The organism is Yoonia sp. (genome assembly GCF_030731595.1).
Classification (GTDB): domain Bacteria; phylum Pseudomonadota; class Alphaproteobacteria; order Rhodobacterales; family Rhodobacteraceae; genus Yoonia.
The window spans coordinates 1,717-42,247 of the sequence record NZ_JANQTS010000106.1; the positions used below are offsets into that span (position 1 = coordinate 1,717).

At 56.5% G+C, this 40,531-nt stretch carries 39 protein-coding genes and 1 pseudogene; 16 read left to right on the top strand and 24 right to left on the bottom strand.

Annotation, left to right across the window (positions count from 1 at the left end; translation table 11 throughout):
- The 3 genes and pseudogenes from NWQ23_RS13020 to NWQ23_RS13030 form a co-directional block, all read right to left on the bottom strand.
- Positions 1–467: pseudogene (locus tag NWQ23_RS13020) on the bottom strand (hypothetical protein); the annotation flags it as partial.
- A 304-nt stretch (positions 468–771) separates the two neighbouring features.
- On the bottom strand, positions 772–1,491 hold the full coding sequence (locus NWQ23_RS13025; RefSeq protein ID WP_372340130.1) for a transcriptional regulator: 720 nt from the start codon (positions 1,489–1,491) through the stop codon (positions 772–774).
- On the bottom strand, positions 1,448–1,729 hold the full coding sequence (locus NWQ23_RS13030) for a hypothetical protein (protein WP_306166807.1): 282 nt from the start codon (positions 1,727–1,729) through the stop codon (positions 1,448–1,450). Before NWQ23_RS13030 ends, NWQ23_RS13025 begins: the two co-directional genes overlap by 44 nt.
- Positions 1,730–1,888: 159 nt before the next feature.
- Between NWQ23_RS13030 and NWQ23_RS13035 the strand changes: the two genes are divergently transcribed.
- The 4 genes from NWQ23_RS13035 to NWQ23_RS13050 all read left to right on the top strand — a co-directional run bounded on the left by NWQ23_RS13035 (position 1,889) and on the right by NWQ23_RS13050 (position 6,373).
- Entirely contained in the window at positions 1,889–2,389 is a 501-nt protein-coding gene (locus tag NWQ23_RS13035) for a hypothetical protein (RefSeq protein WP_306166808.1), read from the top strand.
- Between the two features lie 182 nt (positions 2,390–2,571).
- Entirely contained in the window at positions 2,572–3,204 is a 633-nt protein-coding gene (locus tag NWQ23_RS13040; RefSeq protein WP_306166809.1) for a ribonuclease HII, read from the top strand.
- Between the two features lie 89 nt (positions 3,205–3,293).
- On the top strand, positions 3,294–4,403 hold the full coding sequence (locus tag NWQ23_RS13045) for a site-specific DNA-methyltransferase (protein ID WP_306166810.1): 1,110 nt from the start codon (positions 3,294–3,296) through the stop codon (positions 4,401–4,403).
- A 233-nt stretch (positions 4,404–4,636) separates the two neighbouring features.
- Positions 4,637–6,373 (top strand): DCC1-like thiol-disulfide oxidoreductase family protein, encoded by a 1,737-nt coding sequence (locus NWQ23_RS13050; RefSeq protein ID WP_306166811.1) that lies wholly within the window; start codon positions 4,637–4,639, stop codon positions 6,371–6,373.
- 27 nt (positions 6,374–6,400) lie between these two features.
- Here NWQ23_RS13050 and NWQ23_RS13055 read toward each other — a convergent pair whose 3' ends face one another.
- Together NWQ23_RS13055 and mutY are read right to left on the bottom strand one after the other, a co-directional pair.
- Positions 6,401–7,543 carry an alkane 1-monooxygenase gene (locus NWQ23_RS13055; protein WP_306166812.1) on the bottom strand — a complete coding sequence of 381 codons (1,143 nt, stop codon included), beginning with the start codon at positions 7,541–7,543 and terminating at the stop codon, positions 6,401–6,403.
- Between the two features lie 56 nt (positions 7,544–7,599).
- The gene (gene mutY, locus NWQ23_RS13060; protein WP_306166813.1) at positions 7,600–8,652 is read right to left on the bottom strand and encodes an A/G-specific adenine glycosylase; all 1,053 of its coding nucleotides are present in this window, start codon (positions 8,650–8,652) and stop codon (positions 7,600–7,602) included.
- A 68-nt stretch (positions 8,653–8,720) separates the two neighbouring features.
- Between mutY and NWQ23_RS13065 the strand changes: the two genes are divergently transcribed.
- The 3 genes from NWQ23_RS13065 to NWQ23_RS13075 are packed head-to-tail and all read left to right on the top strand — an operon-like array spanning position 8,721 to position 11,061.
- Positions 8,721–9,230 carry a DUF721 domain-containing protein gene (locus tag NWQ23_RS13065; RefSeq protein ID WP_306166814.1) on the top strand — a complete coding sequence of 170 codons (510 nt, stop codon included), beginning with the start codon at positions 8,721–8,723 and terminating at the stop codon, positions 9,228–9,230.
- Positions 9,231–9,242: 12 nt separating this feature from the next.
- Entirely contained in the window at positions 9,243–9,908 is a 666-nt protein-coding gene (locus NWQ23_RS13070) for a DsbA family protein (RefSeq protein WP_306166815.1), read from the top strand.
- 31 nt (positions 9,909–9,939) lie between these two features.
- Positions 9,940–11,061 carry a CaiB/BaiF CoA-transferase family protein gene (locus NWQ23_RS13075; RefSeq protein WP_306166816.1) on the top strand — a complete coding sequence of 374 codons (1,122 nt, stop codon included), beginning with the start codon at positions 9,940–9,942 and terminating at the stop codon, positions 11,059–11,061.
- Here the strand turns inward: NWQ23_RS13075 and lpxK are convergent.
- From lpxK to NWQ23_RS13105, 6 genes are all read right to left on the bottom strand, one after another.
- The gene (gene lpxK / locus NWQ23_RS13080; protein ID WP_306166817.1) at positions 11,058–12,044 is read right to left on the bottom strand and encodes a tetraacyldisaccharide 4'-kinase; all 987 of its coding nucleotides are present in this window, start codon (positions 12,042–12,044) and stop codon (positions 11,058–11,060) included. The two genes, NWQ23_RS13075 and lpxK, sit on opposite strands and share 4 nt — an antisense overlap.
- A 1-nt stretch (position 12,045) precedes the next feature.
- Entirely contained in the window at positions 12,046–13,242 is a 1,197-nt protein-coding gene (locus tag NWQ23_RS13085) for a 3-deoxy-D-manno-octulosonic acid transferase (protein ID WP_306166818.1), read from the bottom strand.
- A gap of 22 nt (positions 13,243–13,264) precedes the next feature.
- Positions 13,265–13,510: a DUF4170 domain-containing protein gene (locus NWQ23_RS13090; RefSeq protein ID WP_306166819.1), complete on the bottom strand. Its 246-nt coding sequence runs from the start codon at positions 13,508–13,510 to the stop codon at positions 13,265–13,267.
- Positions 13,511–13,547: 37 nt separating this feature from the next.
- The gene (locus NWQ23_RS13095) at positions 13,548–14,339 is read right to left on the bottom strand and encodes a 3'(2'),5'-bisphosphate nucleotidase CysQ (RefSeq protein WP_306166820.1); all 792 of its coding nucleotides are present in this window, start codon (positions 14,337–14,339) and stop codon (positions 13,548–13,550) included.
- The gene (locus NWQ23_RS13100) at positions 14,326–15,672 is read right to left on the bottom strand and encodes a TldD/PmbA family protein (RefSeq protein ID WP_306166821.1); all 1,347 of its coding nucleotides are present in this window, start codon (positions 15,670–15,672) and stop codon (positions 14,326–14,328) included. Before NWQ23_RS13100 ends, NWQ23_RS13095 begins: the two co-directional genes overlap by 14 nt.
- Before the next feature lie 120 nt (positions 15,673–15,792).
- Positions 15,793–17,295 (bottom strand): DUF2125 domain-containing protein, encoded by a 1,503-nt coding sequence (locus tag NWQ23_RS13105; protein WP_306166822.1) that lies wholly within the window; start codon positions 17,293–17,295, stop codon positions 15,793–15,795.
- 129 nt (positions 17,296–17,424) lie between these two features.
- Here NWQ23_RS13105 and NWQ23_RS13110 point away from each other — a divergent pair, with 129 nt between their 5' ends.
- The 4 genes from NWQ23_RS13110 to NWQ23_RS13125 are packed head-to-tail and all read left to right on the top strand — an operon-like array spanning position 17,425 to position 21,320.
- A complete protein-coding gene (locus NWQ23_RS13110) occupies positions 17,425–18,174 on the top strand; it encodes an SDR family oxidoreductase (protein ID WP_306166881.1) in 750 nt (249 codons plus the stop codon).
- On the top strand, positions 18,171–18,779 hold the full coding sequence (locus NWQ23_RS13115; protein WP_306166823.1) for an enoyl-CoA hydratase/isomerase family protein: 609 nt from the start codon (positions 18,171–18,173) through the stop codon (positions 18,777–18,779). The genes NWQ23_RS13110 and NWQ23_RS13115 overlap by 4 nt, the downstream gene beginning before the upstream one ends.
- Before the next feature lie 58 nt (positions 18,780–18,837).
- Positions 18,838–20,145 (top strand): mechanosensitive ion channel family protein, encoded by a 1,308-nt coding sequence (locus tag NWQ23_RS13120; RefSeq protein ID WP_306166825.1) that lies wholly within the window; start codon positions 18,838–18,840, stop codon positions 20,143–20,145.
- On the top strand, positions 20,142–21,320 hold the full coding sequence (locus NWQ23_RS13125) for a TIGR03862 family flavoprotein (protein ID WP_306166826.1): 1,179 nt from the start codon (positions 20,142–20,144) through the stop codon (positions 21,318–21,320). The genes NWQ23_RS13120 and NWQ23_RS13125 overlap by 4 nt, the downstream gene beginning before the upstream one ends.
- On the opposite strand, the gene NWQ23_RS13130 is transcribed toward NWQ23_RS13125, so the two are convergent.
- Complete coding sequence (locus tag NWQ23_RS13130) at positions 21,290–21,952, bottom strand: hypothetical protein (protein ID WP_306166827.1); 663 nt, start codon at positions 21,950–21,952, stop codon at positions 21,290–21,292. The two genes, NWQ23_RS13125 and NWQ23_RS13130, sit on opposite strands and share 31 nt — an antisense overlap.
- A 413-nt stretch (positions 21,953–22,365) precedes the next feature.
- On the opposite strand from NWQ23_RS13130, the gene NWQ23_RS13135 reads away from it, so the two are divergent.
- The gene (locus NWQ23_RS13135) at positions 22,366–22,569 is read left to right on the top strand and encodes a hypothetical protein (RefSeq protein WP_306166829.1); all 204 of its coding nucleotides are present in this window, start codon (positions 22,366–22,368) and stop codon (positions 22,567–22,569) included.
- Between the two features lie 67 nt (positions 22,570–22,636).
- On the opposite strand, the gene holA is transcribed toward NWQ23_RS13135, so the two are convergent.
- The 5 genes from holA to NWQ23_RS13160 form a co-directional block, all read right to left on the bottom strand.
- Complete coding sequence (gene holA, locus NWQ23_RS13140) at positions 22,637–23,659, bottom strand: DNA polymerase III subunit delta (protein ID WP_306166830.1); 1,023 nt, start codon at positions 23,657–23,659, stop codon at positions 22,637–22,639.
- Entirely contained in the window at positions 23,656–24,141 is a 486-nt protein-coding gene (lptE, locus tag NWQ23_RS13145; protein WP_306166831.1) for an LPS assembly lipoprotein LptE, read from the bottom strand. The genes holA and lptE overlap by 4 nt, the downstream gene beginning before the upstream one ends.
- Positions 24,131–26,662 (bottom strand): leucine--tRNA ligase, encoded by a 2,532-nt coding sequence (gene leuS / locus NWQ23_RS13150; protein WP_306166832.1) that lies wholly within the window; start codon positions 26,660–26,662, stop codon positions 24,131–24,133. The genes lptE and leuS overlap by 11 nt, the downstream gene beginning before the upstream one ends.
- A 78-nt stretch (positions 26,663–26,740) precedes the next feature.
- The gene (locus NWQ23_RS13155) at positions 26,741–27,085 is read right to left on the bottom strand and encodes a DUF3576 domain-containing protein (RefSeq protein ID WP_372340133.1); all 345 of its coding nucleotides are present in this window, start codon (positions 27,083–27,085) and stop codon (positions 26,741–26,743) included.
- Positions 27,086–27,290: 205 nt separating this feature from the next.
- Positions 27,291–28,439 (bottom strand): porin, encoded by a 1,149-nt coding sequence (locus NWQ23_RS13160; RefSeq protein WP_306166833.1) that lies wholly within the window; start codon positions 28,437–28,439, stop codon positions 27,291–27,293.
- A 226-nt stretch (positions 28,440–28,665) separates the two neighbouring features.
- Here NWQ23_RS13160 and NWQ23_RS13165 point away from each other — a divergent pair, with 226 nt between their 5' ends.
- On the top strand, positions 28,666–29,319 hold the full coding sequence (locus NWQ23_RS13165) for a YggS family pyridoxal phosphate-dependent enzyme (RefSeq protein ID WP_306166834.1): 654 nt from the start codon (positions 28,666–28,668) through the stop codon (positions 29,317–29,319).
- Positions 29,316–29,960: an RluA family pseudouridine synthase gene (locus NWQ23_RS13170; protein ID WP_306166835.1), complete on the top strand. Its 645-nt coding sequence runs from the start codon at positions 29,316–29,318 to the stop codon at positions 29,958–29,960. The genes NWQ23_RS13165 and NWQ23_RS13170 overlap by 4 nt, the downstream gene beginning before the upstream one ends.
- On the opposite strand, the gene NWQ23_RS13175 is transcribed toward NWQ23_RS13170, so the two are convergent.
- The 3 genes from NWQ23_RS13175 to NWQ23_RS13185 form a co-directional block, all read right to left on the bottom strand.
- Positions 29,957–30,553, bottom strand: a complete 597-nt coding sequence (locus NWQ23_RS13175) for an alpha/beta hydrolase (RefSeq protein ID WP_306166836.1) — start codon at positions 30,551–30,553, stop codon at positions 29,957–29,959. The two genes, NWQ23_RS13170 and NWQ23_RS13175, sit on opposite strands and share 4 nt — an antisense overlap.
- A gap of 1 nt (position 30,554) precedes the next feature.
- Positions 30,555–31,484, bottom strand: a complete 930-nt coding sequence (locus tag NWQ23_RS13180; protein WP_306166837.1) for a VOC family protein — start codon at positions 31,482–31,484, stop codon at positions 30,555–30,557.
- Positions 31,485–31,579: 95 nt separating this feature from the next.
- Positions 31,580–33,019 carry an aldehyde dehydrogenase family protein gene (locus NWQ23_RS13185; protein ID WP_306166838.1) on the bottom strand — a complete coding sequence of 480 codons (1,440 nt, stop codon included), beginning with the start codon at positions 33,017–33,019 and terminating at the stop codon, positions 31,580–31,582.
- Positions 33,020–33,144: 125 nt separating this feature from the next.
- On the opposite strand from NWQ23_RS13185, the gene NWQ23_RS13190 reads away from it, so the two are divergent.
- Positions 33,145–33,798 carry a peroxiredoxin gene (locus NWQ23_RS13190; RefSeq protein ID WP_306166839.1) on the top strand — a complete coding sequence of 218 codons (654 nt, stop codon included), beginning with the start codon at positions 33,145–33,147 and terminating at the stop codon, positions 33,796–33,798.
- Between the two features lie 63 nt (positions 33,799–33,861).
- Here the strand turns inward: NWQ23_RS13190 and NWQ23_RS13195 are convergent, their stop codons facing one another.
- Positions 33,862–34,455 (bottom strand): hypothetical protein, encoded by a 594-nt coding sequence (locus NWQ23_RS13195; RefSeq protein WP_306166840.1) that lies wholly within the window; start codon positions 34,453–34,455, stop codon positions 33,862–33,864.
- A gap of 202 nt (positions 34,456–34,657) precedes the next feature.
- Positions 34,658–36,790, bottom strand: a complete 2,133-nt coding sequence (pnp, locus tag NWQ23_RS13200; RefSeq protein WP_306166841.1) for a polyribonucleotide nucleotidyltransferase — start codon at positions 36,788–36,790, stop codon at positions 34,658–34,660.
- A gap of 294 nt (positions 36,791–37,084) precedes the next feature.
- On the opposite strand from pnp, the gene NWQ23_RS13205 reads away from it, so the two are divergent.
- Positions 37,085–39,361, top strand: a complete 2,277-nt coding sequence (locus NWQ23_RS13205; protein ID WP_306166842.1) for a methyl-accepting chemotaxis protein — start codon at positions 37,085–37,087, stop codon at positions 39,359–39,361.
- A 254-nt stretch (positions 39,362–39,615) separates the two neighbouring features.
- Here NWQ23_RS13205 and rpsO read toward each other — a convergent pair whose 3' ends face one another.
- Both rpsO and NWQ23_RS13215 read right to left on the bottom strand, forming a co-directional pair.
- Complete coding sequence (gene rpsO, locus NWQ23_RS13210) at positions 39,616–39,885, bottom strand: 30S ribosomal protein S15 (protein ID WP_055295077.1); 270 nt, start codon at positions 39,883–39,885, stop codon at positions 39,616–39,618.
- A 152-nt stretch (positions 39,886–40,037) separates the two neighbouring features.
- A partial coding sequence (locus NWQ23_RS13215; RefSeq protein WP_306166844.1) for a calcium-binding protein occupies positions 40,038–40,531 on the bottom strand: 494 nt, incomplete at its 5' end.

Sequence of the window (40,531 nt, forward strand, 5' to 3'; positions counted from 1 at the left end):
TCAACCAGACGCGCTTTGTCGGTCAAGCCGCGCGCATCCAGTTGCGCAGACCCTATGCGGAAGCGGAACGTGGTCGAAAGCCGATCATAGCCCACCATCTGGGCCACCATCTGACACATGAAACTGGCCTCATAAGCGTCGACATTCGCGTTGAGCAAGGCACGAGAGGCGTCCAAGGACTGTGCGCGGCGATCGACGGCGAAGCCGATAAAGCCAGCCTTGCCAATCACGGTATCGCCATCTTCGGATATTGCAAAGTCAAGGAAATCGCGCGCGGCCTGACCTTCTGTATCTTCGCGTGAGTAAAGCAACAGACGGCGTTGCAGCTCGTATTCTTCTGTCCGTGCCGAGAACGCATCCGGAATGGTTGCGATGCCACATTCGTTGATCAGTGTTGCCGGCACCTGCATCGCGCAGTGCGCGTGCTTCTTCTGGACGGATGCGGCGCGAGGCCATGCCGATTTCAATCTCGCCTTTCAGACGCTTGGCAAAACCGTCGCTTGATGTGGTCGAAGACACAAAGATAGAGCGTAATTCATCGCCAAAACCGCCACCGCCGATCATTTCAGCCAGAATGTCATCGCCGTTTTTGGAGATCGTCGGGACGGCGTCCATTGCGCCCGCGTAGCCCTCAAACAGCAAGGGCATCAGGCCCAAGGCGACTGTGAATAATGAAATGATTTTGGAGGGTGGCCAATCGTGGCCAGATCGCAACCTCAGGTTCCCGCGCGCCACCTTGCAGACTGTTCTGGCACATAGTTTGTGATCGCTCTAGATCATCTTGATGACGTCTTTATCGATCGCGAGAATATAGCCTTTGCGCGCGATATTCTTGACCAAAAGCTCGCTCATCATCTGGTTGCCCAGCGTATCGCGCAGGCGCTTGATCCGCGTTGCACCGGCCGCTTCGTCGCAGTCGACAGCGTTGCGGCCTGAAATGACCGCTTCGATCTCGGCCCCGGTCAGCACCTCGTCATCCATCCGCGCTTCTGCCAGAACCGAGAGCGTTTCAATCGCGGCATCCGTCAGTTTGAATTCAAAGTCGTTGAGATAGACCGCCTTTTCATCGCGGCTGATCGTAAGCGAGTTCACTTCGATGCCCTGCCGTTCGATCCGCCCCATGCGGCGGTTCAATGCGATAAGCATCACAAGAAAAGCAACTGCGGCCACCAGCAAGGCGGTCGCAAAAATCAGCAGAACAAAGATGACGAAGCGGTAAGAGGCCAGCGTATCTGAAAACGCAGTACCCGAGCCTGCGAGAATCTCGAGCAGCTTGATCTCTGCATTACTGGTCAGATTGTCGTTTTCCACAAACAGCCGTTCCACCCTCATATTGAAGGCGTTGGCGTCAGGCAGATTGATAAACAGCAACACGGCGGCAATCGCGAGGATCAGAACGATCGCGGCAATCCCGGCGACAACAATCCTGTTCCCGATTTCACGTGATTCAGTAGCGGAGGAAGTACTCACCTGCACTGTCCTTTCTTTCATCCAGCCCTGCGTCATCAAAGACACCAAGCACATTCAATAGCTGCCAGCCATCGCCAGCAAGGCTTTGGCGCAGTTGGCGTTCTGCCGAAGAGACAGAGCAATCGCCGCGCACCTCTGCCACCCCATAGTGGAGCCGCAAGGGATCGTCCTGCTTGGCCTTGTAATCGGCATAACAGGCCGCTTGTGCGAGAGTCGTGCTCAGCATGAGCGCCATGAATGAGAAAGAAATGTGTTTCATGCGCCCACCTGATCCAAAGGCTTCCTGATATTCAATAACGCCGAATGTTATCGCGATGGCAATCGCATAACCATCCCCCGTTATTGTTTTGCAAGCGCGGTCCACTCCATTTTTGGTTCATCGCCATCACGACGGCACATGCACCGAAAGGACAAACCGATGTTCAAGCCAATCATTGCAGGACTTACTGCACTTTCTTTGACGCTCGCAACCGCAACACCCATCTCGGCCCAGGGGTTGGACCGTGAGGATGTTGGAAAGCTGTTGATCGGGCTGGCTGCGGTCGCCGTGATCGGGGCTGCAATCGAGGGAAATCGCGACCGCCGCTCTGGCAACGAAGCTGCCGACACGGGAATACAGGTCCATGACAATGGCCACCGAAACGGTATCAATCGCAGCAACAACTGGGCAGACCTGAACCGCCAAAGTCAAAGCAACAACGCCCGACGCACTGTGCCATTTGAATGCCTGCAGACTGTCGAAACCCGATTTGGTGCGCAACGTCTGTTTGGCCGCCGCTGTCTTGAGCGCAACTATCGTCATGTAAACCAATTGCCAGATCGCTGTGCCGTGCGTCTGTATACGACCAACGGGCCGGTACGTGGGTACGACCCGCTTTGTCTGCGCGAGCAAGGCTTTCAATCAGATCGGCGTCACTAAGGCGCTGTGACCAAGCGCGGTCACTTGCCCCGGTTACCGCGCCAACTTGGGTGTCTGATCATGTAAGCAAGTCGCAGAGTAACGCGTAGCACATCAGACCACCAATACGGGGCAGAGAGTTTGGACATGGCTCTCTGCCCCTTTTTCCTTGAAGTGGCCTGCGCGTTCTGGTCACTGACCTTATGACAAAACCTGATTTTTCATTTGAAATGGCCGCCCGTGCGCGTGGCTTTCTTTGCATTGCCGGCGTCGATGAAGTCGGGCGCGGCCCGCTTGCAGGCCCTGTTTGCGCCGCCGCAGTAATCCTTGATCCGCAAAACATCCCCGCCGGATTAAACGACAGCAAGAAACTGACCGCCAAACGGCGCGATGCGCTCTTTGATGAGATCATGGCAGTAGCAGATGTCTCGCTGGCCGAAGCCACGGTGGAAGAGATCGACACCCACAACATCCTGCGCGCGTCTCACATTGCAATGGTGCGGGCGATCGCCGGGCTGACCCAAAGAGCTGACCATGCGCTGATCGACGGGAACATGACCCCCCGCGATCTGACGATTTCATCGCAAACAATCATCAAGGGTGATGCCCGTAGCCTGTCGATTTCGGCGGCCTCCATCGTCGCCAAAGTGTGGCGTGACAGACACATGGTGGCTCTGGCGCAACAGTTCCCCCACTACGGCTGGGACAAGAACGCCGGATATCCCACAGCCCAACATAAATTGGGGCTGCAGCGCTTTGGCGTGAGCATCCATCATAGACGTTCCTTCAAGCCGATACACAACATCTTGTATCAAGATAAAAACGTAAGTGACTGAATCAATAAAGATTTTGACTTGGATTCGCCTCTGACTCACATTGGGCACAACCAAAGAGCGGGATACCCGCCGGGGCTTAGAGGCAAGTTATGACGATCAAAACCAAAAGTAAGGGTGCGCAAGCGCTCCCGTTGAATACGATTATTGCCGGCGACTGCATCGACGTGATGAACAGCCTGCCTGCAGGTACGATAGACCTTATTTTTGCTGATCCGCCTTATAATCTTCAGTTGAAGGGTGACCTGCATCGTCCCGACAACTCCAAGGTTGATGCGGTTGATGACGCTTGGGACCAGTTCGACAGTTTCAAGGTCTATGACCAGTTCACCAAAGCTTGGCTTGCCGCCGCCCGCCGCCTACTCAAACCAAATGGTGCGATCTGGGTGATCGGCAGCTACCACAATGTCTTTCGGATGGGCGCCGAGTTGCAGAACCAGGGTTTCTGGATTCTCAACGATGTCATCTGGCGCAAGTCCAACCCCATGCCGAATTTCCGTGGCAAGCGTTTGACCAACGCTCACGAGACACTGATTTGGGCTTCGAAAGAAGAAGCCAGCAAGTACACCTTCAATTACGAAGCGCTCAAAGCCCTCAACGAGGGCGTCCAGATGCGGTCTGACTGGGTTCTGCCCATTTGCACCGGACATGAGCGGCTGAAGAATGACGAAGGCGAAAAGGCGCATCCCACGCAAAAACCGCAGTCCCTCTTGCACCGCGTCCTTGTTGCCACCACTCATCCCGGAGACGTGGTCCTTGACCCCTTCTTCGGGACTGGCACCACTGGCGCGGTTGCAAAAATGCTGGGCCGCGATTTCATCGGGATCGAGCGTGAAGAGGCTTACCGGAAGGTGGCAGAGAAGCGCATCAAGAACACACGCAAATTCGACAAAGAGGCTCTTGAAGTGTCAATCTCCAAGCGCTCCGAGCCGCGCGTGGCGTTTGGTGTGCTGGTCGAACGTGGCATGCTGCGCCCCGGTGAAGAGCTATGGAGCATGAATGGTCGTCACAAGGCCAAGGTCCGTGCTGATGGCACGTTGATCGGTGACGATATCAAAGGATCAATCCATCAGGTCGGCGCCTATCTGGAAGGCGCGCCAAGCTGTAACGGCTGGACCTATTGGCAATTTAAACGCGACGGGCAAAAGGTGCCCATTGATCTGCTGCGCCAGCAGATCCGCTCTGAGATGGCGAAGCACTGACACTTCACCAAAGTTGATACCGCCGGTGCCTGCGGCGAACCTCATCATGGTGGTGGGGACCGTAAGCACTAACTTTATCCCCGCCATCACACTGATGGCGGGGTTTTTTTGGTGAAACGGGTTATGCTAAAGAAGCTCATTCGACGAAAAATAGACACAATGCAGTCTCAAAATTCGGTTCTTTCAAAGGTATCCTACGGCCAACCGACCCAGCGACGAGAGTAACCAGAAAGATGGCAGCAACGATCTTCTATGATGGAGAGTGTCCGTTTTGCACGAAGTATGTGAGCCTCTTGAAGCTTCGGGAAACGGTTGGGCCAGTGGCTTTGGTCAATCTGCGCGAAGATGCAGAGATTCGGGCAGAATTGGCCAGTGAGGGCTTCGATCTGGACCAAGGTATGGTGGTAGACCTCGATGGTCGTCGTGTGGGCGGCGCTGCTGCAACCAACTTGCTGGCCGGGATGTCTACGCCATCCGGGGCCTTCAACCGGCTCAACAGACTTGTCTTCGACAAGCCTCTGGTCTCTGCGATAGCCTATCCAGTGCTGCGGTCCGGTCGGTGGTTGACGCTGTTCTTGATGGGGCGCCGCACGATCAATGATGAGGAAGACGGGCGTATTTCGCGGCAAGGCCTTTTCGGGCTTATCTTCGCGATGTTCTCCCTGTTCCATGTTTTCAACTATATCTTTGAATATACACGTGTGCCGGCGCAGTGGGATTTTCTAGCTATTTTTGTGGCTGCACTTGTTTTGCTGTCTCGGCCTGCATCACCGCGTGCATTGTTCTTTTTGATGCTGGTCAGCACAATCAGCACCATCGCGCAGGCTCCGGCAACGTCAAATCATACCATGCTGCGGTCCATGGTTTTGATTGGTTACTGGCTGTCGTTTTTCTACGCTTGTGTGAGGGGGCTGCCGGTCGCAAGTATATTTGCCAACTTTATCCTGGCGGGGCGCGGATCGCTTCTTGTGATGTATGTCTACGGCATCTTTCACAAGATCAATACCGACTTTCTTGATCCGGAAGTCAGCTGCGCAATCTGGTTATGGGATCAGATGCTGCCGCCGTTCAGCTGGATCCAGCATCCCTTGATGGACTACACGGCGATCTATGCCACCTTTATTGTCGAAGGTATTGTGATGCTGGCACTGATCGTGCCGCGTGCCCGCTATTGGGGCATGGCATTGGGCATCAGCTTTCACATGTTCCTCGCACTTAGCAATTATTCTGCCTACATCAGCTTTACGACGCTGACGATTTCCCTGCATGTCCTGTTCCTGAGCGCGGCCCAGATTGACCGGATCAACGCATCTTCGCTGATGGGCTGGCTTAAAGAGCGCGCGCAGAAACCGACCAACAAGCTCGCCTTTCTGATCCTGCTTTTTGTCGGCGGTTTTGCGATGTCTGAAGGGCACTACAACCTCGCCAGCCTCAGCCTTTTGCCGACGGTCATTGTCGTTTGCTTCATGATCATGCGCGAAGGCCGCGACCCGCAAAGCGAGCGAAACCAAACCCATTCCACCGCAGCATACGTGATCGGGACGTTTGTGACCGCTCTTTACTTCGTGAATGGTGCCTTGCCCTATGCTGGGCTCAAGACAGCGCAAACGGTCAATATGTTTTCAAACCTTCGGCTTGAGGGCGGCGTCAGCAATCATCTGCTGTTTACCCAGACCCCAAGTGCTTTTGGTTACCTGGAAGATGTCGCCATCTTTACAGGCCAGAACGATGATCCTGTTTTTGGCCGCTATCAGCAGACGGGATTCGGGATGGTCTATTACGAACTGTTGGGTCGTCTGGCCGATCATCCCGAGGCAAGGGTCAGCTTTACCATGAATGGGCAAACATACGTTGATGTCGGCGGCGCCGATTTACAGGATGACATCGAAAAAACCTTGCATCCAGCCTTTGTCAGAAAATGGTTTCACTTCCGACCGGTTCAATTGGATCGGACAGCCGCATGCCAATAGTGTCCATGCAATAAACCTTTTGAGCCATCACCGCGGCATCGGATTCGTCGCCCGCTTGTAGGGCTCCCAATTCTTGATCTCTGGATAGTATTGCTTGCGCCAGGCTTTCACCCGTGGGTTCATCACTTTGCGCCATGCCCGTGGCACCAATGCGATCATTGTCATCATTGCATAGCCATAGGGCAATTGCGGGGCTTCGTCCTCGCTATAGGTCTGCAAGAGGGGGAAACGCCTGCCCGGTTTGTAGTGGTGGTCGGAATGGCGCTGCAGGTTGATCAGCAGCCAGTTCGATGCGCGCTCTGTCGCGTTCCAAGAATGCCGGGGCAGGACGTGTTCGTATTTGCCGTTCCCAAGGTGTTTACGTGTCAGCCCGTAATGTTCGACATAATCCACCAGTTCCAGTTGGAAAACCGCCCAGAACGCCTGCACCGAAAACAGGAAAACACCCCACCACCCGCCGATGACCCATGACAGCACGACGAATCCTGCTTGTAGACCCCAATAAATCCAGAAGGGGTTGGACCGGTGATACCAAGGCAGGTCTTTTCGGGCGAGCATCCCCTTTTCGGCTTTGAAGGCAGAGACAAGCGACTGATACAGGACGCGCGGGAAGAAGTGGTAAAAGCTCTCACCATAGCGCGCACTGACCGGATCGCGCGGCGTTCCGACATAGCGGTGATGCACCAGAAGATGCTCGGACCGGAAATGCGAGTAGAGCACCGACGCCAGCAGAATGTCGGCCAGCCAGCGTTCGGTCCTGGGCTTTTGGTGCATCAACTCGTGGCTGTAGTTGATCCCGATGGTGCCCGACAGGATACCAAGCGCTGCGAAAAGCGCCCATTGCTCCCAGCGGTTCAGATGGTCGGTTTGCATGACATAGGCCATGATCCCGAAGATCGTCACCAGTTGCAAAGGGGTCCAGAGCAAGGTGATCAGCCGGTGCCAATACAATTGCTTTTCGGGCGTTTCGGGATCGGGGTTTGCAGTATTCTGCCCCAGGACGAAATCGAGGCTGGTAAAGAGATACCAGGTCGATAGTGGCAAAAGTGCTATGAACCACCCGCCTTGAACGGCGGCCAGAACAGCGATCGGGATTAGTCCCAAGGACAGCCAGAATGGCAGCGCTGCGCCAAGACCTGCGATTTTTGGTGTGTCAGGTGCGACAGTCACGCATCGGCTCCGCTTGAGTGGTGTTGCGTGGATGATAGCTTCCCTTGCTCCCGATCTCAATCATCGCGCAGCGTCACAATGACAAGGTCAAAGACCTTGCGCATGGCCGTTGGCAGGGCTGCGGGGCTGAAGTCCGCCGCCGGAATGAACCGCCCGCGTTGCGGCATCGCATCATGTGGCACGCGCGCTGTCATGATTTGCAAGCGCAGGTGGAAATGGGTGAAGGTATGGCGCGCCTCTTCACCCAAGCCCTCCCAATCCGCATCTAGCGGTGGTGCGGGTTCGGGGGCGTCGGACCAATCCGATCCGGGCCAGCCCAGCATCCCCCCCAAAAGCCCGCTTTCGGGCCGCGTTTCCAAGAGCCATGCCCCGTCAGCGCGGCGCGCCACGTAGACGATTCCGCGCCTTATGGGTGTGGCTTTCTTTGGGGTCTTCTTGGGCAATTGGGGCGCGGACCCTGCTATCCGTGCGGCGCAGGGATCGCGCCATGGGCATATCCCGCAGGCGGGGCTACGCGGCGTGCAGATCGTGGCACCCAGATCCATCACCGCTTGCGCATAATCGCCGGGGCGCTGTGTCGGGGTAAGATTGCGTGCAAGTGCTGTCAATTCACCCTTTGATCCGGGCAAGGGCGCGTGAATGTCGTACAAACGCGCCATCACTCTTTCGACATTGCCATCCACGACGGTTTCGGGCCTGTCAAAAGCGATCGCTGATATCGCAGCGGCAGTATAAGGCCCGATCCCCGGCAATGTCAGCAAGGCCTCATAAGTGTCCGGAAACACCCCGTCATGCTTTGCCACGATCGCGCGCGCGCATTTGAGCAGGTTTCGGGCGCGTGCATAGTACCCCAGCCCCGCCCAAGCGGCCATGACATCGGCATCCTCTGCCGCCGCCAAATCGCGAACCGTGGGCCAGAGCCCAAGGAATTTGCGATGATAATCGCGCACAGCGGCCACCGTTGTTTGCTGCAACATGACCTCGGACATCCAGACGGCATAAGGGTCCGGCAGAACGCCCGCTTTGCGATCCGCAGGAGGGACGCGCCACGGCATGTCCCGCGCGTTGCGGTCATACCATGCCAAAAGCTCTGAACTGAGGTCACGCAATGTTTATTATCCGTCGCATTGTGGTGCGCAGACTTGGCGCATCATTCGTCATAGAGTAGGGCTTAGATATGAAAGCGCCACGCCACACCAGCACCACGCGCGGATTTTCCCGTGCGGCGACGTTGATGCAGACCAGCATTCGCAAAGCCAGCGAAGAGCGGGGCTTTGCCGTGACCCGCCTTTTGACCCATTGGGCCGAGGTGGTGGGCGAAGGGACAGCACGGATCGCGACGCCTGTGAACGTGAGCTATTCCAAAGGCGGCATGGGTGCGACGCTGACCCTGCTGACCACCGGGGCGCAGGCTCCCATGCTTGAAATGCAAAAAGAACAGATCCGCGAAAAGGTGAACGCCTGCTATGGCTACCGCGCGATTTCGCGGGTGCGGATCACGCAGACAGCACCCACTGGCTTTGCCGAGGGGCGCGTGGCCTTTGCCCCTGCACCATCAGTGCAGAAAACGCCCGATCCAGCCGTGCAATCGGCGGCATTTGCCCTATCTGATGGAATAGAAAACGATGGCCTACGTGCTGCACTGGCGGCGCTGGGCGCAAATGTGTTAACGAAGCAGAAAAGCTGATCAGAGGTAGATATGGAACGCAGAACTCTTTTGGCCGCAGGCGGCGGCGCACTTGTTGCTTTGGGCGCAGGCTGGACACTCACACGGCCAGACGCGCAGACAGGTTTGCTGCCCGGTGCGGCTTTTGCACAAAGCACAGATGGCGCATCGGCTGAAGTGATTGAAATGGTGCAGGGGGATCCCGATGCGGCAGTCGAGGTGATCGAATATGCCTCATACACCTGCCCGCATTGTGCGTCGTTTCATGCGAACCAATACCCATTGTTGAAAGCCAACTACATCGAAACGGGCCGCATCCGTTTCGTTTACCGTGAGGTCTATTTCGACCGTCCCGGACTTTGGGCGTCGATGATCGCGCGCACCAACAACAACCCAGAGTTTTTCTTCAACTTCTCAAGCCTGCTTTACGAACAGCAGCGCAATTGGCTGGCAAGCGGCGATCCGGTCACGATCGTGCAGGATCTGCGCACCTTGGCTAAGACGGCTGGGCTGACGGACGCCGATCTGGATGCGACACTGACGAATGCTGCGAAGGCCGAAGCTTTGTTCACTTGGTACCAAGAGAACGCCGAGCGCGACAGCATTACCGGCACGCCGAGTTTCATGATAGATGGCACCAAGTATTCAAACATGGCCTATGATGAATTCGCTGGTATCCTTGACGGGAAGCTGGGCTAAGTCAGCCTTCGCATGAACTGAAAGACGTCATATGCAGCCTCTTGCGGGCCTGAAAGTTATCGAACTGGCCCGCATTCTTGCGGGCCCGATGGCGGGGCAGACCTTGGCCGACCTCGGGGCCGAGGTTATCAAAGTCGAAAGCCCGCAAGGTGATGACACCCGCCAATGGGGGCCGCCATTCATAGATCATGCCGGCGAGACGAGTGCCGCCTATTTCCATTGCTGCAATCGCGGCAAGAAATCCGTCGTGATTGATTTTCGTACGCCCGAAGGGCAGGCGCAGGTCAAACGGCTGGTCGCTGATGCCGATATCCTGATCGAGAATTTCAAGGTGGGTGGGCTGGCCAAATACGGGTTGGACTACGCAAGCCTTGCCTCGTTGAACCCCCGCCTGATCTATTGTTCGATCACTGGCTTTGGGCAGGATGGCCCATATGCCCAACGCGCGGGCTATGACTATATCATCCAAGGTATGTCGGGGCTGATGTCGGTGACAGGTGAACCAGAGGGGCAGCCACAAAAGGTCGGTGTCGCTGTGACGGATATCTTTACCGGCATCTACGCCTGCACCGGCATCTTGGCGGCGATCCACCAGCGCCAAACGACCGGCAAGGGCCAGCATATCGACATGGCCTTGATGGATGTGGCCACCGCCGTGATGACCAATCAGGCCATGAATTATCTGGTGACGGACAAAGCGCCCAAGCGTTTGGGCAATGCGCACCCCAATATCGTGCCGTATCAGGTGTTTGACTGTGCGGACGGACATATCATCGTGGCGAGCGGCAATGACGGGCAATACCGCCAGTTTTGCGCATTGCTTGGATTGGCCGCGTTGGGAAATGATCCCGACTATGCGACCAATGCCTTGCGCCTCGAAAACCGCGTCATACTTTCAGAACGCCTGACCGAAAAGACTCTAACATGGGCAAAAGCCGACCTTTTGGCCGCTTGCGAGACACATGGCGTGCCTGCGGGGCCGATCAACGACATGGCGGAAACGTTTGCCGATCCGCAGGTCGTTTCCCGCGGGATGCGGGTTGATCTGGATGGCGTGCCGACCGTGCGCCTGCCGATCCGCTTTTCGGATGCGGATGTGGCGCCAAAGAAGGCCTCGCCCAAGCTGGGCGAAGATCAGGATTTGCTAGGCTAAAGCCCCAAGCGGTCAAAAGCTTGGTCGATCGGCCCCCAATCCACCAATTGCAACCGCACGGGCAAGGTAAGCACCTTCATCCGAAAGCTGTCAGGCAGGCGGACCGCGTCTTTTTCAGTTGTGACAAGCTGCGCTTTGCGTGCTGATGCCTCGATCTCTAGCCGCTTCATCAGGGCATCGGTCAGTGGCTGGTGGTCGCCCAAAGCCTCGGCGCGCACGAGGTTTGCACCCATGTCGCGCAGAGTAACAAAGAACTTCTCCGGGTGTCCAATACCTGCAAAAGCCAACAACTTCAGATCGCGCCAGGGCATCCCTGTCGGCAAGGGGGCGAGGTGTCCCACAAGGTGAGGGATATCCAATGGCCACTGGCTGGCAAACCTGTCTTGCGCATCAGGTGGGCCGATTGAAAGCACGAGATCGGCCCTTTTGAGTCCCGATTTCACCGTTTCGCGCAATGGCCCTGCGGGCATGACCCGCCCGTTGCCGAAACCGCGCATCGCATCGACCACAATGATGGAAAGATCCTTGGCGACATCGGGGTTTTGAAAACCGTCATCCAAGAGGATCACATCGGCACCCGCCTCTTGGGCGCATTTGACCCCTGCGGCGCGATCCTTGGCAACCCAGGTGGGGGCAAAGGCAGCCAACAGGAGTGGTTCATCGCCGGTCTGGTCTGCCTTGTGCTGGCGTTCATCGACCCGCACAGGGCCGTTCAGACTGCCGCCATAGCCCCGAGAGACAACATGCGGGCTATGTCCGCGTGCCTTTAGCCGCTCGATCAGCGCAATCGTTGTGGGTGTCTTGCCGGTTCCGCCTGCATTGATATTGCCGATGCAGATGACAGGAACCAGAGCTTTGATCTTGGCCGGCTGGCGGATACGGCGCGCGGTGCCTGCGGCATAGAGAGCGGCCAAGGGGGCAAGGCTGCGTGCCAGAAGCGTCGGCTGATCGGGCGGGGTGAACCAGAAGAATGGCGCGCGCATGTTACTGCACCAACTCTTCCAGACGCAGCAGAATAAAGGCCGCTATCCGATTTGTCACACTGGCACCGCGCGATGTGACGTCCCATGCAGCATGGGCAATTTCAGCGGTTTTATCTGCGGACAAAAGTGTTTCTACAGTCGGCCCAAGGTCGGCCGCGGAGCGGATCAAACGTGAAGCACCGGCTGCGTTCAATCGGGCTGCATGGCGCTGGAACGGGGCAACTTGTGGGCCATAAAGCACAGCAGAACCGAGAGCAGTTGCTTCGAATGGGTCGCGGCAGCCGCCCCCATGCAGCGTGCCACCCATGTAGGTGATCGGAGCGATGCGGTACCATAGCCCAAGCTCTTCTTCGGTATCCACAACATAGATTTGCGTTATGTCGGATGGCTTTGGCTCTTGAGAGCGCAGCGCCACATTGAGCCCGCGAAGCTGCATTTCTTCCGCAATGGCAATCGCCATGACCTGATGTTTCGGCACAACGATCAAAAGAAGGCGGTGCGCCCGTCTGCTGGCAAACTGGTGGGCTTTGCACAGGTCATCGGATTCCTCCAATTGCGTCGCGGCCGCAAGCCAGACAGGGCGCGTCCCGATGGCTCTGGCGACATCATTGCGCTCGGCCTCATTGCAGGGAAGTGTTGGTGCGCAGTCTTCCATAGGTCCCGTAATCAAGACCGCATCTTCGGGCGTGCCCGCACGGATCAGGCGTTCAGCGGCATGGCTATCAAGTGCGAGGACAGCTTCAAATTCTGACAAAAGTGACCGCATTGCTCCGGGCACCCAGGTCCCTGCGACGTGATCAAGCCCATCTGATGTGGCATCGACAAGAATGGCAGGAATATCAACCGAGCGCATTTCGGCGAGCAGGATCGGATCAAGATCACCTTTGATCCACACTGCCATAGCGGGACGCCAGTGCGCGATGAACGCGCGAATGTTTTCCTTGCCTTGTGGTTCGGGCAAGGCGCTTCCGGCGAGCTCTTGGTCCCAGTCCCGCATCGTCGCGATCACATGGATGGGGTCACCATCTTCCGATAGCTTGCGTCGCAATGTATCGACAGCGGTCAGCTGATCAGCTTGACTACAGCGCGCCCAAATGATCGTCCCTGTAGGACGCGGCGGTTGTTTCGCGGGATTGAGCGGGCGTTCGGGCGCTCCCAAACCTGCCAGATAGGCCGCAATTGCGAGGGATCTTGCCATTCAGTTGTCCTAAAGACAGCCCTTAAGGATCGAGCTCTTCGGTCTTTGATGTTTCGACTTCTTCATCACGCAACCTGTGAATATGTGCAATGAAATAACGCATATGCGCATTGTCGACGGTGCGCTGGGCGGCAGCTTTCCAGGCATTGTAGGCGGTCTCATAGTTGGGAAACATCCCCACGATATCGATCGCGTCGACATCCTTGAATGCGTTCTTGGTCGGGTCGATGAGCTCACCGCCAAAGACGAGGTGAAGACGCTGTATCATGTAAAAAACCTTTGTGTGTAGACGACTTGCCGCCACTCTAGGGGCTAGACCGCAGCGGCTCAAGTCGTGCAGAGAGTGCGGCATGTAATTCGGGGCCTGCGGTTAAGACGCCAGGCACCTGTGGGTGCGCATTGTTGAAGCGAAGTGGCGCGCCATGCTGGTCGGTAATGGTTGCGCCGGCCTCTTGTGCGATCAGCGCGCCTGCGGCGATGTCCCATTCCCAACTGGGCCGAAACGTAATCATCCCGTCAAACTGTCCTTGTGCCACCAGACACAGCCTGTAAGCGAGAGAGGACCGAAACGCGCGTTTGATCGGCGGCAGTTGCCCATCTTTCCAAAAACGCCCGTCAAAGTTTGGCTTTGCGCCAAGGATGATCGCGCCATCCAGTGCAGCACGGCTCACCTTTGCCGGTTTGTTATTCAACGTCGCACCCTGGCCGATTGCCGCTGCAAACATCATTTCTCGCATCGGCAAAAAGACAGCCGCTGCGATGGGCGCGCCATTTTCAACGATCGCAAGTGAGTGGGCCCAGTCTTTGTTACCATCGATGAAGGCGCGCGTGCCATCAATCGGATCGACAATGAACTGGCGGGCAGTCTGGAGGCGGGCAGCATTGTCTTCGGTTTCTTCGGATAGCCACCCGTAGTCAGGCCGTCCGGCCTGGAGGAAGCCTTCCAGCATAGCATTCACGGCAAGATCTGCGGCGGTCACAGGACCAGCGCCGTCTGGTTTGTCTTTCACATCGGGGTTTTGCTGAAAGTACTGTTTTGCGATGTCGCCAGCACGTCGCGCGGCTGTAACGAGCAAATCAAGATCAGTCTCCGGCAAGGGTCAGACCTTCGACGAGTAAAGATGGCACCACCCGCGACAAATGCATACGCCCGTCATTGGCGGGGACAATTGTTTTAAGCATATCACGCAGATTTCCAGCGACGGTACATTCGTTGACAGGGTATGTGATCTCTCCGTTCTCGACCCAGAAACCGGCGGCCCCGCGGGAATAGTCCCCCGTATTGGGATTGATGGTGGACCCGATCATCGATGTGACCAACAGGCCTGTTCCCATCTCTTTGACCAGATCGGCGCGGCTCTTGTCGCCTTGGCTCAGGGCGATATTGGTCAGGCTGGGTGACGGGGGCGATCCGGTTCCGCGGGAGGCATTGGCCGTGCTTGGCAAGCCCAGCTTACGCCCTGTCGCAAGGTCCAGCGTCCACCCCATCAGGATACCGTCATCAACAATCGCGCGTTGCGCGGTTGCGAGGCCCTCGGCGTCAAAAAGACGCGAGCCCGTCACCCGCGCGCGATGCGGGTTTTCGATGATCGACATCCCCTTGGGCAGTACCTGTTCGCCCATCGCATCGCGAAGCCAGCTGGACCCGCGTGCGATCATCATCCCGTTGGTCGCCTGCAAGAGGCTCCCGATCAGGGCGCTGGCGACACGTTCGTCGAAAAGGACGGGATAGGCACCTGTCCGCGGCTTTTTCGCACCGATGCGTTCTACGGCGCGTTCGGCAGCGATGCGCCCGATTTCTTCGGCATCGCGCAAATCAGCCTGAAACACCCGGCTGTCATAGTCATAGTCGCGTTCCATCCCCGACCCTGTGCCGCTGATGGCCACACAGGAAAGGCCACGGTCGCTGCGGGCATAGCCGGCGGAAAAACCGTTGCTGGCCGCCAGATGGATCCGGCGGCGGCCATAGCCTGCCGAGGCGGACTGCACCTGGCTGACACCGGGATTGCGCAATGCGGCGGCCTCTGCGCGGGCAGCATCGTCTTGCAGGGCGGCTGGGTCCGGTTCATCGCTGGGATCAAAGAGTTCCAGCGCTTCGGTGGCGATATTGGTGGTCAGCTGCGATGGATCGGCGAGCCCCGCATGGGGATCTTCGGGGGCTTCCTTGGCCATTGCGACAGCACGTTCTGCCATCTGCACAAGTGTCTGAGGCTTGGTGTCGGAGGACGACACGCAAGCCTGTCGTTTGCCGACAAAAACCCGCAACCCAATGTCAATTCCTTCGGACCGTTCCGCCTGTTCCAGCGCGCCTTCGCGTACGGTGATGGAAATTGATGTCCCATCGACGGCAATCGCATCAGCGGCATCGGCACCCGCGTTCTTGGCGGCTTGCAAAATCTGGTCGGAAAGAGCGGAGAGTGATTGGGTCATCATTTGTCCTTTGTTTGATCCTTGACCTAGTGCGCAGGCGTCTGCCCTGCAAGGCTGCTGGCAAGGACAAAAGAAAAGGGCGCAGATGTTGCCATCTGCGCCCCCGGTTCTTGAACGGGTTCAACGTACCCGATTGCCGTTCACACGGACCTGACCGCCGGCATCGATCTCGACTGAGGTTTCCATCTGGTCATCACCGGTCGCACGGGCAAACATGCCCACCATCATCCGTGCGCCCATCACGTCTTGCTCTGGTACCAGCCCCATCGCCACTAGATTGTCGAGCAGGCCGTTAAAGCCTGTGATCTCGACTCTTGCTTCGCCTTCTGGGCGCGGCAAGGGCGCAAAGCTCTGCATGTCTGTGTTGTCGAATGTAAATGCCCCGCTGCCAGAGACCTGCGCACCCGCCGCATCAATGTTGAGTGTTTCGAGGGTCACCTCTGAAAGCTCGAAAGGCATTTCGGCGTTCTCGAAGGCGTCTTGCTGTGCCGGATCGAACATATCGTAGAGCGATTTGGCTTTACCAGCGAGTGCGATCTGGATCGTTGCTGGATCGCGCGGCAAGACATTGCCGGCATCGAACAGATCCCAGATAGCGTCGCTGATTGACAGATCGACCATGTCAAGGTTGAACGCAAAGTCAGAGGGTTCGTCTGAAGCCCCTGTAGGCATTTGGAAACCTGCACCGTACTCGGCAAGATTGATCTCGATCGGGAGAGGAAAACCACTGGAAAGGAAACTGAGCGCAACATCAACTGTGTTGCTGCTGTAGCCGAGCGCCGTGCTGTTCATTTCACCGGTAAAGGTCGAAGTCCCCGTGCTCATCGAACCAGAGGTCTGATCCCCATCGGCGTTGATGTCGAACACAAAGTCGCCGCTGTCGATCGTATAACCGCCCGCAAAGGCAAAGCCCGCATTGATCATGGTGTCAGGGTCTTCGAAATTGGCATCCAGCGGCAATGTCATTGCGGCTTGGGTTTGCATGTCGACCATTCGGCCGCCAGCAGTGACATATTCGCCGTCGCCACCCGGAATCTGAAAATCAACCAAAAGATCAATCGATGCAACCGTGCCGCTGTAGGTGATATCGCGCATCTCGCCAACTGCGGTCTGGTATGACAGCTTAAGATCGTTGGCTGCGACCTCTACATCGCCGGTAAAGGTCACATCGGCGTCGACGACGTCGCGCAGCGCAACCTTGTACTGACTTGCCGTAATGTCGTAATCCAAAGCATCCGCATCACCGCTGACGATCATTTCCATATTCTGCTGGCTGATGTCGATCGTGATGACGACGCCATCTTCGCCTGTGACCGTGACGGGATAGCTTTCGTCCATCGTGACACGGACCGTACCGTCCGACTGCTCGTTAAAGGTAATCGCGCTCATCAGTGTTTCAGCGACGATGTCATCATCCGAGAATCTGATGCCAAGATTGCGCACGGTAAGGGTACCGCTTGACGTTTCCTCTGCGCCGATGGTCACGCTGCCTTCGCCGTATTGGGCAAGCTGAGACTGCCAGTCTGCCCAAACCTGCGCCGCCGTCACTTCGGCATGCGCCGCGCCGCCAGCGATCAACGCAGCGAGGCAAACAGCGCTGCGCATTCCTGTTGAGTTGGTCATTCAAATTCCCTTTCGTTATGCATCTTTCGGATCGGACCGTGGTTTCCTACTGTGAGGTTCAAGGTCGATAGTTTCGATTCACTTAGTATCTATCCCAAACATAGTCTGAAAGGGACCAGAGTGGAAAATATCAATATGAACGGTAAGACGGTTCTTATCACGGGTGCAAGCCGTGGCATTGGTGCGGCAGCGGCCTATGCTTTTGCCAAAGCTGGGGCCAACGTTGCTTTGGTTGCGCGCAGCACCGATGACATCGCCGAAATTGCTGGCGAAATTGGTGAAAAAGCGCTCGCGATTCCGTGTGATGTGGCGCGCTATTCTGACGTGGCCTCTGCGGTTGCCGCGACAGCGCAGACATTCGGCGGTTTGGATGTGTTGATCAATAATGCCGGTGTCGTTGATCCGATCGGGCACTTGCAGGACACGGACCCGCAAGTGTGGTCACGCACGATCGACATCAACGTCAAAGGGGTGATGCACGGGATGCATGCCACGATGCCGGGCATGATTGCACAAGGCCACGGGACAATCATCAATATCTCGTCAGGTGCGGCCCATGGGCCGGTAGAGGGCTGGTCGGCCTACTGTAGCTCCAAAGCGGCGGTCTATATGCTGACCCGCGCTGCCGACAAAGAATCGCGCGACAAGGGACTGCGCATCATGGGGCTTTCGCCCGGGACGGTGGCGACCCAGATGCAGCGCGATATCAAGGCGTCGGGAATGAACCCTATTAGCCAATTGGACTGGTCTGTGCATATCCCACCAGAGTGGCCTGCGCAGGCCTTGGTCTGGATGTGCACGCCAGAGGCAGACGCTTTCTTGGGTGATGACATCAGTTTGCGCGAAGACGACATTCGCAGGAAGGTCGGCCTGATATGATCCGTTGCGCCCAAGAGGGCGATACCTGGGTCGTCACCATTGATCGCCCAGAAAAAGCCGGGGCGCTGACACGTGAAATGCTGGTTGAACTGGCCGAGATTGCGACAAACGCGCAAACGGCCAAACTCTTTGTGCTGACAGGCACTGGCCGTGTTTTCAGTGCTGGCGCCGATCTGGATGCCGCCCGGGCTGGGTTGGCAACCGATCCGGTCTGGGAGCGGCTCTCTGGGGCGATTGCAGCACTGCCTGGCTTGAGCATTGCGGCGCTGAACGGGACTGTAGCCGGAGGTGCCTTCGGGATGGTACTGGCCTGCGACATGCGGATCGCGGTCCCTGAAGCCAAATTCTTTTATCCTGTCATGAAGCTCGGCTTTCTGCCGCAACCTTCCGATCCGGGGCGTCTGGTGGCTTTGATCGGTCCGGCGCGGGCCAAATATATCTTGATGGCCGGTCAAAAAATAGCGGCGGTTCAGGCAGAGACATGGGGTCTTGTGGATCAGATTGTTGATGCCGACGATCTGATTGCCACTGCCAAGATGCTTGGCAGTGACACGCTCGCGGCTGATCTGTCACATATTGCAGCGATCAAGGGCATGACGGCTTAGGCTTGTTTCTTGCAGAGGTGCACGGCAAAAGAAATCAAACTGTAAGGGTAAGACGTGCATGGAGCCGAACACACTGATGGATCAGGCGCAAAGGGCTTTTGATCAGGCCTTGGAGCTGGCGCAGGATTGGCTCTTGTCTCCTGCTGCTTGGTCTCAATTTGCATTGCTGATCGGGGCCTATCTGCTGGCACGTCTGGCAAACCGGATCCTTGCTCCGCGCCTCACAAGGTTACTGACGCCAGATACCGCAAATCAGACTTTGCTTGCAAAATCGCGCCGGTTTGCGCTGATCTTCTTGCCTTTGCTGCTGCCTTTGCTGGCCTACGGTTTCACAGCGATCGGCGAGGCAGTGACACGGTCGCTGTTTGGGTCGGGTGCTGTCATTGCCTTTGGCAAACGGGTGTTCTTGTTCCTTGCGGCGCGGGCGTTGGCCAAACATATCGTCACCGACCCCTTCTTGCGGGTTCTGGCGAGGTTTGTCTTGGTTCCGGTCGCCGCGCTTTACGCGGTTGGGTTTCTCGATGAGGTGACCACTGCACTGGATCAGGCGGTGGTGAGCCTTGGGAATATCAGTTTCTCCGCGCTAAGCATTGTCCGTGGCGTTATCGCGGGGAGTATCCTGTTCTGGTTCGGGCAATGGTCCAATTCGCAATCCTCGGCCTATATCGAACAACAGCCCATGCGCCCTGCAATCCGGCAGTTGGCGATCAAGTCATCCGAGTTCGCGATCTTTGCTGTCGCCTTCCTTTTGTTGATGAACATCATGGGGATCAGCCTGAGTTCACTGGCGATCATCGGGGGTGCCATCGGTGTGGGTCTTGGTTTTGGCCTGCAAAAGATCGCATCGAACTTTATCTCTGGCGTGATTTTGATGGTCGAGGGTCAAGCGACCGTGGGCGATTATGTCGAGCTTGATGGTGGCGAGGCCGGAACGATCATCAAGATGACGGCGCGCGCTACGATCCTCGAGACATTCGATGGACGCTGGATCGTTGTGCCGAACGAAGATTTCATTACTACGCGCGTCACCAATTACTCTGATTCCGGGTCCGCCAACCGGCTCGAGGTGGCTTTTTCCGTTAGCTACGACACTGACATCAATAAAGTTCCCGCGATTATCGAGGCGGCGGTTGCCAAGCATCCAGAGGTTCTAACAGAACCTGAAGGGCCCGATTGCGAATTGCGCGGTTTTGGCGATAGCGGAATCGATTTCTGTGTCGAGTTTTGGGTCAATGGGATCGATGACGGGAAGAACAAATACTCGTCTGACGTTCTTTTCCTTGTCTGGAATGCGTTGAAAGACAATGGCATCGAAATCCCGTATCCGCACCGTGTGATCGAGATGAAAGGTCCAATGCCAACGTGACCGATGCCGTCGTCATCGGTGCGGGACCCGCCGGGCTGATGGCGGCCGAGCAATTGGGCAAAGCAGGGCTCGAGGTCTTGATTGTTGATGCCATGCCGTCATTTGGCCGCAAGTTTCTGATGGCCGGGAAATCCGGCTTGAATATCACCAAAGCAGAGCCCGCATCGGCGTTTCTTGCCGCTTATGGCCAGCCGATGCCGCGGGCTCTTGCCGCAGCCTTGAATGCCTTTGGTCCTGATGATGTGGTGGCTTGGACCCAGGCGCTCGGGCAGTCCGTCTTTACCGGGTCGTCCGGGCGCGTTTTTCCCAAAGCGATGAAGGCATCGCCGCTTTTGCGTGCTTGGCTGATGCGATTGGACGCTTCGGGCGTGCAGCGAAGGACCCGGTGGAACTGGCGAGGCTGGCATGGTGATGCGCTGGTCTTTGCAACTCCGGATGGCATGCAAACCGTTGCGCCCAAAGTCACGGTGCTGGCCCTTGGCGGGGCAAGTTGGGCACGACTGGGTGCAAACGGGCATTGGGCGGCATATCTGGACAACGCTGTCGCGCCATTTGCCCCGGCGAATATGGGTTTTGATGTGGCATGGTCGCCCCATATGACTCCCTTTCTGGGGTCGCCGGTCAAGTCTGTTGGACTGAGCGCGGGCGGGCAGACGACACGGGGTGAATTTGTTGTTTCAGTGCGTGGGATAGAGGGTGGCGGCATTTACGCCATGTCGCGGGCGATGCGCGAAGGTGCGACGTTGACGCTTGATCTCTTGCCTGACTGGCCGCTCGAAAAGGTGCGGCAAGCCTTGGCAAAGCCGCGGGGTAAAGCCAGCGTTACAACCCATCTACGCAAAGTCCTGCGGTTTGATCCGCTGCGCGCGGCGCTCTTGTCTGAATTTGGCAGGCCCTTTCCCGATGATCTGGCCCCCTTGATCAAGGCGCTGCCCGTGCGCCACCAAGGGCCAAGGCCGATCGACGAAGCAATCTCGACGGCAGGTGGGGTCCGGTTCGAGACGCTCACCGATGATCTGATGTTCAAAACCCGCCCCGGCGTTTTCTGCGCCGGTGAGATGCTGGATTGGGAGGCGCCGACAGGCGGCTACCTGATCACGGCCTGCCTTGCGACAGGGCTGGTCGCGGGGCAGGCAGCGGGTCGCTATGCGATCAACCTCAACTCTGGCTGCTGAAGCCGATAGAGGCTTAAGTCGGACCAATAACGCTCTTTGATGAGTGCGGCGCTGGTTGCGTCATAGCGTGACATTTCGGGGAACTGAAACATCTCATGATCGCTGGCGCGGCATCTTAAATTCAAAGGAATACCTTGGCTGCGCAAGATTTGCTGCAGTTGGTCCGGACTTTCCAACGGGACCAGATGCGTGACCTTTTGGCCAGCCCAGGCCTGCGCAGACCAGGCCCCAAAGCGCCGCCACCTTGCCCCGCGGGAATACCCTGCTCCGGGTCCGCTCGCCCGCGTGTTTTGCAGCCAATGCGCAAATGTCGGATCACTGCCCCCAAGCGCGCGCCGCATCTGCCAAAGTGGATCAGTCAACGCAATACGGTCATAGAGCTTGACCATGCGTCTGAATGGATTTTGGATTATCGCAATGCTTGTATAGAGGCTGTATGGCTGGCCTATCATATCAAAGGCCAGCTCTGCCTCTGCCGGTGACATGCCATAGAAAAAGTGGGTTTCCGTACTACTTTTCCTGTTTCGTGCCGTCGGTTGATCCAGCCAAGGTTCCAAGCGGTGACCCAGCCAATTGCACGCACCCATGGGGTCGGGGAAGATCACAAATCGATGTTTATGCGAGACGAACATGAGGATGATTTGATCGAATAACCTTAATGTTTGGTTTATCGGCGCGGTATGGGACGGTTTTCACACCATCTTTGCGCCAGGGGTCATTTTTGTGTTGGCAATGGCGAACACAATTTGAACAAGTTTGTTGCATTTCGGCATCGCTCGTCAGATTCCAGAACGGCAAACGAGGGTCCAAAGGGCGGCTTTTTTCTTCTTAATTTTCCTTATTTTCCCAATGATTATTGGGTAAATCGGCCAGTCGCACGTTTGCTCTTTTGGGTATCTTGAAGGCCTTCACCAAAAGTCCCTGCCAAGATCATGTTCCCTGATCAAAAAAGTACTAGGATTCTTCGCGCGAGCCTGATTCAATGGAAATATGCGGACCGGTCACGTTTTGACCTCACCGCCCCGTGCATGAATGGAGTACCGATATGCGCTTTACAACAACTCTTGCAGCTGCAGCTGCTATCGCAGTTTCCGGCGCTGCTGCCACCGCTGGTGGCCTGAGCGAGGAAGTAATGGAAGCCCCTGTAGTGATGGTTGAACCAGCACCTGCAGCGTCTTCAATCAGCCCAACATACGTCGTATTGGGTGTTCTTGCTGCGCTGTTGATCGCTGCAGCAGCTGCTGAATAAGCTAATCTAGATCTTTGATCTTGTTGGAAGGTGGGCTTTGGCCCGCCTTCTTTCGTTTTGAAGCCCCTTAGCGCCGTGCCATGATCGCCAGCCTGATGAGGGTACGCTCCATCAGCGCGTCGGGCGGTGCTGTATTGGCCGAGCGAAGCTGTAGATCCACATCCGTCAGCGCGGTGAGAGCTTTCTCCAGCCGGTCTCGACCCCATTGGCTGGCCTGACGGGCAACCTTATCCCGTCTTGGCCCGAAGACGGGCGGCACGAGCCGTCCAAGCCCAGCAGCAACCCCTCCCGGATCAGATGCAACGACATGCAGGCGGCGGAAATGCCGCGTGGCGCCAATGCAGAGCGTCACAGAGGTCACACCCTGTGCATGAAGGTTGCGCAACATAGGCCCCAGTCTTTCGGTTTGGCCCATCGCCACAACCTCCAATACGTCGTCAATGTCCACCTCTGCGGACTGCGGGGCGTTGGCGGTGATATCCTCAATGCTCAGCGGCGTTTCATCGCCGTACTTGTAGAGGCTGACTTTTTCGAGCGTCTGGCGAAAATCGCCCGGCTCAAGTGTGCTGGCGAGGACCATCAGCATCTCCATCACGTCACGGTTTGGCTGAGCCACCCCGGCGTCACGCAAAGCTTGCTCGATGTCGGCCATCGTTGGTGGATCATCGTACAACCCGATCGCTACAGAGTTGCCGTGGCCTTCGACTGTTTTGCGTAATGTTGATTTTGCTGTCAGCTGTCCTGCGGTAATCACAAGCTGGGCATCCCCAGCCTGCCAGTCACTAAGCGCGTCGGCGATCACCTTGGCCGTACTATCGGCAGCATCTTCTACAAAGGCCACGCGATGACCGGGAAAAAACCCCTGTGCCTTTATGGCGTCATTCAAAAGGGCAGGGTCCTTGCGCAAGTCAGTTGCGTTTATTCGCGTCAGCCGCATCTCTTCTTCGCCCTGAGGGCCCACAAGTGCTGCAATCACTTGCTGGCGCTTGTCCGCGACGCGCATCGGGTCCGCGCCAAAAATCAAAAGCGCTGTATGCCTGGGGTCGGGCTTGCGGAAATAGCCATTGGCGCTTGCGCCTGTCAGCTTCATGACGCCGGCTCTGGAGTCAGGACAAGAATGCGGCTGACAATCATGTCTGCCAGAATGACGGCAAGCCGTGCTTCGGCGTCATCCTTGGTTGATTGCGTGGCAACGGTAGAGCTTGTTGCCGAGTAACTTGTGAAAGCCTCGACCTCGCCTGCTCCAATCCGAGACCCGGTCGCATTCTCGGTGAGGGCCCATGTCGCCCGGCCAATTATGTTGAACCGTGTATTGGCCCCGTCCGAGGTGATCGCCGCTGTTCGCTGGCTTTGGCTGACGCGGGCAGAAAGTTGATAGCGCGGCGCGGTGCTTTGGCCCAGCCGTGTTTCAAGCCTTTCGCGCAAACGAAAGCCGGCGACCGTATCATTTGCAGTGAAAGAGATCTGCCCGCGCAGTGCGGCCCCATCGCTATAGACAGGCACAAAGCCGCAGCCCGAGAGGGCCAGCAGCCCCGCAAGCAGGATACGGCGGGGGATGCGATCAGATGACAATGTTCACAATCCGCCCCGGCACAACGATCAGTTTCTTGGGCGCGGCCCCCGCGAGTGCATTTTGAACGACATCAAGCTCCATGACGATCTCCTCCACCGCTTCCTTGGATGCATCTGCAGCAACGTTGATTTCAGCACGTCGCTTGCCATTGATCTGGATTGGCATTGTCACGGTATCTTCGACCAACATCGCGGCGTCCGCAACAGGCCAAGGTGCATTGGCGATCAGGCCGTCACCGCCTAACATGGCCCAGATCTCCTCGGATAGATGCGGGGTCATCGGGGCCATCAGTTGCGCCAGAACCATGGCCGCCTGCCGTTTGGCCAGACCGCCCGCCTTGGATTTCGCCAGCAGATTGGTGAAAGCATAGAGCTTGGCAATGGCGGCGTTAAAACCGAAGGTTTCGACCCCCATAGTCACGTCATGAATGGCCTTGTGCATCGCGCGGATCAGATCCTCATCACCTGAACCGGCCTCATCCGTTAGTCCGGCAATCTCTGTCGCAATCCGGTGGACACGGTTCAGGTGCTTGTAAGTTGCCTCGGCCCCCGAAGCGGTCCATTCCACGTCACGCTCTGGCGGGCTGTCGGACAGCACAAACCAGCGGGCGGTATCGGCCCCGTATCGGGCCAGAATATCGTCAGGGTCGACGACGTTCTTTTTGGACTTTGACATTTTCGCAGAGGGGATGATCTCAACCGTTGTGCCATCTGCCAGCTTGCCGTCCGTCACATCCTCGGGCAGGTGATAGACAGGGCGGCCTTTGTTGTCGCGGGTCTGGTAAATCTCGTGCGTGACCATCCCTTGGGTGAACAGCGCATCAAAGGGCTCGATCGCACTGTCGGGCAGGTGGCCCGTGATCTGCATCGCGCGGGCAAAGAAGCGGCTGTAGAGCAGGTGCAGGATCGCGTGTTCGATGCCACCGATGTACTGGTCGACGTTCATCCAATAGGCGGCATCCTCGGCCACGGTCGGCGTTTCCGCATGCGGCGCAGTAAAGCGGGCGTAGTACCAGCTGGAATCCACGAAGGTATCCATCGTGTCCGTCTCGCGCTGGGCCGGTTTGCCGCAGGACGGGCAGGCGCAATCGCGCCACGTGGGGTGGCGGTCAAGCGGGTTGCCGGGGACATCGAATGTGACGTCATAGGGCAGCTCGACCGGCAGATTTTCCTTCTTTTCGGGCACGACACCGCAGTCGCCACAATGGACAACCGGGATCGGGCAGCCCCAATAGCGCTGGCGGGACAGGCCCCAGTCGCGCAGGCGGAACTTGGTGACGCCCTGGCCCCAGCCGGCGGCTTCGGCAAAGTCGATGGTGGCGTCAATCGCCTCTTGGCCTGTGGCCACATCCAGACCTGCGAAATGGTCGACCCATTTCACCTTTTCGGTCTTGGCGGGTACGAAAGCCTCTGTTCCCACGGGCTTTGCATCATCCAGCGCAAAGAAGGTGTCAATAACGGGCAGGCCATATTTGCGTGCGAAATCAAGGTCGCGCTGGTCATGCGCAGGGCAGCCAAAGATCGCACCCGTGCCATAGTCCATGAGAATAAAGTTCGCGATATAGATGGGCAGATCAGGCTGGCCCGCAAGCGGATGCTTGACGGTCAGGCCAGTGTCATAGCCAAGCTTCTCGGCCTTCTCGATCGCTTCGGCGGTGGTGCCACCTTTACGACATTCCGCGCAGAAGGCGGCGACCTTTTCGTCTTTTGCTTCAAGCTCCTTCGCCAGCGGATGATCGGGGGAAATGCCGACGAATGACGCGCCCAGCAGGGTGTCAGGCCGCGTCGTATAGACTTCAATCTCGCCACCATCGGTGCGGGTAAAGGCAAACTGCAAGCCCCGTGACTTGCCGATCCAGTTGGCCTGCATCAGCTTCACTTTGGCAGGCCAGTTATCCAGCGTATCCAGCGCGTCCAGCAATTCCTCGGAATAGTCGGAAATCTTGAAGAACCATTGTACAAGCTCGCGACGTTCGACTTCGGCACCAGAGCGCCAGCCTTTGCCGTCGATGACCTGTTCGTTTGCCAGAACGGTCATATCGACAGGGTCCCAGTTGACCACGGCTTTCTTGCGGTAGATCAGACCCTTGGACAGGAAATCGATGAACAGCGATTGCTGCTGCCCATAGTATTCCGGATCGCAGGTCGCGAACTCACGCGACCAGTCGATGGACAGGCCCAGCGGTTTCATCTGCGCGCGCATATCGGCGATATTCTGGTAGGTCCAGTCCTTGGGGTGACCGCCCGAGGCCATTGCCGCATTTTCCGCAGGCATCCCGAAGGCATCCCAGCCCATCGGATGCAGGATGTTGTGCCCTGTTGCCAGCTTGTAGCGCGCGATCACATCGCCCATCGTGTAGTTGCGCACATGGCCCATGTGGATGCGGCCCGAGGGATAGGGGAACATCTCTAGCACATAGTACTTCGGCTTGTCGGCGCTGCGTTCCGCCTTGAAGGTTTCAGCTTTGGCCCAGGCGGCCTGCCATTTCGCCTCGGTTTCGGCGGGGGTGTAGGTGGTCATAAGTCAGGGTCTTTCCAAAAAGCGAAACGCCGGGCGCAGGGGCCCGGCGGTATTCATAATCGGGCAAGGGGCCGATGGCTATAGGGCGCCGTCAGCAATCCGGAGTTGGCGGGCGCGGTCAAGGATCGCATTCTCAACAGCGCGTTGGGTTTCAAGCGCGACGGGGCCGCTGGTGGTCAAAAGGCTCAGGTTGAGCGAGCGGGCGTCCATCGCCGGGTCACTGACCTGAACAGTCGCGCGATAGGCGCGGCTGCCGCCGGGGGGCGTGCCAAAACCTGTGGTGATTACACCTGTGAAAGGATCAGCCGATTCCACCGGCAGGAAGCTAAGGACATCCAAAGACGCAGCCCAGAGATAGCGGTTCACGGCCACGTTTTCGGCGCCGCGCGGCGTGGGGGCAGTTCCGCTGCCACAGGCGACCAATGCGCCCAGTACCAGAACCGAAAGCGCCTTGCGCCATATCGTCGAAATCAAAGTCAAACCACTTCCCCTTAGCCGGGTGAACCACGTTGGCGAAATATGTAGCGAAGGGGCGGGCGTGTCACAAGGGACTATGCGCAAAGGGCATTGCACAAAAGCAAAGAGCGACCCCAAGGGGCCGCTCTCGCATTCAGTTCTTCAACTTCGATTAGAAGGAGAAGGAAACCTGTACAGTTGTACCAACTTGGTAGTCTGGACCACCAACTTCGTCGTCACCGATTGCGCCAGCAGTTTCTGCTTCAGCATAGGAGATCAGCAGCTCTGCGCCGCCGCCCAGGTCATAAGTACCTGCAACGTAGAAGTCTGTGCCGTTGTTTGCAGCAGTTGCGTCATCAGACTGGTCGTACAGACCAGCAAGAACTGTCAGGCCATTGCCAACGTCATAAGAACCGTCGAGGCCAACTTTGTTCACGCCTTGGTCGTAATCGTAGTCCAGAGTAACTGCGATTGGGCCGTCGGAGTAAGCAACAGTTGCACCGTAGTTGTCTTCGTCGGAACCATCGTCTTCAGACACGTAGTAGACAGTGGCTGTGACTGGGCCGAAAGGATATGCAACCTGGATACCTGTCGAGTTCTCGTCAATGGTCTCGTTAGAAGCATATGCCAGAGTGATGTCTGCACCTGCAACGCTTACGCTAGCAGAGATACCGAAGATTTCGGAGTCGTTGAAGTCACCGTTTGCAGCCGAGAAGTAAGGAGCAAAGGTTGACTCTTCCTGATATGCAACTGCGAAGCCGAACATACCCAGATCGCCAGAAGCACCGAAGGACAGTTGGTCGTAGTCTTCGTCTGTGTCGACAGAAACACGGGCGCCGGCAGCATTGGTCAATGCAAGCGAGATCGATGCTTCAATGCCAGCAACTGTTACGTCGCCACGCAGAACGTTTTCGCCGTCTGCTTCAGAGAAGCCGTCTGCTTCCATGTCGCCAGCGGATTTCCACTGTGTTTCAGCAGCGAAAGATGTGTCGCCCAGATAGAGACCAGCGGAATCTGTAGTCAACGACAACAGAACGTTGTCAGAGACAGTTGCCTGACCGTTGGTTTCGTCAGCAATGTCGAATTCCCACGTTGCGGATGCTGTCACGCCGTTGTCGAGCGCTGCAGTACCAGTGACGTTCAGGTCACCTTCCCAGTAGAAACCGTCGTTGTCGCCGATTACGACTGCATCGTCGTTATCATTGTCGTCGTTAAAGCCCAGTGTGAAGTCGCCGCTAAAGCTTACGCCAGCGTGTCCATCAGCAAAAGCTGCGCCAGCAAATGCGACGATAGCTGTTGTTGTAAGAAGGATGCTTTTCATGGATATTTTCCCTCGTGTTATGCATTCCCAAGAATGCCAGTTTTCCTAGCATTGCGGAGTAACTGCTCCCAACTGCGCGCACACTCAAGAGAATTGGGGCGACAAAAGGGCTGTTTGGTGAAAATGATGCATCAAGGACACACAATTTTTTGGGCCATGACATCCCTTTCAAATCGGCTTATTTCAGGCCGAAACCTAGCGTGATCCTTATTTTCAGGAGCCTTCCATGCCACTTGCTGAAATTCAGGCCCGTGTGAACGCTGCCTGTGATGCCGCAAACCGTCCAATCTCTGATGTGAGCCTTATTGCGGTGTCCAAAGTACAGCCAAATGAGCGAGTCGCGGCGATCTTGGAACAAGGCCACCGGATCTTTGGCGAGAACAAGGTGCAGGAAGCTGCCGGCAAGTGGCCTGCTTTCCGCGAGACCTATGAGGGCATCGTGCTTCATTTGATCGGTCCGTTGCAGACCAATAAGGCCAGACAGGCGATGGAACTGGCGCAGGCGATCCATACCCTTGACCGTCCAAAACTTGCCACGACCATCGCACGGCTGGCACAAGATATGGGGATGTGTCCCGATCTCTTTATTCAGGTCAATACCGGAGAAGAGCCGCAGAAAGCGGGCGTTCTGCCAAGCGAAGCGGATGACTTTGTCGCCGAAGTGCGCGCGCTGGACTTGCCTTTGAAAGGTCTGATGTGCATCCCACCTGTTGACGAGGAACCTTCGCTGCACTTTGCACTGCTGGCCAAGATCGCGGCCCGCAACGGGTTGTCGGGCCTGTCGATGGGGATGAGCAGTGATTTCGAAAGCGCGATTGCCTTGGGCGCGACCCATGTCCGCGTCGGCTCTGCCATTTTCGGTGAGCGTGTTTACGGGTGAGTGATTACGCCCCACCGCAAGTCCCGCTTCAGATTCTGCATGACGATCATCAGGTCCTGCTGGTCGATAAGCCCGCCGGTCTGTTGTCTGTGCCCGGCAAGGGCCCGGAGCTTGCCGATTGTCTGCTGTCTCGGGTGCAGGCCGCCTTTCCGATGGCCCTGCTGGTCCACCGTCTGGACCGCGATACATCCGGCGTAATGATCTTTGCCTTGACCCCGCACGCCCAGCGCCATCTGGGTCTGCAATTCGAAAACCGCCAGACCAAGAAAACCTATATCGCCCGTGTCTGGGGCGAAATGGCCGAGAAGACCGGCACGGTCGATTTGCCTTTGATCGTGGATTGGCCAAATCGCCCCAAGCAGATGGTTGATCATGAAAACGGCAAACCTGCGCAGACAGACTGGCGCGTGGTGCGCGCCAAGCTCGGTGAAACGCGGGTCAAGCTGATGCCACGCACGGGCCGGTCGCATCAGTTACGTGTGCATATGCTGGCCTTGGGTCATCCGATCTTGGGCGATCCGTTCTATGCGGAAGGTCCGGCGCGGGATTACCCGCGCCTTATGCTGCATTCCGAAACATTGCAGTTCCGCCACCCTGACGGGGGTCAGGGGATGCGGGTGACCGCAAAGTGTCCGTTCTAGCCTCCTAGAAATCCTGCAATCGCGTCGATCTCTGATTGTTCGATCCCGTGGCCGCCAGAGTGCCAATGCACGCTGACCTCAGCGCCTTGCGCTCGCAAGTATTCCACAAAGCTTTGTGTCAGAGATGCGGGGCAAATGGGATCACGCTGACCAGCCGTAATCAGGATCCGCCGCCCTGCAAGGCCAGCTTGCGGCGCAGGGGACCAAGGGATCAGCGGATGCATCAGGATCAGGTCATCCACCAGATCTGGGTGCTCCAACGCAACAGCCGCCAGAATATTGGCCCCGTTCGAATAACCCAGTCCGATGGTCCTGGTGGCACCGGTCTGTGCGATTTCGTCCTTGATAAAGGCCGCCATCGCAGTGGTGCGCGCGGCAAGATCTTCCATGTCATAGACGCCCTCGCCGGTGCGCCGGAAATACCGCAGCGCCCCGTGTTCGGACACATCGCCGCGCGGCGAAGTCACATGCGCCTGCGGTGCCAATTGTTCGGCAAAGCCATGAAACTGCGCCTCGTTACCGCCGGTGCCGTGGAACGTCAGGAACAGCGGAGCGCCCGCTGTTCCCTTCGTGCGTTTCGCAACATAGGTCATTTTAACCCTCAAGCGGTTGCAGATAGCCTTCAAGACGGGCGCGCAAATGCTCGTGCTGACTTGGCAGCTTCAGTGCCTCGCCCAGATGCGCTGTGTCCTCGTCGCGGTCAAAGCCGGGCTCGTTCGTTGCGACTTCGAACAACACGCCGCCGGGGGTACGGAAATAGATCGCATAGAAGTAGTCACGGTCGATGACAGGCGTCACCTGATAGCCGGTGTCTAGCAGCGCCTCGCGCACTTCCAACTGGCGCGCACGGTTTTCCACCGCAAAAGCCAGGTGGTGGACAGAACCCGCACCTTGAGCCGCAAAGCCCGCTGACGGCAGTTCTTCCAGATCAATCGTGTTGGCGTCATTGCCGCCCGGCACGATAAAGCGAGTCACATTGTTTTCCGTCTCTTGCTTTTCGTAACCCATGAACTGCAACAATTCAGCGCTGGCGCCCGCATTCTTCAAACGCATGTCTGCAGATTGGAATCCGCGGATACCGATCTCTGCGCTCACGCCATTGCCGGTCCATGGTGTGCGGTCGTCATCACTTTCGACCAATGCGAACTGGTCACCGTCAGGTCCATCGAACAGAACGCGCTTTTGACCAAAGCGGATATCTTGCGACACGCCTGCCACGCCGAATGTGGCAAAACGGTCAAGCCATGCTTGGGACGTTCCTGTCGGAATGCTGAAAGCCGTGCGGCCAACCTCGCCGATGCCTTTCGACCCGCGCCGCGCGTTCGGAAAGGGGAAATAGGTCATCACGGTGCCGGGTGTTCCTGCCTCGTCGCCATAATACAGATGATAAACGTCGGGCGCGTCAAAGTTCACAGTTTTCTTCACGCGGCGCAAACCGAGTACGTTTGTGAAAAAGGCGTTATTCTCGCGCGCATCGCTGGCCAGCGATGTAACGTGGTGCAGGCCCTTGATCTGTTTAATCATGTCACTCTCCTTTTCGTTGGAAAGCTACATAGCCTTAAATCAAATGCACGAAAGCCCCATGGGCGCACTATTTTCGTGCGCCCATGCACATGACACTATTCTGCGGCCCAGCCGGAGATCGCCTTGGCCTCGAGGAATTCTTCGATCCCCCAGACACCGCCTTCGCGGGCGCGGCCAGACATCTTGACCCCGCCAAAGGGTGAACCGGCCGCACGCGACTTGCCGTTCATCTCGACCATGCCAGAGCGCAGCGCCAAAGCCATACGGTTGCGCCGTGCGCCATCTTGGGACTGGACATAGTTGGTCAGTCCGTAGGGCGTGTCATTGGCGATTGCGATCGCTTCTTCTTCGGTATCGAAAGGAATGATCGACAGGACAGGCCCGAAGATTTCTTCACGCGCAATACGCATCTGGTTGTTCACATCAGCAAAGACCGTGGGGCGCACATAGTATCCGCGGTTCATCCCTTCGGGCAAGCCAGGGCCACCCGCCACAAGGCGCGCACCTTCATTGATGCCAACCTCGATCATTTCCTGAATCTTGGTCCATTGGGTCTTGTTCACCACAGGGCCGATATGGTCACCGGGTTCAGAGGCTGGGCCAACGGTGATCTTGGAGGCGACTTCAGCAGCCGTTTCAACGGCCTGATCATAAATCGACCGTTCGACCAGCATCCGCGTCGGGGCGTTGCAGGACTGGCCAGTGTTGTTCATGCAGTGGATCACACCGCGCTTTACCGCCTTTTCGTCTGCATCCGCGAAAATCACGTTCGCGCCCTTGCCGCCCAATTCCAGCGTGACGCGTTTGAGCGTTTCAGCCGCCGCAATCGAAATGGCTTTGCCCGCGCGGGTCGATCCGGTGAAGCTGATCATCGCCACGTCCTCATGGCGCGACAACTGGTTGCCGACACCCAGGCCATCGCCGTTCACTAGGTTGAAAACACCCGCGGGCACGCCGGCATCATGGACGAATTCCGCGAAGAGAAGCGAAGACAGCGGCGCTTCCTCGGATGGCTTCAGCACCATCGTGCAACCGGCCAGCAGCGCGGGGATTACTTTCAGTGTGACCTGGTTCATCGGCCAGTTCCACGGTGTGATCAGTCCCACAACACCAATCGGTTCCATCGAGATGCGGTCGTTCGGTGCGTGAGGGCCAAGAGGGCGCAGCCAGGCGATTTCCTTCATGGCTTCAAGCGAATTCTCCAGATGCCAAGGCAAGCAGGGCGCCTGATCGTCGCGCGACATGTCAATCGGTGCACCCATCTCGAGGCTGATGGCTTGGGCCATTTCCTCTTTGCGGGCCTCATACTGAGCAAGGATCGCTTTGACATAGCCTGCACGGGTTTCAGGATCAGTCGCGGCCCAAGCGGGGAAGGCGGCATTGGCCGCGGCAACTGCCGCGTCTGTATCCGCCTGATCGCCCAGTGAAATAATGGCACAGACTTCCTCGTTGGAAGGGTTAATGACATTGTGATCATGTGCTTTCGCCGGGGCGACCCAAGCGCCATTGATATAGAAATTGCGGTTCTCGATCATCGCGTTTCTCCCAAAGGTTTTCGGGATTCTTGTCGCATTGCCACGGCGCAGACGCAAGCCACGGTGGCAAGTGCAGGGCGAAGTGCCTATATGGAATTTATCCAATGCAACAAAGGAATATACCCATGGGCTTGCGCATTAACGACACGATTCCAGATCTCACCGTTGAAACGGATCAGGGCACATTGTCCCTGCATGAATGGATAGGCGATAGCTGGGCCATCCTGTTTTCCCACCCCAAGGATTTCACGCCGGTCTGCACCACAGAATTTGGTGCCGTTGCCCAATTGGCTGACGAATGGGCCGCACGCGGCACCAAAGTCATGGGCATCAGTGTTGACGGCGTGGAAGAGCACAAAAAGTGGAAGGGCGATATCGAAACATTCGCCCATGCCAAGGCTGGTTTCCCGATTATCGCTGACGAAGATCTGACCGTCGCCAAGGCTTTCGATATGCTGCCTGCCGACGCCTATCTGCCCGACGGGCGCACGCCAGCAGACAGCGCAACTGTGCGTGTTGTCTTTATCATTGGCCCCGACAAGAAATTGAAGCTGTCGATGACCTATCCAATGAACGTGGGCCGGAACTTTGCCGAGGTCCTGCGCGCGCTGGACGGTCTGCAAACGGCGGCGCGTGAAGGGGTGGCAACACCTGCGAACTGGAATGTGGGCGATGATGTGATCATTCCGGCGACTGTCAGCAATGAAGATGCAAAGGCAAAGTACGGAGACTTTACAACCGTGTTCCCTTACCTGCGGACCACGCAGCTTAAGGGTTGATGGTCAAGAAAAAGATAAGGCCCCGGACCAACGCCGGGGCCTTATCTGTTTGAAGCTGCGCGCTTAGTATGTGTAGCTGACGGCGAAGCCGATGAACGGGAAAACAGGAATGTCGGACAGATCGGCATTGATGTCGTCAATGTCAGCCTGAACAGCCGGAGTGGCATCGTCTGACGAAGCTTCCAGTGATGAAACGATGACGCCGATGTCGCCTGATATCGACCAGCCCTGCGCAATTTCTGCACTAAAGCCAGTTGTTATCAATGGCGCAACTTCGTTCTCGAAAGCGATCTCGCCTTCATATGTGCCTGAACCTGAATCGAATGTTCCGGTGACATCGCTGTTTGAAAAGAACAAGCCACCAGACACACGCCATGGGTTGGCAAATGGGTAATAGTCGGCGAGCAGAGCTAAACCGCCAAGATTGGCTTCGCCATCGACGGTTTCATCTTCAACTTCGATTTCATCGTTGATGCTGAAGCCACCCATGATCATGCCGCGCACTGACAGGGTTGGACTGATGCTGTATTCGCCTTCGAGTGAGTAACCAAAGTTCGTGACACCGACGCCGACAGATAGTTCACCCATGTCCTGTGCGCTGGCCATTGCGCCAAACGTACAAAGAGCAGTTGCAGTGAGAAGTGTTTTCAAATTCATTTGTGTCCCTCTTCCAAATTATTGATCCATAATCTTAGGATCACATGAAACTATAAGATGAAGTTTACGTCATGGAAGTCACACAACTGAATATTTTTCAATTTCCCATGTTGGGAACGCGCCGGTTCCAAGTGCTGGATACAAAACACCCGGCCACATGGACCGGGTGTTTCTGTCGTATTCAAAATGGAAGTAGCGTGACTTATTCTGCCACTTCTTCTTTCGCCAGTTCTTGACCTGTTGCCTGATCGACCATCTTCATGGCCAAACGGACCTTGCCGCGATCATCAAAGCCCAAAAGCTTGACCCATACTTCCTGACCTTCCTTGAGGACGTCGGAAGGATGGTTCAGCCGCTTGTTCTCGATCTGGGACACATGGACCAGACCGTCGCGCTTGCCAAAGAAGTTCACGAAAGCGCCAAAGTCGACCAGTTTCACAACTGTGCCTTTGTAAATTGCGCCTTCTTCTGGTTCGGCCACGATGGAATAGATCATGTCGTAGGCTTTCTTGATCGCCTCGGCATCGTTGGATGCCAGTTTGATCACGCCGTCGTCATTGATATCGACTTTGGCACCAGAGACTTCGACGATCTCGCGGATGACCTTACCGCCGGACCCGATGACTTCACGGATCTTGTCGACAGGGATCTGCATGGTTTCGATCTTGGGTGCGTGGACGCTGAATTCCTGCGCGCCGGTGAGCGCTTTGCTCATCTCGCCAAGGATATGCAAACGGCCAGCTTTGGCCTGCTCAAGCGCCTTTTTCATGATCTCTGGCGTGATGCCTGCGATCTTGATGTCCATCTGCAAGGACGTGATCCCGTTTTCGGTACCCGCAACCTTGAAGTCCATATCACCAAGGTGGTCTTCGTCACCCAGAATGTCGGACAGAACAGCATATGATCCGTCTTCTTCCATCACCAGACCCATGGCCACACCGGCAACAGGGGCTTTCAACGGCACACCTGCGTCCATCATGGACAAAGAACCACCGCAAACAGACGCCATCGAAGACGAACCGTTTGATTCAGTGATCTCCGACACAACGCGGATGGTGTAAGGGAAGTCTGTCGGCGCAGGCAGCACAGCCTGAAGCGCACGCCATGCCAGTTTGCCATGACCGATCTCGCGACGGCCCGGGCCAGATACACGACCAACTTCACCGACCGAATAGGGAGGGAAGTTATAGTGCAGCATGAAGTTGGATTTATACATGCCGGTCAGCGCGTCGATCATCTGTTCGTCGTCGCCGGTGCCCAAAGTGGTCACAACCAGACCTTGGGTTTCGCCGCGTGTGAACAGGGCCGACCCGTGAGTCCGTGGCAGGATGCCAGTTTCAGAAACGATCGGACGGATGGTATCGAGCGCGCGCCCGTCGATCCGCTTACCATTCTTGACCACATCGCCGCGCAGAACGCTGGATTCCAGCTTTTTCAGTGCGGAACCAAGGTTGCCGTCTTCTTTCTGCTCGTCGGTCAGTGCCTCGACAATCGCAGCTTTCGCCTCTGCAACAGCTGTGGTGCGCTCTTGCTTGTCGGTGATCGCATAAGCGGCACGCATCTTGTCTTCGCCAGCCGCTTTGACAGCGGCGGACAGGTCCGAGTAATCGTCTGGCTGGAACTCGAACGGCTCTTTGGCACAGGCTTCGGCCAGATCAATGATCAGGTCGATGACGGGCTGGATCGCGTTGTGCGCAAAAGTCACCGCGCCCAGCATTTCATCCTCGGACAGCTCGTAAGCTTCGGATTCCACCATCATCACGGCGTCTTTGGTGCCAGCGACAACAAGGTCCAAACGCTGCTCTGGGTTCATGCGCAGATTGTGCATGTCGTCGATTTCAGGGTTCAGGATGTATTCGCCATCCACGAAACCAACGCGGCATGCGCCGATCGGGCCCATGAACGGTGCGCCTGAAATGGTCAGCGCCGCAGAGGCTGCGATCATCGCAACCATGTCGGGGTCATTGACCATGTCGTGGGACAGCACGGTGCACATCACCAGAACTTCGTTCTTGAAGCCGGGCACGAACAGCGGACGAATTGGGCGGTCGATCAGGCGGGATGTCAGCGTCTCTTTTTCTGTGGGACGCGCTTCGCGCTTGAAAAAGCCGCCAGGCACTTTACCCGCGGCATAGTATTTCTCTTGGTAGTGGACGGTCAGCGGGAAAAAGTCCTGCCCCGGCTTTTGGGTCTTGGCGAACGTGACGTTTGCCATGACGCTGGTTTCGCCCAGCGTTGCGATGACAGAGCCATCGGCTTGGCGGGCGATCTTGCCCGTTTCCAGTGTCAGCGTTTCCTCGCCCCACTGGATTGATTTCTTCACTTCATTAAACATGCATGTTTTCCTAGTTGGCCCTTTTGGCGGCCTTTTGCGTAGGGGGCGTATTCCCCCTCATCCCGATATCTTATTTGTCAGGCGCTGGGATGCGGGCGCCGGTCTCTCAAGATTTGCGGGCCATACCGCAGATTTGGGTCTTTGGGAAGGGGTGCCGCAAAAGCACGTTGCACCTTGACCCCAAAACCTTCGGATCCGGCTGAATAGCGGTCTTAAGTGAATTTAAACTGACTGCCTATACCAGTTGGCCAAACGATCCTCACCTATCGCGTCATTATCCAAAGGACTTTTGCTATGACTACAACTTGGGACGGCAAAAACCGCCGCAACATGTGGCGGCGCATGAAAATCAGATACAAGTTTCCTATCTTGGTCGCTGTGCCGACCTTGGCCGTGCTGATCGCAGTATCGACCTTGTCTTTCCTCAAGGCGCGCAGTGCGCTGAGCGAACAGCGATCATTTTCATTCGAACAGCTGTTTGAAAAGCAGTCAGAAGCATTGTCTATCTGGCTTGCAACCGCCCATCGAGATGTTCAAGGCTTGGCAGTCGGGAAAGCCACGCAAGATGCGATCATGGCCTTTGGTGACGGTTGGACAGCCTTGGAGGGCGACCCAACACAAACTCTGCAGCGCCTTTACATCACTGAAAACATCCATCCTGCGGGGGAAAAGGATCAGTTGATGGCTGCGAATGATGGTTCAGTTTGGTCTGCTGCGCATGGGGAATACCACCCGGGTTTTCGAAGCTTGCAAGTCCTGGGCGGTTACTATGATCTGTTTCTTTTCGATCTGGATGGAAATCTGATTTATTCGGTCTTCAAAGAATCCGACTTTGCAACTAATTTCCGGAACGGCAGGTATGCAGAAAGCGGGTTGGGCATGGCATTCAAGACCGCCGTAGCACTGCCCGCAGGGCAAACGTATATGACCGATTTTGCGCCCTATGCGCCGAGTTTTGGGGCGCCAGCCAAATTTGTTGCCACACCTGTCTTTGATCCCTTGGGAAATCGGATCGGTGTCGTGGCCTTACAGCTAGCAGTGGATCAGATTGGGCAGATTCTTTCAGATTCTCCGGTCTTGGGCGAAACTGGCCAGATCTACGCTGTTGCAGAAGATGGAACTGCGCGGTCCATGTCGCTCAAGACAGGCGGCCACGAGATTTTTGACCAACTGCCGAACTTGCCGCAGATTATGTCCGCCCGCAATGAGGAAGAAACCAAGCTTTACGGCGTGACAGGATTGTCAGGTGAACAGGTCGTTGCTTACACGAAAGTCATAGAAATCTTTGATGAAAAATGGCGACTGGTGCTTGAGCAAGACTTGAAGGAAGCCAACGCGCAAATAAATGACCTTTTGTTCCTCGCCGCTATTCAAACCGGTATCGTGTTTGTCATCATCATTGGCCTCGGCTACGGGATTGCCAATACGTTGACGCGTCGGATTGTGCGTCTGGCGAATAGTGTAAATGGTCTGTCCGACGGTGATTTGGAAAGCATCGTTTCAGAGACAAAGACCGGTGATGAGCTTGGAGATATTGCCCGTGCTCTCGAAAACTTCAAAAACGACCTCGCCGCAGGCAAGAGAGCTATCGATGCGCAACGGCAGAGTGCTGAAACGCAGAGCCAAGTCATGGAGAAAATAGGCAAAGCATTGGCAGCTTTGTCGGAAGGGGCGCTCGACTGCGCGATCAAGGATAGATTTCCGGAAGAATTTGAAGTGTTGCGCAACAACTTCAATGAAACTCTTTCTGCGCTGAGTGGCATCGTTAGAAATCTGCAGATCAATGCCCAGCAGATAAATGTTGATGCGCAAAAACTCAGTGATGGTACAGCGAGTTTGTCACAAAGGACCGAAAACCAGGCTGCGACACTGGAAGAGACGGTGGCCGCCATGCACGAAATTGGCAATAGCGTAACAAAGACTGCTGCGGGCGCACGCGAAATTGTCAATGCAATCGACAGCACCCGTCTCGAAGCCGAGCGTGGAGAAGAAGTCGGGACACAAGCCGTGACGGCCATGAAAACGATCGAGGAGTCGTCAAAGCAAATTGGTAATATCGTGCAGTTGATGGATGACATCGCGTTTCAGACAAACCTCTTGGCGCTGAATGCGGGCGTTGAGGCCGCGCGCGCCGGTGATGCTGGACGGGGATTTGCAGTCGTCGCATCGGAAGTCAGGGCGCTGGCACAACGATCATCTGATGGCGCTTCGGAAATCCGTCGCCTGATCGTAGGGTCAAATGAAGAAATTGAACATGGCGTGAAACTTGTGTCCGACATGGGATCGGCAATCGAAGAAGTGCTTACGGGCGTCAATAAAGTTGCAAACCACATCAAAGAGATTGCCAATAGCGCGGAAGAGCAAGCAACGGGGCTATCGGAGATTAATGTCGGCATCGACATGCTGGACAAAGTTACACAGCAGAATGCAGCAATGGTTGATGAAAGTGCCGCATCTTCGCGTAAGCTGCAGGCCAAAGCGGGAGAGATGCAGAGGCTTGCTGCGCATTTCCATGGCAGCGGTTTGCAGACCGCCAGTGAAATGTCCGAACAGTTTGCTCTTGCAGGATAGCCGCGCACCAATCTCTGTCTCGGGCCCGGATGGCTTGAATTGATTTTGCGCCGGTCGATGTCTGAAAATTGCATCAGTTTAGGCGCCTGAAGCATGGTCGTAAGAGGGACGGAGGATCAAGCTTTACCAAAGCAGATGAAAGGTCTTGCGAAGAGATCCGTCTACAGCACGATCCTTTGTCTGAGATCTGGGTGGTGAATACGAAAAACGCCCGTCAATGACGGGCGTCTTTGCTTATTCGGTGACTTGCAGGCTTAACGGCGCAGACCGAGGCGTTCGATCAGGCTTTGGTAGCGTGCTTCGTCTTTGGACTTTGTGTAATCCAACAGTTTGCGGCGCAAAGCCACCATTTTCAACAGACCACGGCGACCGTGATTGTCTTTCTTGTGGGTCTTGAAGTGCTCTGTCAGCGTCGCGATGCGGCTGGACAGGATTGCGACTTGCACCTCGGGGGAACCGGTGTCGCCCTCTTTGGTTGCAAATTCCTTCATGATCCGTGCTTTTTCTTCGGCAGTAATCGACATCGGGGTCTCCTTATCTAGAGGGTTGATGGCGCGATCCGGGATGTCGTCCAGAAGGGCCCGTGGAGTGTCCGCCCAAGGGATTCCTTGCTCGGATGGGTGCGTTTAGGGGGAATTCACCCAAAAGAAAAGAGCTTTGTTGAAGTGTTTTGGACCTATCCCGAGATGCTTGAGGCGGATTGCAAAACAATCGACCCAGTATCCAGTTCAAACAGTTGTGGGAACGTCGCGATGATTTCGCCGTCCGCCAATAGGATGAGCCCGGCATCGGTTTGTTTGGTTGTCATGTTTGGAGGATCGCCTTGATAGACAATCTCGATCCTGTCTTCTTGCGCATCATAATCTTCGACGACCGCATTATTTTGGACAATGAGACTGAAAATATCAGCGCCGGTGCCGCCATTCAGAATGTCACCGTGATCCCCCATAAGGATGTCATTTCCTGCCCCGCCGTTGAGAAAGTCGACCCGATCGTCCCCGCGATCAAAGAGCAGGTCGTTACCGGGGCCGCCGTGGAGCGTATCGGCGCCAGCGCCACCGAAAAGCACATCGTCACCCATCGAGCCAAGCATGGTGTCGTTGCCGCTGTCGCCCATCAAGAGATCATCCCCGTCTCCCCCATTGAGCGCATCATCGCCGTCGCCACCGC

Bases quoted from the DNA above. Each gene is read 5' to 3' on its own strand.
- pnp (WP_306166841.1), bottom strand. From the start codon at position 36,790: ATGTTTAATGAAGTGAAGAAATCAATCCAGTGGGGCGAGGAAACGCTG.
- NWQ23_RS13205 (WP_306166842.1), top strand. From the start codon at position 37,085: ATGACTACAACTTGGGACGGCAAAAACCGCCGCAACATGTGGCGGCGC.
- NWQ23_RS13040 (WP_306166809.1), top strand. From the start codon at position 2,572: ATGACAAAACCTGATTTTTCATTTGAAATGGCCGCCCGTGCGCGTGGC.
- NWQ23_RS13035 (WP_306166808.1), top strand. From the start codon at position 1,889: ATGTTCAAGCCAATCATTGCAGGACTTACTGCACTTTCTTTGACGCTC.
- rpsO (WP_055295077.1), bottom strand. From the start codon at position 39,885: ATGTCGATTACTGCCGAAGAAAAAGCACGGATCATGAAGGAATTTGCA.
- NWQ23_RS13090 (WP_306166819.1), bottom strand. From the start codon at position 13,510: ATGATACAGCGTCTTCACCTCGTCTTTGGCGGTGAGCTCATCGACCCG.
- NWQ23_RS13065 (WP_306166814.1), top strand. From the start codon at position 8,721: ATGAAAGCGCCACGCCACACCAGCACCACGCGCGGATTTTCCCGTGCG.
- NWQ23_RS13165 (WP_306166834.1), top strand. From the start codon at position 28,666: ATGCCACTTGCTGAAATTCAGGCCCGTGTGAACGCTGCCTGTGATGCC.
- NWQ23_RS13100 (WP_306166821.1), bottom strand. From the start codon at position 15,672: ATGACCCAATCACTCTCCGCTCTTTCCGACCAGATTTTGCAAGCCGCC.
- NWQ23_RS13085 (WP_306166818.1), bottom strand. From the start codon at position 13,242: ATGGCAAGATCCCTCGCAATTGCGGCCTATCTGGCAGGTTTGGGAGCG.
- NWQ23_RS13115 (WP_306166823.1), top strand. From the start codon at position 18,171: ATGATCCGTTGCGCCCAAGAGGGCGATACCTGGGTCGTCACCATTGAT.
- NWQ23_RS13180 (WP_306166837.1), bottom strand. From the start codon at position 31,484: ATGATTAAACAGATCAAGGGCCTGCACCACGTTACATCGCTGGCCAGC.
- NWQ23_RS13120 (WP_306166825.1), top strand. From the start codon at position 18,838: ATGGAGCCGAACACACTGATGGATCAGGCGCAAAGGGCTTTTGATCAG.
- NWQ23_RS13130 (WP_306166827.1), bottom strand. From the start codon at position 21,952: ATGTTCGTCTCGCATAAACATCGATTTGTGATCTTCCCCGACCCCATG.
- NWQ23_RS13025 (WP_372340130.1), bottom strand. From the start codon at position 1,491: ATGAAAGAAAGGACAGTGCAGGTGAGTACTTCCTCCGCTACTGAATCA.
- NWQ23_RS13160 (WP_306166833.1), bottom strand. From the start codon at position 28,439: ATGAAAAGCATCCTTCTTACAACAACAGCTATCGTCGCATTTGCTGGC.
- NWQ23_RS13195 (WP_306166840.1), bottom strand. From the start codon at position 34,455: ATGAATTTGAAAACACTTCTCACTGCAACTGCTCTTTGTACGTTTGGC.
- lpxK (WP_306166817.1), bottom strand. From the start codon at position 12,044: ATGCGCGCGCCATTCTTCTGGTTCACCCCGCCCGATCAGCCGACGCTT.
- NWQ23_RS13185 (WP_306166838.1), bottom strand. From the start codon at position 33,019: ATGATCGAGAACCGCAATTTCTATATCAATGGCGCTTGGGTCGCCCCG.
- NWQ23_RS13175 (WP_306166836.1), bottom strand. From the start codon at position 30,553: ATGACCTATGTTGCGAAACGCACGAAGGGAACAGCGGGCGCTCCGCTG.
- leuS (WP_306166832.1), bottom strand. From the start codon at position 26,662: ATGACCACCTACACCCCCGCCGAAACCGAGGCGAAATGGCAGGCCGCC.
- NWQ23_RS13105 (WP_306166822.1), bottom strand. From the start codon at position 17,295: ATGACCAACTCAACAGGAATGCGCAGCGCTGTTTGCCTCGCTGCGTTG.
- NWQ23_RS13070 (WP_306166815.1), top strand. From the start codon at position 9,243: ATGGAACGCAGAACTCTTTTGGCCGCAGGCGGCGGCGCACTTGTTGCT.
- NWQ23_RS13135 (WP_306166829.1), top strand. From the start codon at position 22,366: ATGCGCTTTACAACAACTCTTGCAGCTGCAGCTGCTATCGCAGTTTCC.
- NWQ23_RS13075 (WP_306166816.1), top strand. From the start codon at position 9,940: ATGCAGCCTCTTGCGGGCCTGAAAGTTATCGAACTGGCCCGCATTCTT.
- NWQ23_RS13190 (WP_306166839.1), top strand. From the start codon at position 33,145: ATGGGCTTGCGCATTAACGACACGATTCCAGATCTCACCGTTGAAACG.
- NWQ23_RS13030 (WP_306166807.1), bottom strand. From the start codon at position 1,729: ATGAAACACATTTCTTTCTCATTCATGGCGCTCATGCTGAGCACGACT.
- NWQ23_RS13045 (WP_306166810.1), top strand. From the start codon at position 3,294: ATGACGATCAAAACCAAAAGTAAGGGTGCGCAAGCGCTCCCGTTGAAT.
- NWQ23_RS13050 (WP_306166811.1), top strand. From the start codon at position 4,637: ATGGCAGCAACGATCTTCTATGATGGAGAGTGTCCGTTTTGCACGAAG.
- holA (WP_306166830.1), bottom strand. From the start codon at position 23,659: ATGAAGCTGACAGGCGCAAGCGCCAATGGCTATTTCCGCAAGCCCGAC.